Here is a 48,480-nt window from a genome sequence, read left to right as displayed (position 1 = left end):
GCCCCGCTCATGGGGCCGGGGCGCCCACTCGGTTAGCCTGGGGGCAATATGAACCGTCTGACCACGCCCTTCGGCTCCTACGAGCTCACCCGCTTCCCCCAGGACCCGCGCGACCGGCTCCGCGCCTGGGACGCCGCCGACGAGTACCTGCTGCGCCATCTCGAATCCGGTACCGGCGACCGCGGCCCGGTGGACCTGGCCGGCGCCGGGCAGATCACCGTGATCGGGGACCGTTGGGGGGCGCTGACGACGGCGCTGTCCGCGTACCACCCGACGCAGATCACCGACTCCTCGCTGACCCGCTCCGCCACCGCCGCGAACCTGGACCGGGCCGGGATCGGCACCGGCAAGGACACGGTGACGCTGCTGACCACGCAGGACGCGCCGCCGGATCGGATCGACGTCCTCCTGGTACGGGTGCCCAAGAGCCTGGCACTGCTGGAGGACCAGCTGTACCGGGTGGCCCCGCACGTGCACGCGGGCACCGTCGTCGTGGGCACCGGCATGGTGAAGGAGATCCACACCTCCACCCTGCGGCTCTTCGAGAAGATCCTGGGCCCGACCAAGACCTCGCTCGCCGAGAAGAAGGCCCGGCTCATCTTCTGTACGCCCGGGAACCCCGGCGCCGTGCACCCCACGACCCCCGGGCCGTGGCCGGTGACGTACACGGTGGACCAGGAGGCGGGATCGGGCTCGGGCCTGACCGTCGTCAACCACGCAGGCATCTTCTGCGCGGACCGCCTCGACGTCGGCACCCGCTTCTTCCTGCAGAACATCCCGACCAACACCGACGGAGCCCGGGTCGTGGACCTGGGCTGCGGCAACGGCATCGTCGGCACGGCCGTCGCGGTGGCCGACCCGGACGCCGAGGTCGTCTTCACGGACGAGTCGTACCAGGCGGTCGCCTCGGCCGAGGCGACGTACCGCGCCAACGTCCAAGGACGCCTGGACCGCGCGGAGTTCATCGTCGGAGACGGGGTCGCGATGCTGCCGCCGGGTTCGGTGGACCTGATCCTGTGCAACCCGCCCTTCCACTCCCACCAGGCGACGACCGACGCGACGGCGCTGCGGATGTTCGCGCAGTCGCGCAAGGCGCTGCGGCCGGGCGGCGAGCTGTGGGTGGTCGCCAACCGTCACATGGGCTACCACAGTCATCTGCAGCGCCTCTTCGGCAACAACGAAGTCGCCGCGAGCGAGCCCAAGTTCGTGGTCCTGCGCGCGGTCAAGCGGCGGGAGCAGCAGCGGGGGCAGTAGCGGGAGCGGGGCGCCCCGCTGCGGGAGCGCCCCGTGCCGCAGCGCCCCATGTGACCTGCCGGTAAGTCCTACACTCGGCCGGATGAGCAACATCAGTGGCAGCGGACCGGGGCACTACCGCCGGGAGGACGTGGCCCGGGCGGCCGGGGTCAAGGTGCGCAACCTGCGCTACTACCAGGAGCGCGGGCTGCTGCCGCCGCCCCGCCGCGAGGGCCGGATCGCCTGGTACTCCGACGACCACCTGATCCGGCTCCGGCTGATCAGCGACCTGCTGGGGCGCGGCTACACCGTCAACGGCATCGCGGAACTGCTCGCCGCCTGGGAGCAGGGTGGCGGCATCTCCCAACTCCTGGGCCTGGAACGGGAGATGACCCGCGACTGGGAGCACGAGGAGCCGGTCGCGATGACCCGGGCCGAGCTGCGCGAGCTGTTCGGCCCGACGGCGACCGCCGAGGACACCCGGCGGGCGGCCGAGCTGGGCTACGTACGGGTCGACGGGGACCGGGTCACGCACCGCAGCCGGCGGCTGCTGGAGGCGACGCTCGCGCTGGTACGGGCGGGGGTGCCGCTCGCGGAGATCCTGGACGCGGGGGACTTCGTACAGACACAGGCGGCCGCGCTCGCGGACCGGTTCGTCGCGCTGTTCCGGATGCACGTGATCGGGGCGGAGGAGCTGGAGCGACTTTCGGCCGCGCAGCTACACCACATCACGGGGGCGGTGGCGGCGCTGCGCCCTGTGGCGGGTGAGGTCGTGGCCACGGAGTTCGCGCGGGCGATGGCCCGTCGGGTGGACGCGGAGGTCGCCGAACTGCTGCGTACGGAGCAGTAGGAGTCGGCCGAAAAGGTACGCTCGAGCAACCTTGCCAACCTCCATTGGCACTCTTACATTCAACTCGTCGGTAACAACGGTGCACAGCCGATTAAAGGGTTGATCTCGTGACAGATGCCCCAAACCCGAACTTACCCGAGCCGTCCGGCGGCACGGGCCGCGTCCGCTGGCGCCGCTTCGCCGTACTGACGGTGCCCGCCGTCGCCGTGACCGCGGGTCTCGGCATCGCCCTCGCGCAGGGCGCGCTCGCCGCCTCCTTCGCCGTGTCGGGCCAGCAGTTCAAGGTGTCGGCGAAGAGCCTTGAGGGCGAGGGCTTCGCCCAGTACGGCAGCGTGGACGTCAACGCCCGCGAGGAGCTCATCCCGGTGGCCGTCACCGCCATCCGGGAGGCCAAACTGCACAGCCTCTGCCAGTCGGTGGTCACCACGCTGCCGATCATCGGTGACATCTCGCTCAACCTCACCGCGGGGAACAAGAACCCCGTCGAGGCGAGCAACCTGTTCGTCGACGCGACGCAGCTCGGCGGCGACGCGGTCTTCACCAACATCGAGATCGGGCGCGACGCCTCCACCCTGGACAAGGGCCCGACGGAAGCGGTGGGCATGCAGGACCTGTTCGCCCAGCAGGCGGACAGCGTCAGCATCACCGATCTCCAGCAGACGGCGTGGGCGACCAACGCCGGCACCTTCAAGCTCTCCGGGCTCAGCATGAACATAGCCAAGGGCAAGAAGGAATGCTTCTGAGCCGCTGGCGGCGGTGGCGGCGCAGCAGACCGTTCTGGGGCGGGCTCTTCGCAATCCTCGCCGGGGCCGAGATCTGCGCCCTGCCGCTGGCGCCGCTGAAGGTCATGCTCCACCAGGGAGTGGCGGGGATCCCGTCCGTCCTGATGGGCATCGTCATGATCGTGCTCGGGCTCACCGCCTGGTTCTCTCCCCCGCAGCGCAGCCTGGCCGGGGTCCTGACCACGCTCATCGCCACCGCCGCGCTGGTCCTGTCGAACCTCGGCGGGTTCCTGATCGGCACCCTGCTCGGCATCCTCGGCGGCGGCCTCATGTTCGCCTGGCAGCCGCACACCGCTCCGCGCGCCTCCGCCGTGCGGGACCCGGAAGCTCTCCTCGTCGCCACATCCACCACATCCGCCACATCCATCACACCCGCCTCCCCCACCCCGCACCACGATCCCCAAGGAGCACAGCCATGAGCCGTACGCGCACCGCGCTCGCCCTCGGGATGGCCGCGGCAGGAGCACTGTCGCTGGCCTCGGTCTCCGCCACCGCGGCGCCGTTACCGCTGGCCGGGCCGACCACCGTCACCCCGGCCGGGCACGCCTTCACCGCCACCCTCAGCGGGAAGGCCACGCTCAAGGCCGGATCGGTCACGGTGACCTGCTCGGTCTCCGTCTCCACCGGCACGGTGCCGGCCGCCCCGGGCAACCACAACGCGGCCGGGCCGGTCTCCTCGCCGATCTCGCCGCCGACGTTCAGCTCCTGCACCGCCAGCCTGCCGGGGGTGACCCCGACGGTCACCACCAGCGGCTCCTGGACGGTGTCGATGCAGAACGGCTCCCCGATCGCCGCCACCATGGGCGTGCCCGTCGGCGGGCTGGTGCTGAAGACGACCGGCCTGGCCACCTGTACCGTCACGGCCGCCCCCACGGCCCCGGCCGGGGTCAGCGGGAGCTGGACGAACGGCGCCCCGCCGAGCCTGACCTTCGCCAACGCCTCCGTGCCGGTCAAGGTCACCGGCGGCTTCGGCTGCCCGACGAGCTCGACCTCGTCCACCTTCAACGCCGTGTACAAGGTCACCGACACCACCGATCCGGCGCAGCAGATCACCGTCGGCCCCTGAGCCCCTCCCCCGTATGACGCACGACGTATGACGCACGACGAGGCCCGCCGGCTCCGGAGCGATCCGGGGCCGGCGGGCCCTTTCGTACGCGGTGCCCGGCGCCTCAGCGGTGCGCCGCGAACTCCACCACCTGCTGGTAGGTGGGCCGGTTCTGCCAGTTGATCTGCGGGTGTCCCAGCCCGCCGACCGGACGCTGGACGATCGAGTCGGCGCACCACTGGTTGCCGGCCGCGCAGGTCCCGTCGGCCGGGTAGACGGCCGCGGGGGTGGCCGCGGCGGCCTGCTTCAGCGTGGCGGCCATGGCATCGCGGCACGCGGAGAGCGAGCCGCCCCCGCAGTAGACCTGGGAGGGCGGGTCGGCGACCGGGCGGCCGAGCACCATGCGCAGGTCCTCGTCGGCGTAGCTCCACCAGCCGTACTGGAAGGCCGAGCCGGCATGCGAACCGGTGGGCCCGTGGCCCGCGTTGGGCGCCTCGTCAACGCTCAGGGAGGCACGCAGGGCGTCGTAGAGCGGCGCCCCGAGGCCCGGCTTGAACTCCGCCTCGATCAGGAGCGGCCACCAGGCGTCCATGATCCGGATGGCGTCCGCGTGGGCGTACGCCTTCGAGCCCTGCGAGGTCTCCTTGCGCTTGGCGCCGGCGGCCTGCCACGCGGCGAGCTTGTCGATCGCGGCGCTCACCACCGGGTCGGCGCCCGGGGCGCTGCGCAGCACGGCGAGCAGTTCGGGCAGCAGGTTCTCGGCGCGCAGGTCGGTGACGGCCGCGTCCGCCATGGCCCGGGTGAGGGAGGCGCGGGTGACCCCGCCCGCCGCGACGAGGGGCTTCACCCGCTTGTCGAGGAGGTCGCCGCGGTGGACGGCGCCCATCCCGAAGCCGGCCGCGCCGTAGCCCTTGGCCTGCTTGTTGTTCCAACTGATGTAGTAGTCCTGCCCGATGGACTGCGGATGCTCGGCGGGCGGGGTGTAGGCGGCGGTGTTCGCTGCGGGGTCGAAGCCCTGCCATTCGTACCGCTGCCCGGCCCGCACCGGCAGCGCGGGGTCGACTCCCGCCGCGCGGACCGGGTTCAACCCGCTGTTGTAGTACGCCGCTTCGCGCGCATCGGCGTAGAACCAGTTGAAGGCGTAGCCGATGTGCTCGGCAGCCTGCTGGAAGGTGCGGGCGTCCTTGACGTAGGAGGGGTCGTTCAGCATCTGGAAGCCGATGATCGAGTCGGCCTCGTGGCGGTAGGTGGAGCGCAGCGCGGTGTAGGCGACGGGTTTGCCGGCGACGGTGGCGCGGTGGGTGACGACGCCGTAGTTCGTGCGCCAGACCCGCATCCGGTAGGAGCCGTCCGGGGTGGAGTCGGCGACGGAGGACTTCCAGGCGTTGGTGTGCTCCAGCTTCTCCATGGGGGTGCAGGCCCCGCGGTACAGGTACGAGGTGCTCGCCTTGGTCGGGGCGCCCCCGCCCGGCTCGCACAGCTCCACGGCGAAGGTGTCGGTGATGTCCTGCCCGGCGGAGGTGGCGCTCCAGGCGTAGTCCTGTCCCCGGCCGAGCTGCACGTACATGCTCACGCCGGCGAAGGAGGCGCCGCGGGCGCTGATCCCGGGGCCCTGGAGCTCCTGGAGCATGAGCAGTTGGGGCGCGAGGTAGCCGGTCTGCGGGCCGAACACGGCGACCGGGTGGCCGCTCGCGGTCTTCGCGCCGGAGACGAGCAGGGCGTTGGACATGCTCTGCTTCATCGGCTTCGGCGGGTTGGCGGCGGCCGCGCTCGCGGCCGCGCCGGTACGGTCGTACACGAGCTGTTCGGCGGTGACCGATCCGGCGTCGGGCAGCGCCGTGCCCTGCGGGTTCGCGGGCTTCTGGGCGTACGGGAAGCTCGTGCCGTCGTGGACGGTGAGGACCGCCTCGGCGTCCTCGCGCTCGCGGAAGGACTCCCAGACGCGGGTGCCCTCCTCCAGACCGTACCTCTGTTGCGCGGAGAGCAGGGAGAGCGCCGCCTGCACCTCGCCGCCACCGCCGCCGCCGAACAGGCCACCGACGACGGAGGCCAGCGCGATCAGGTCGGTGAGCTTGAAGGGCTGGATCTCACCGGCGTTGGTGATGGAGTCGATGTGGCCGGTGAGGACGTACTCGCCGGGGAAGTAGCGGCCGTCCTTGGACTGGGTGCGGTAGGTGTTGATGCCGTCGATGTAGGCCTGCGCGTCCTCCATCGCGAGGCGCCCGCGCTCGCCCTCGGTGGTGCGGATCCGGTCCACCTGGGCCTGGAGGTCGGCTTCGGTGTACGGGGCCTGCGGCCAGAACTGCTGCTCCAGGCCCTGGTTGGCGAGGGCGCCGCCGGCGAAGGGGGTCAGGTCGCCGCGGCCGACGTGACGGAAGAGGTCCATCTGCCAGAGGCGGTCCTGGGCGGCGGCGAAGCCGGCGCCGAAGGAAGTGCCGTAGCGGGTGGTGCCCTTGACGTGCGGGACGCCGGTCTTCTTGTCCCGGGTGATGGTCACGTCGGCGCGGGGGCTGGTGGTGGACTCGACCTGGTCGGCGGGGACGCCGAAGGAGGCGTTGTTGAAGAAGTCGTTGACCTTGGCGTCGGTGAGGCCCGGATATCCCGCCACCAGGGAGTCGTAGCGGGCCAGTTGGTCGGAGGCGTGGCCCGGCATCGTGCCGAAGGCCTTGTGCAGGAGGATCTGCGCGAGGGTGGCGTTGCCGTTCTGGCCGGGCGGCAGGATGTCGCTGCACTGGTTGCCGCAGTAGTCGGCGACGGGGAGCGGCACCGGGGTGTCGCCCGCTGCCGCGGACGCGGGCGCGAGGGGGGAGAGCAGGGCGGCGCCGAGGGCAACCAGGGCGGTGGCCACGGCTGTTCTCAGGCGGGCGGTGGGACGTCGCATACGTGCTCCTCCGTGGGGGGCAGGAACCGGTCACGGGGAGGGTACTGGCGGAACTACCGCTCAGTAAGATGAGCGACCGTCACTTTCCTAAATCCCGTTGCCGCGGGAGGGGCTGTCGGGTGAAGCTCGCGGGCATGTCACAGAGCAACGATCACCAACAGCCGTCCGAAGTCCGCGAACGCACCGCCGTCGCACGGGGCGTCTGCGACCTCTTCTCCGGCGGCCGCCTCACCGCGATCCCGCGCAAGGCCGCCCGACGCGAGCAGTTGCTCGACCACCTCACACAGACCCTCTTCGCGGCCGACCGGGACTACACGGAGCCCGAGGTGAACGACGCCCTGCGCACGGTGCACGAGGACTGCTCGGCGCTGCGCCGGTACCTGATCATCTCGGGCCACCTCACCCGCACCCGCGACGGCCGCAGCTACCGGCGGTCGACGACCACCCGGTAGTGCGTCGTGAGCCGCCCGTCCTCGCCCAGGACGTGGAAGGCGACGGCCGGCGGCTCGTCGAGGTGGACGTACTCGCCGGCGCCCGTCGCGGCCTCCCAGGGCAGCCGGCACGTGGACACCACACCCGGCGCCACGAGCAGCGGCCGCCCGGCGAAGGTGGTCGCGGCGCCGGTGTGGGCGTGCCCGCACAGGAACGCGGTCAGGTGCGGGTGCCGCGCGGCCAGCGCCGCCAGCCGCTCCTCGCCGAACTGCCGGATCCCGTCGACGTACGGGATGTGAAGCGCGACCGGCGGGTGGTGGAAGGCCACCAGTACCGGCACGTCGTGCGGGGTCTCCTCCAGCACCGCCTCCAGCCAGGCCAGGGTGGAGTCCTCCAGGAAACCCCGGTGTTCGCCGGGCACGGAGGAGTCGCACGCCGCGAGGACGAAGCCGTCCCCGCGCAGCACCTGGTTGACGGCGGCCGCGGGCGCGTCCGCCTCCCCCAACAGGCCCTGCCGGAAGGCCGCGCGGTCGTCGTGGTTGCCGGGGCACAGGAGCGCGGGGTGGCGGGAGTCGAGCGCCTCGCGCGCCTCCTCGTACTCGGCCGCGGTCGCGTGGTCGGTTATGTCCCCGCTGACGAGAACCGCGTCGAGGTCGTACGCAAGTCCGTCCAGGTACTCCATCACGGCGCGGGTACGCCCGGCGGCCCGGCTGCCGCCGTCGAGATGGGTGTCACTGAGGTGGGCGATCACGATCACAGTGGTGACTCCTTCATCGCTGTCGGACGGTCCCTAGTCCTGCCAGTAGAACAGCAGCGAGCGGACGTCCAACGGGTCGCGCCTGCCGAAGTAGTACACCCCCAGTCCGGTGACGCGGATCGCGCCGACGGCCTGGTCGATCCAGCGGAAGCCGGCCGGTTCGAGGGCGCCGCGGACGGCCGGATCCTCGTCGTGATCGGCGGCGAACCGCCCGAGCGTGCTGATGAACACCTCGCCGCCGCCGTCGCCGTAGCCGATCACGTCGTACGTACCGCCCCCCTGACGGTGGGCGTCCCCGCAGGAGACCGGCGGCTTCGGCGCGAGCCCCGCCGCGGTGAGCGCGGTCATGGCCCGGCGCAGCCGCTCGGCCGGGTCGGGTCCGGACGGCGGCCCGGTGCACAGGGCCTCCATCCGCCACCGCGGGTCGCTCCGCTCCGCGCACTCGTGCCCGTACTCGTGGACGATCGCCGCGCGCAGCTCCTCGTCCAGGCCGGCCACCTCGGTGCGGGGCCGCCCCAACGCCTCGTACACCCCGCGGGTCTCGGCGATGTCATCGGTCAGACGGTGCAGCGCGTACGCGGCCCACAGCTTCGCCTCCTGCGTCGGCGCCTCTGCGAGGTAGCCGCGCAGCCGCACCGGGTCGGTCAGCAGCGTCAGGGCGAGGTGCGCCACGCCCCGGTCGGGGTCGGCGAGCGCGTCGGTCACGTCCTCGCCGGCGCGGTGCCGCATCCGGACGCCGAAGGCGCGGTCCTCGGGCCGGGCCCCGCCGAGTTGGGCCAGCACCGCCTCGAGCCCGTACCGGGCGGCGAGTTCGTCCAGCCCGGCCTCGCCGATCTCCCGCCGGTGGCGCCACGGGCTGAAGGCGAGCGTCGCCAAGGCGCCGGCCGCCGTACGGTCGCCGAGCGCGCCGCGCGCCCTGAGGACCGCCTCGGGCATGCCGTACGCGCTCTCCCGGAGCCGTTCCTCGTCCCGCAGCCAGGGGAGCAGCTCCGGCCGGTCCGCGAGGAGCTCCAGCAGGGCGATGCGCACCGAGCCCGCGTCACCGGTGTCCTGGACGCAGGTGACCAGCTCGGCCACCCGCTGCTCCGGCACCCGCCCGGCCAACGCCTCCGCGCAGGCCTTGCGGCGCCACCACGGCTCCGCCGCGTCGGCCGCGCAACGCGCCACGGCGTCCGCGTCGTACCCGCGCAGGCCCGCGGTGTCGGCCCGCCCGGCTTCGGGGCTCAGCGTCTCGATCGTCTTCGGCATTCCGGGATGCTACTCGGCGGCGGCGGGTCGGCTCCGCCCGGTTTTCCTCAACCGCGGTACGCCTCCAGCAGCCTGAGCCAGACCTCGCTGATCGTCGGGAAAGCCGGAACCGCGTGCCAGAGCCGCTCGATCGGCACCTCCCCCGCGACCGCGATGGTGGCCGCGTGCAGGAGTTCGGCGGCGCCCGGACCGACGAAGGTGGCGCCGAGCAGGACCTCGCGGTCCAGGTCCACGACCATGCGGGCCCGCCCGCGGTACCCGTCGGCGTACAGGCCCGCGCCCGAGACCTTCCCGAGGTCGTGGTCGACGGCGCGGACCCGGTGGCCGGCCCGCTCGGCCTCCGCGAGGGTCAGTCCCACGGCCGCGGCCTCCGGGTCGGTGAACACCGCCTGCGGGAGGGCCAGCGCATCGGCCGTCGCCGCGTGCGCGCCCCAGCGGCCGGTGTCGAGGCCCGCGCCCGCCGCTCGGGCGGCGATGGCGGCGCCCGCGATCCGGGCCTGGTACTTGCCCTGGTGGGTGAGCAGGGCCCGGTGGTTGACGTCACCGACCGCGTAGAGCCAGTCGTGTCCGGGGACCCGGCAGGTGTCGTCCACCGCGATCCAGTCGCCGGGGGTCAGGCCGACCGTTTCCAGCCCGATGTCCTCGGTCCGCGGCGAGCGGCCGGTGGCCATCAGCAGTTCGTCGCCCTCCAGACTCTCGCCGCCGGCCAGGACCACCGTGACCGGCCCGGTCGACCCGTCCCGTACGACCGCCTCGACCTCGACCCCGGTACGCACCACCGCGCCGGCCTCGCGCAGTGCCTCGGCGACCAGCTCCCCGGCGAAGGGCTCCATGCGCGGCAGCAGCCGGGAGCCCCGTACGAGCACGGTGACCTCGGAGCCCAGCGCCTGCCAGGCGGTCGCCATCTCGGCGGCCACGACCGAACCTCCGACGATCAGCAGCCGGCCCGGCGCCGCCTGCGCGGAGGTGGCCTCGCGGCTGGTCCACGGCCGGGCCTCCGCGATGCCGGGCAGCCCGGGGACCACGGCCCGGGTGCCGGTGGCGACGACCACGGCCTGCCGGGCGGAGAGTACGTGGTGCTCCCCCTCGGGGCTGGTGACGGCGACCTTCCGCACGCCGTACAGCCGGCCGTGGCCGCGGTAGACGTGCGCGCCGATGGAGTCCAGCCAGTCGATCTGGCCGTCGTCCTTCCAGCTGCCGGTCCAGTAGTCGCGGTGCGCGAACACCGCCGCCGCGTCCAGCGGGCCCCCGACGGCGCCGGCGAGGCCGGGCACCCGGCGTGCGTCGGCCCTGGCCAGGGCGGGGCGCAGCAGCGCCTTGCTCGGCACGCAGGCCCAGTACGAGCACTCACCGCCGACGAGCTCGCTCTCGACCAGGGCCGTGCTCAGGCCCGCGGCGCGGGTCCGGTCCACGATGTTCTCGCCGGCCGGACCCCCGCCGAGCACCACTACGTCGTACTCCACCGCTTCCGACATAGACACCTTCCAAGGGTTCCAGAGGGTCCACCAGGACCCGCAGGAATCCCGGTCAGGGGCTCATATCCCGTCACTGTACGTGTGGTCTGTGAGACACGCGTGAGATGACGGGCGGCCCCGGCGTGGTGACCTCATCACCCGCCGGGGCCTTGATCCAGACCCTTGCTTGGATCATCGAGCCACACCCGCTGACCGGTGGCGTCGATCGAGACGCCGTAGCGGGTGATGTGGGGGCGGCCCTGTTCCTCGTACCAGGTGTACGCCGCGGTGACCTCGGCCCACAGGTCGCGCGGTCCCCACGAGCGGACTGCGTCCTCTTCCCACCAGTCGCCGTAACGGACGATCGTGGCCGACGTGCCGGCCTCGTCGACGAACTGAACCTGCCGGCCGTCGCCCTCCCCGCGGTGCGAGTACGAGACGTCCGGGACCTGGAGGCCGATGGCGAAGTCCTGGAGGTGGCCGCCGCTCAGGACCTGTGCCGGATCGATCGGTGAGCCCCGTCCGGTCGACTCCTGCGGGGTGTGGAGCTCGACCGCCGGCCGCTCGCTGCGGATCCACATGTACGCGGACTCGCCCACGAACCGGCCCCCGGCCTCGCCGTCTTGGACGCGGAGCCTGAGCAGTCCGGCGTTGCTGTACGCGGTCCCGAACGGCGTCAGGATCAGCCCTCCCCGGCACTGCTGCACCCACGCGTACGGCACCCGGCGGACTGCGGCCGTGCTGATGATCCGGTCGAACGGCGCCCGGTCCCGGACCCCCTTCAGCCCGTCGCCGCACGCAAGCGTCGGGGAGTAGCCGGCCGCCTTCAGGTTGACAGCGCCCCACTCGGCGATGTCCGGGTCGAGCTCCACGGCCGTGACGCCCTTCGACGTCACCCGCTCGCACAGCAACGCCGTGTGATAGCCGGAGCCGTAGCCGATCTCCAGCACGCGGTGCCCGGGCTGAAGGTCCAGGTGATGCAGCTTGCGCATCACGATGTCCAGCGCGGACACCGACGAGGTGAAGTCACCTGCGCCCGGACCGGGTTCCGTGTCCCCGTCATCGAGCTGCGTGATCACCGCCTGGTTCGGCTGCCACACCGCACGGCGCCAGGCCTCGGGTCCTCGTCACGCTCGACGAAGGTCCACAAGCCCTCCTCGTCCCGGACCGGCAGCCAGATCGCCTGAGGGACGAAGGCCTCCCGGTCAACCGCGTCGAAGGCCGTCGCCAGCCACGGCTCGCGCAGGAGCGCCGCGGCCTCCAGGGCCTCGCGGCAGATCTCCCGGTTCACTTCTTGCCCGGCGGCGGGGGCGGCGGCGTCGAGGGCGTCGAGGGCCGGCTCCCGTCGGGGCTCGACGGCTGGGAGGGAGGCCTCCACGGCCTGTCCTGCGGCTGTCCGGCGTGCTTGCCATCGCTCATCGCGGTCTCCTATCGCTTCGGTGAATCGTGCGGGGTGCCCGCCCCGGGCGGGGCGGGAGTCAGTGGGGTCAGCCAGCCAGGATCACGGCGTACGGGTCCTGGCGTGCTCGCTCACCGGCCGCTTGACCTGATCGGCTTGCATGCCGGGTCGCCGGGCCAGTGGGAGTACTGGTCCGGCCGGGCCCCGGACGACGAGTGCACCGCGGTCGCCATCGGCGCGCCCTTGATCGGCTGGTCACAGCGGCAGCAGATGTACGTCACTCGTCCTCCTGTGGTTCCGGGCAGGCCCACACCTCGGCGTCAACCTTGTGGGCGCCGTGACAGCCTTCCACCCAGCCGCGGGACACGGCACCTACGGTGAGGCTCTTGCCGCAGGCACAGCACGCCCGGCCGGCGGCCTGCTCCGCGGTGAGCTCGTTACGAGCGGGCAACGGCGCTTCCAGGCAGCGCAGAGCGACCGCAGCCCGCGTCACGACCGGCGTCCGCGCGGGGTGAGGCGGCGCTGTTCCCGGCAGGGCGCGCACGCGTACATCAGGACCGGCGGCCCACACGATCGGGCAGCGAACTGGATGGGCAGGGCGGTCGCGGAGGAGCCGCGGTGCCAGTGGCACCAGTTGACCGGGCTTGCCTGAGCTTGCGCTGTCATGCAGTCAGGATCTTGTGACGCGGCGTACACGCTCGATACCCGAGCGGTAATCTCACCGTGGGATGGCTTCCCATCTCACACCCGGATGAGCAGAGGCCGGCCGTGACAACACCGCTCGTACCGACCACGCTTCCGAACTGGGCATGGGAGCGCGCGGACGTGCGCCAGGCCCTCCGCGCCCGCGATGTGGGCGCCGTGTTCCGGTACGTGCAGCAGTACAGCGGGGCCAGCCAGGCCCGCATCGCCGCGGCAGTCGGCATGACGCAGGCCCGCGTGAACGAGATCATCAACCGGGGCCGCGAAGTGTCCCGCCTGGATGTGTACGAGCGGATCGCCGACGGGCTGAACATGCCGGACGACGCACGGCACTTACTCGGCCTGGCGGCCAGCCGGGAGAAGCGCTCCGGGGGCGCCGCGTTCGACCTCGCCGCGTTCCCAGAGGTGGTGCGCGTGTACTCCGCACAGGCCTCTGCGCGCGAGGAGATCCAGCAGCAGGCTCGCGCCGCGAAGGAACTGGACATCCTCGCCGTCCGCGGCCTCGGCCTGATCGGGCTGAATGACTCGATGCTGCGCGCCCACCTCGGCCGGCCGGACGGCGGCCTGCGGGTACGGGTGCTACTGCTCGACCCGGAGGGGCCCGCCCTAGCGCAACGGGCGGCCGAGATCGGGGAGTCAGCGGAGTCCCTCGCCAGCGGCGTGCGGCTGACCGAGGCCCGACTCCGGGAGCTTGCCGGGATCTGCGACATCGAGGTGTACCGGTACGCGACACTGCCGACGTGGCGGCTGATCCGAACCGACTCCACCCTGTTCGTCGGGACGTTCGATGCAGGGTGGGAAGGGCACGAGTCAGCCACCTACAAGGTCATGGCGACGCCGCACGGTCCGTTGTTCCGGGGCTTCCGGCGGATGTTCGAGGCGGTCATCGACGGAGCTGAGCGCACGGTCTGAGAAGGGGATGAGCAGATGATCGAGGCAGAGCTGAAGGCTTGCGTACACGCGCCCGAGGAGACGCTCCGGCAGCTTGATGAGCGTGCCGACGGCCGGGCCGAGGTGTACCAGGACACCTACTACGACACCCCGGACGGGGCGTTGGAGGCCCGTGACGAGGAGCTGCGGGTCCGGACCGTTCACGGTGCGGAGGACACCCGCACGGTCCTCACGTACAAGGGAGCCCGCGTGGATGAGGAGTCTGGGTCGAAGCCGGAACATGAGACCCGCGTCGAGGACGCCGAGGCCGTACACGCGATGCTCCGCGGCCTCGGCTACGTCCCGGCCATCGCCTTTGAGAAGCGCTGCCGGAACTACGACTTCGAGGCCCACGGCCGGCGCATGCTCGCCACCCTGGTCCGGGTCCCCGAGGTGGACGGGACGTTCCTGGAGCTGGAGACGCTAGCAGAGGAGAAGGACGTCACGGCGGCGCTGAACGACGTGCGCGCCGTTCTGGCGGACCTCGGCATCGGCGACGAGGATCTGACACGCGAGCTGTACACGGACGCCGTACGGGCCCGTAGGACCGCGTAGCGCGAAGGTGCCCGGCCCATCGTGCAGTCGGGCCGGGCGGGGTGCGGATCGGCGGGTCAGCGTGGCTCAGGGGTCATGCGGAGCGCGTCGGTCAGGCCGGGCACGTCAGCCTGTAGCCGCTCGATGACGTGCTCAAAGGGGGCGTTGAACACTTCTCGGGCCTCGACGATCAAGGACCGTTGCCCTCCATCGCCAAGGCCAGCACGGCCGCGGCCACGCGGCCCGGCCGGACCGCGTTGGCAACGCCCTCGCCGAGGACCGCAACGTGCGCGGGGTAGGTCTGCGCACGGAAGCCGTACGCGGACGAGGGCCACGGGCCGGCAGTCGGGTCAGCACCCTTCAGCTCCTCGTTGATGCCGACGGCCCGCACAGCCAGTGCATGGATCCGCTCGGTACGGCTGACGGTGACCGTGACGACATGCTCCAGCGCGGCCACAGCGGCCCGTGCGGCGTCAGTCAGGGGTTGCATGTCGTTGTAGAACACCGCTTCAGTCATGCGGGCCAGTGTCACCGGCGGCACCGGGCCCGTCACGCGCTCAGGCGTCCGGCGTGCCGGGCTCCTCGGGGTGCTCGCGGTCCGCGGCGATCTTCGCCCGCACCTCGTCCATGTCCAGGGCGCGGGCCTGCTCGATCAGGTCCGTGAGCGCCGCCTCGGGCAGCGCGCCGGGCTGGGAGAAGATGGCCACCTGGTCGCGGACGATCATCAGCGTCGGGATCGAGCTGATCTGGAAGGCGCCGGCCAGCTCCTGCTGGGCCTCGGTGTCCACCTTCGCGAAGACCAGGTCCGGATTCGCCTCCGCGGCCTTCTCGTAGACCGGGGCGAACTGCAGGCAGGGACGGCACCAGCCCGCCCAGAAGTCGATCAGAACGAACGGGTTCTCGCTCACCGTCCGGTCGAAGTTCTCCTTGGTGAGTTCGACAGTAGCCACGGTATCCAAACCTCCTGAAATGCTGCTTGTGCTCCTTGAACGAACGACCCGCCCGCAGCATTCCTGGCAGGTCAGAACGGGTGGCCGCCCGGCGTGGCGCGCACCGTCGTCCAGCGCAGCTCCGTGAAGGCGTCGAGGTTCGCCTCGCCGCCGAAGCGGGCGCCGGTGCCCGAGTCGCCGGTCCCGCCGAAGGGGGCCACCGCCTCGTCGTTGACCGTCTGGTCGTTGATGTGGACCGTTCCCGTCGGGATCCGCGCCGCCAGGTCCAGGCCGCGCGCCGCGTCCCGGGTCACGATCCCGAGCGCGAGGCCGTACGGACCGGCCGCGGCCAGCGCCACCGCCTCCTCCTCCGTCGCGAAGGACCGCACGGGCGCCACCGGACCGAAGACCTCCTCGGTGTAGGCGGGGGTGTCGTCCCCGACGCCCGCCAGCACCGTCGGCCGGTAGAACAGGCCTCGGTGCGTGCCGCCCGCGACGAGCTTGGCGCCCTGCGAGGTGCTGGCCTCCACCAGGGCGTGGACCCGCTCCAGCTGGTCGCCGTCGATCAGCGGGCCCAGGTGCACCTGCTCGCGGTACGGGTCCCCGACGGCGAGGGCCTCGGCCCGCGCGGCGAGCCGCTCCACGTACTCGTCGTACAGCGAGGCGTGTACGAGGTGCCGCCCGGCCGTCATGCACACCTGCCCCTGGTGGAAGAAGGAGCCCCAGGAGGCTTGCGCGACGGCGGCCTCGACATCGGCGTCCCGGAGCACGACCAGCGCGGAGTTCCCGCCCAATTCCAGGTGCGCGCGGGTGAGGTGACGCCCCGCCAGTTCCGCGACGGAGCGGCCGCTCGCGGTGGACCCGGTGAACGAGACCACCCGGACGAGGGGGTCGGCGACGATCGCGGCCCCCGTCCCGGCCCCGCCGGGCAGTACCTGGAGCAGGCCGCCCGGCAGACCGGCCGCGGCGAGGACGGCGGCGAGCGCGAGGCCTCCGCACACGGCGGTGCGCCGGTCCGGCTTGAGCAGCACCGCGTTGCCGAGCGCCAGCGCCGGCGCGACCGAACGGACCGCGAGGACCAGCGGGACGTTGAACGGGGCCACCACCCCGACCACCCCGGCGGGCACCCGCCGGGTGAAGGAGAGCCGGGGCTCCTCGCTCGGCAGCACCTGACCGGTCGGGCGCGAGGCCAGCGCGGCGGCCTCGTAGCACTCCTGCGCGGCCACGTGGAGCTCGAAGTCGGCCTTGCCGGGTATCGACCCGGACTCCCGCACCAGCCAGTCCCGCAGCTCGTCGGCGTGTACGGAGAACAGGTCCCCGGCGCGGCGCAGCACCGCGGCCCGCTCCAGGTGGGTGGTTCGCGCCCACTCCCGCTGCGCGGCCCCGGCCCGTACGGCCGCCTGGGCGACGTCGGCGGGGGCGGCCAGGTCCAGGGTGGCCAGGGTGCGGCCGGTGGCGGGTTCGAGCACCGGGGCGGCGCCGCCGGTGAGGGTGGGTCCGTCCTGCCAGAGCGTCGGATCGAGGAGCGGCATGGCGCGGGGCCTCCGGGTGGGGATGGCGGGCATGGGGCGGGGGCGGCACGCGCCATCGTGCCAGACCGGAGGCGTCACTTCTGTTCAGTTATTGGGCAGTTGACGGTCCATCATGACTTGAAATGATCGACCGTCCGCGTGTGCTCAGCGTTCGAGTACGAGCGCGATGCCCTGGCCCACGCCGATGCACAGCGCCGCCATGCCCGTGCCGGAGCCCGCCGCCGCCAGTTGGTGCGCCACCGATCCGGCCAGCCGGGCGCCCGAGGCGCCGAGCGGGTGGCCGATGGCGATGGCCCCGCCGCGCGGGTTGACCACCTTCGGGTCCAGCTCCGGCCACGCCGCCAGGCATCCCAGCGCCTGCGCCGCGAACGCCTCGTTGAGCTCGAAGGCTGCCAGATCGGCGAAACCGCGGCCGGACTTCTCGAGCGCCCGACGGACGGCCTCCACCGGGCCCAGCCCGAAGAGCTGCGGCTCGATCCCGGTGACGGCCGACGCGCTGATCCGGGCCAACGGCTCCCGGCCGGTGGCCGCCAGCCCCGCCTCGTCGGTCAACAGCAGGGCCGCGGCCCCGTCGTTGAGCGGGGAGGCGTTGGCGGCCGTGACCGTACCGGTGCCGTCCGACCGGAAGGCGGGCTTGAGGCGGGCCAGCGCCTCTGCGGTGGAACCCTCCCGGATGGACTCGTCCCGTACGAGGTCCACACCGGGGTACGCGACGACCTCGTCCTCATACAGCCCGGCGGCCCAGGCGGCCGCGGCGTTGCGGTGGCTCTCCAGCGCGAAGGCGTCCTGCGCCTCACGGGTGATGCCGTGCTTCTCGGCGATCAGCTCCGCGCCCTCGCCGAGGGAGCCGGTCCACTCCGCGGGCATGCGCGGGTTGGTCATCCGCCAGCCGAGGGTGGTGGACCACATCTGCTGGTGACCGGCCGGGAAGGCCCGCTCGGGCTTCTGCACCACCCAGGGCGCGCGGGTCATCGACTCGACGCCGCCCGCGATGGCGACGGAGGCGTCCCCGAGCGCGATGGCCCGGGCGGCCTGGATCACGGCCTCCAGACCGGACCCGCAGAGCCGGTTGACGGTGACCCCGGGCACGGTCACTGGCAGCCCCGCCAGCAGCACCGCCATCCGGGCCACGTCCCGGTTGTCCTCGCCCGCGCCGTTGGCGTCGCCGAAGACCACGTCGTCGATGCGCGCCGGGTCCAGTGCGGGCGTACGGTCCACGAGGGCGCGCACCACATGGGCGGCCAGGTCGTCGGGCCGGACCCCGGCGAAGGCGCCGCCGAACTTCCCGATCGGTGTGCGGACGGCGTCGACCACGTACACGTCGCGGACGGTGCGGATGCTCATGGGGGCTCTCCTGGGCGGATCCGTACGAGCGGCGGCGCCTCGGTACCGGTGTCGGCAGCCCGAAACGCCCCCGGGCACGCCCGGTGGGGCGCGCCCGCAGTCTCCGTCCGCCCGTCACCCCCTGTCAACGGGCTCCGGGCGGCGGCTGCGGGTCAGGACCACGGCCGGGGCCGGGGCCGGGGCCGGGGCCGGGGCCAGGGCCAGGGCCAGGGCCAGGGCCAGGGCCAGGGCCAGGCTCAGGTGGACTCGCGGTGGAGGGCGACCGCCGCCATCAGGTCGTGGCGTTCGGTGACCTCGGCGGGCTCCCGGACCGCCTGGTCCACCAGGGCCGCGAGATGGTCGCCGGTCGGCAGCTCGATCTGCACCGTGCTCAGCCGCGGCCGCAGCAGCCGGCCGATCAGCAGGTCGTCGGCGCCGATGACGGCGACGTCCTCGGGGATGCGCAGTCCCGCGTCGAGGAACGCCCGCATCAGCAGCATCGCGTACTCGTCGTTGTACGCGAACACCGCGTCCAGGCCGAGCGAGCCCCACCGGGCCGCGAGCGCCCCCGCCGACTCCTCCGAGTACGCCATCGGGAGCGCCCGGACCTCGGCGCCCTCGACGGACCGGGCGCCCTCCAGCCGCGGCGCGGAGAACAGCTCCAGGCCCTCCTCCTCGGGCACCACCACGCCGATCCGGCGCCGGCCCCGCTCCACCAGGTGCGCGGCGGCCCGGACGCCGACCTCCGTCTGGTCCATGACCAGCGCGTGCGCTCCGGGGACGCTCACCGGCCCCATCGTTATCACCGCCCGGGCCCCGGCCCGCTTGAGCGTGGCGACGTTGTGCGCGGAGAGGGTGATCTCGCCGAGGGAGATCACCGCGACCGGCCGCAGCTCGGCCCAGGCGCGCGCGGCCTCGTCGCCGCCGAGGCCGAGGCTGCCGTACTGGACCACCGTGTAGTCGAGGCGGCGCAGGGCCCACTGGAGCTCGTTCAGGAAGGTGCTGTACAGCGGCCCGATGGGCACGTGCGAGGCGGGCAGCAGCACGATCCGCGTGTGCCCGGCGCGCAGGCTGCGGGCGGCGGCGTGCGGGACGTACCCGAGCTCCTCCGCGGCCTCGCGCACCTTGCGGCGGGTCGGCTCGCTGATGCGCACGGCCTCCGCGTTGTTCAGCACGTACGAGACCGTCGCGCGCGACACGCCCGCACGTCGGGCCACGTCGGCGCTGGTCGGCGCGGGGGGCGGGGTGTTCGGTGACTGAGACATTGCCGTGGCATCTTTCCAGACCGGTTGCGACAGAGGGCTGGCGGATGGCCGGAAGCGAATGCCCCAACCGGCGCGTCCCCTCCGCGGGCCCCGACCGGGTGCCCAGGAGCACCCGCGGCAGGGCCTCGGCAGCCGTCGGCCTGGGCCTGCCCTTCGGCTCCGCCCTCGGCGCCCTGCCCGGCGCCGCCTTCTGCGAGGACTACCGCACCGGCTCCCTCGTCTTCGGCGCGCTCGGCGCGGGCGCGGCGGTGCTGATGCCGCTGACCAGCGTGGCGATGGCCGTCCACACCGTGGTCGGCGGCTACCACTCCGACCGGTTCGACCGCTTCCGGCCGTGTCGGCCCGTTGGACGGCCATGCGGGCCTTCGCCGTCGTCAACGGGATCGCCTTCGGCTGCTACATGGCCGTGGACACCGCAAACCCGGCCTGTGGCGCGCATCGGGCGATCCTCCGGCAGATCCCCGGCCGTCGTCCTGCGATCTCCTTCCCCCTCTCCACTCACCGATCCGCCCGAGGTGCTTGCCCGGTCCAGAGCCGCTCCGAGGGAGAAGATCCGTGCGATGAACCCGCGTCGGGGACTTCAGCGGCTCTACGGCGTCCTTGGAGGGATGGGTCCAGCAGCTCTCGACCGGTCCCCTTTACCGTCTCTTTCTACCGATCGGTAATGGGGAGGTCCGGTGTCGGTTACTTCTATTTCCAGTGTTTCCGTTGGCTCAACGGGCTTGGCGCCTTCGAGTCCATTCATCCCGAGGTCCACTTCCGCGGTGCTTTCCGCCATGCCTTCCGCCTTGCCCTCCGGCCTGGCGGAAATGGCGGCCGCGCTCGCCGAAGGCAGCGTTTCCGCACGGCAGTTGACGGAGCGGACGCTGCGCCGCATCGCCGCCGCGCAGCCGGAGCTCAACGCCTTCCGGATCGTCCGCGCCGAGGCCGCCCTCGCGGAGGCCGACGCGGCGGACCGGCGGCTCGCCGCCGGGGAGCGGCTGCCGCTGCTGGGGGTGCCGATCGCCGTCAAGGACGACATGGACGTGGCCGGGGAGCCGACCGCGTTCGGCTGCGCAGGGGAGTTCCCGCCGAAGGCCGCGGACAGCGAAGCGGTACGAAGGCTGCGCGCGGCCGGCGCGGTCATCGTCGGCAAGACCCAGACCCCGGAGTTGGGCCAGTGGCCCGTCACCGAGAGCCGGGCCTTCGGGGAGACCCGCAACCCCTGGAACCCCGGCTACACGCCCGGCGGCTCCTCGGGCGGCTCGGCCGCGGCCGTCGCCGCCGGGCTGGTGCCGGCGGCGCTGGGCTCCGACGGGGCGGGGTCGATCCGCATTCCCGCGGCCTGGACCCACCTGATCGGGGTGAAGCCGCAGCGCGGACGCATTTCCACCTGGCCGGAGCCCGAGGCCTTCCACGGGCTCACGGTCAACGGCGTACTGGCCCGCACCGTCGCCGACGCGGCGCTCCTGCTGGACGCCGCGAGCGGCCCGAACCCGGGCGACCTGCACTGCCCGCCGCAGATCTCGGCGGTGGAGGCGGTCAGGCGCGCCCCGCGCCGGATGCGGATCGCGCTGTCGTTCGGGATGCCGTTCACGGCCACGCCCAAGTCCCTTGACCCCGAGGTCCGTTCGGCGGTGGAGCGGCTGGCCGGGCGGCTGGAGTCGCTGGGCCACGAGGTCGTCCCCGAGGACCCCCGCTACGGCCTGATCGGCCTGAGCTTCGTACCCCGCGGCACCGGGGGCGTACGGGAGTGGGCCTCCCGGGTCCCCGACCCGGCGCTGCTGGATCCGCGCACCCGGGAGTCGGCGCGCACGGGCCGGCTGCTGGGCGGCCTGCCGCTACGGGTGTCCCGCCGGGCGGAGGAGGGCCTGCGCAAGCGGGTGGGCCGGATCTTCGGGCGGTTCGACGTGGTGCTCACCCCGACGACGGCCACACCACCCCTGCGGATCGGGGCCCTGGCGGGGCTGGGCGCCATGGCCACGGACCGGGCGATGATCGCCGCGGCCCCGTACGCCTGGACCTGGAACGTCCTTGGCTGGCCGGGAGTCAACGTCCCGGCGGGCTTCACCACCGACGGCCTCCCCCTCGGAGCCCAACTCCTGGGCGGCTACGGCTCGGAGCCCCGCCTGCTGAGCCTGGCGGCTGAATTGGAGGCGGCGGAGGGCTGGGCCGCGAGGTGGCCGGGAGTGGGGTGACCCCACGACCGGCGAGAGCCGACCCGCGGGAGCCGACCCGCGAGAGCCGGTCCCGCGACCCCCGCCCCCGACCCAGTAACCTCACCCGGATGACGGCACTTTCACACCACGGCTCCGGCCACGTCGAGCAGCCCGGCCGTGACGGCGGGACGGCCACCACCGAGGCGGATCCGCACGCCATCGGCCCGGTGCAGACCTCGTACGCCCCCGACCGTGACGGGGACCCCGATCCCGGCGAGATCGTCTGGACCTGGGTCCCCTTCGAGGAGAACGACGGGCGGGGCAAGGACCGGCCCGTGCTGGTCGTGGCGCGGGAGGCGGGCGGGACCCTGCTCGCGGTGCAGCTCTCCAGCAAGCGGCACGACCACGACCGGGAGTGGGTCCCCATCGGGACCGGGCCGTGGGACGGCGCCGGCCGGGAGTCCTGGGTGGACGTGGACCGGGTGCTGAGGGTGCACGAGGCGGGCATGCGGCGCGAGGCGTGCGCCCTGGACCGCGGCCGGTTCCAGCTGGTCGTGGACCGACTGCGCGAGCGCTACGGCTGGCGGTAGCCGGGCGGGAGGGCGGCCCGGCCCGGTCCGCGGGTCAGGCAGCCCATCCCCGGAACGCGCGCTCGAAGGCCTCCCGCGGCTGCGGCTTGCGGTCGAGCACGCCGAACACCACCCGTTCGAACACCCCCGCGAAGCGGCCGGCCAGGAGCGCCCGGAAGGCCTCCGCCACCTCGGCCGGGTCGTTCTGGAAGACCCCGCACCCCCAGGCGCCCAGCACGAGCCGCCGGTAGCCGTGCAGCGCCGCCACCTCGAGGACGAGTTCCGCGCGGCGGGCCAGGGCCGCCGGGATCTCGGCCGCCCGCTCTGGTTCCTGGCGCCGGATCGTGCCCGCGTTCGGGGCCGGGGAGGTGAGGAAGCCCGCCCGGAACGGGGTCTCCAGCAGTTCGCCCCGGTCGTCGCGGAAGACGGGCACCCCGGGCGAGTGAATCACCCGGTCGGTGTAGAAGGTGCTGCGTTCGGCGCGGTGGACCTCGTAGTACTCCGGTGCCTCCAGCAGGGTCTCGTAGAGGGCCGACGCGCGGCACAGCGCCTCCTCCTGGGCCTTGGCCCCGCGGACGTACCCGCCCCCGGGATTGCGGGCCGAAGCGAAGTTCAGCACCGCGACCGGGGAGGCCTCGGGCCAGTCGGACGCGAGCCTGCGGGCTGCGACCGTGCTGCTCTCGTCCGTGACCTCCACGGCCGTCGTGCCGACTCCGGCAGGAAGGTTCTCATCTGGAATGACCTGGTTTGGTCCATATATCCTGGTTCCTGCCTTGGCTTCCGCCACGGCGGCGGCGAGCGACAGCTGCCGTCCCGACGGCGTCCGGTAACACCCGGCCGCCACGATCTCCGCGTTCTCCCGCGCGATCTCGCGCAATCTGCTGCTCATGCCGTGATCTTCCGCGCCACCGGCATGCGGGGCAACGGGATTTGCGCCCGAAGGGACGGGTAGGCACGGGTGATGTCACGGCCGACGACAGGAGACGAGGACCCGGTCATGTCCCAAGACTCGCCCGCGCCCCACGCGCCGCACCGCGCACCGCCCCACGCGCTGCCCCGTGCACTGCCCGATGCACCACCCCCCGCGCCGCCCCGCGCCGACCGGACCCGCGACGCGCGGCTGACCGAAACCGCCGCCGAGGAGCTGATCCACGGCATCTGTTTCAAGACGGGCCCGCCCCGGCTCCTCGGTGCCGAGCTCGAATGGCTGGTGCTCGACGCCGAGCGCCCCGGGCAGCCCCTGCCCCACGAGCGGCTCGCCGCCGCGCACGACGCGGCCCGCGCCCTGCCGCTGCGTTCCCGGGTCACCGTCGAGCCCGGCGGGCAGCTGGAGCTCAGCTCGGCGCCCGCCGCCTCCCTCACCGAGTGCGTCAACGGCCTCCAGGCCGACCTGACCGCCGTACGGGGCGCCCTGCGCACCCAGGGCCTGGTCCTGGCCGGCCTCGGCCAGGACCCGCGCCGCCCGTACCGCCGGATGCTGACCAGCAGCCCGCGCTACGCGGCGATGGAGGCCTACTTCGACCGCACCGGCCCGGCCGGCCGGGCCATGATGTGCGCCACCGCTTCCGTACAGGTCTGCGTGGACGCCGGCCAGGAGGAACCGGGCCCGCTCGGCCACGGCCGGCGCTGGCGGCTCGCGCACCTCGTCGGCGCGGTGCTGGTCGCCGCGTTCGCCAACTCGCCCGGAGGCGTGGGCCCGTACGCCGGCTGGCGCTGTTCCCGCCAGGGCATCTGGAGCGACCTCGACACCCGGCGCACCCTGGCCCCGCCGCTGGACGCGGAGCCGCGGGCGGCGTGGACCCGGCAGGTGCTGGACACCGAGGTGATGTGCCTACGGTCCGAGGGTGACGGGCCCTGGACCGCGCCCCGGGGGCTGACCTTCCGCGACTGGCTCCGGACGGGCGGCCCGCGCCCGGTCACCGTCGAGGACCTGCACTACCACCTGACCACGCTGTTCCCTCCCGTACGCCCCCGCGGCCACCTCGAACTGCGCATGATCGACGCGCAGCCCGGTGACGACGGCTGGCTGGTCCCGGTCGCCGTCGTCCATGCGCTGTTCGACGACCCGGAGGCCGCCGAGACCGCGTACCGGGTGGCGAAGGCACTGGCCGACACCCACGGGCCACAGCCCGCGCCCCGCAATCCGCTGTGGCGCTCGGCCGCCCGCCACGGCCTGGCCGACCCGGAGCTGCGCGCGGCCGCCAAGGCCTGTTTCCGGGCCGCGGCCGGGGCGCTGCCCCGGCTCGGCGCGAGCGCCCATGTGCGGGACACCGTCGCGGAGTTCACCGACCGCTACGTACGACGCGGCCGCTGTCCGGCCGACGACCCGCCCCCGTACCGGCCGACCGGCGGGGAGGCGCTCGCATGACCACCGAACCGGAACTGCTGCGCGAGCGCGCCGTCCGCGCCCTGACCGAGGCCCGCGTCCGCACCGCCGGGCTCACCGACGCCGTGTCCGACCAGGACCTGACCGCCCAGCACTCCCCCCTCATGTCGCCCCTGGTCTGGGACCTGGCGCACATCGGGAACATGGAGGAGCTGTGGCTGCTGCGCCAGGTGGCGGGGCGCGAGTCGATGCGCCCCGAGATCGACCCGCTGTACGACGCCTTCGAGCATCCCCGCGCCGAGCGGCCGAAGCTGCCGCTGCTGGGGCCCGAGGAGGCCCGCCGGTACACGGCGGAGGTGCGCGGGCGGGTCTTCGACCTGCTGGAGCACACCCCGCTGGAGGGCACGGCCCTGCTGGCCGACGGCTATGTCTTCGGGATGATCGCCCAGCACGAGCAGCAGCACGACGAAACGATGTTGATCACCCATCAGCTACGGCAGGGGGCGGCGGTACTGGCCGCCCCGGATCCCGGACCCCCGCAGGGCCCCGCGCCGCGGGCGCGTGAAGTCCTGGTGCCGGGAGGCCCCTTCACGATGGGCACCTCCGCCGAGCCGTGGTCGCTGGACAACGAACGCCCTGCGCACACAGCGGACATCGGGCCGTTCTGGATCGACACGACTCCGGTGACCAATGCGCAGTACCAGGCATTCATGGCGGACGGCGGCTACCGCGAGGAGCGCTGGTGGGCCGCGGACGGGTGGCGGCAGATCCGCGGAAGCGGCATCGAGGCCCCGCTGTTCTGGCACCGCGAGGCGGACGAGTGGCTGCGCCGCCGCTTCGGCGTGATCGAGCCGGTGCCCGCCGACGAGCCGGTGCTGCACGTCAGCTGGTACGAGGCTGACGCCTATGCCCGCTGGGCGGGGCGCCGGCTGCCCACGGAGGCGGAGTGGGAGAAGGCCGCCCGCCACGACCCGGCGACCGGGCGCTCCACGCGCTACCCGTGGGGCGACGCGGACCCCACTCCCGCGCACGCCAATCTGGGCCAGCGCCATCTGCGCCCGGCCCCCGCGGGCAGCTATCCGGCCGGGGCGTCCCCGCTCGGGGTGCGCCAGCTGATCGGCGACGTGTGGGAGTGGACGTCCTCCGACTTCCTGCCCTACCCCGGATTCCGGGCGTTCCCGTACCGCGAGTACTCGGAGGTGTTCTTCGGCCCCGAGCACAAGGTGCTGCGCGGCGGCTCCTTCGCGGTGGACCCGGTGGCCTGCCGGGGCACGTTCCGCAACTGGGACCTGCCGGTGCGCCGGCAGATCTTCTCCGGCTTCCGGACCGCGCGGGACGGTGATGTCTGATGTGCCGTCACCTCGCGTACCTGGGACCGGTGGTACCGATGGGACGGCTGCTGAGCGAGCCCGAGCACTCGCTGGTGCGGCAGTCCTGGGAGCCCCGCCGACAGCGGCACGGCACCGTCAACGCCGACGGCTTCGGCATCGGCTGGTACGCGCAGGGCGACCCGGTGCCCGCCCGCTACCGGCGGGCCGGGCCGGTGTGGGGCGACCTCACCTTCGCCGACCTGGCCCGGGTGGTGCGCAGCGGTGCGCTGCTCGGGGCCATCCGGGACGCCACGTTCGCGGGGGCGGACGGCGAGGCCGCGGCGACGCCGTTCACGGCCGGACGGTGGCTGTTCAGCCACAACGGAATGCTGCGGGACTGGCCGGACGCGGTGGCTCCGGTGGCGGCCGCCCTGCCGCCCGAAGAACTGCTGTCGCTGGCCGCCCGCACCGATTCGGCGCTGATATGGGCGCTGGTCCTGCACCGGCTGCGCAGCGGCGACGATCTCGGCCCGGCGCTGGCCGGGCCCGTGCGGGAGCTGGCCGGGGCGGCGCCCGGCTCGCGGCTCAATCTGCTGCTGACCGACGGCGAGGCCATCGCGGCCACGGCCTGGGGGGATTCGCTCTGGTACCTGGCCGACGTACCGGGGCAGCGCACGGTGGTGGCGTCGGAGCCGTACGACGACGACTCGCGCTGGTGTGAAGTACCCGACCGGACCCTGCTGACCGCCACCCGGACGAGGGTCGAACTGACCTCGCTCAAGGAGGCCGCACCCAAGGAGGAGAAGCCCCGTGAGTGACTTCCTGCTGACCCGGACCCTCGACGAGCACGCCGCGGAAACGGCACTGCGCCACGACGTGCTGACCGGGCTGGCCCGGTCCCCCAAGGTGCTGCCGCCGAAGTGGTTCTACGACACCCGCGGCAGTGAACTCTTCGAGCAGATCACCCGGTTGCCCGAGTACTATCCGACGCGCGCCGAGCGGGAGATCCTGCTGGAGCGGGCCCGGGAGATCGCCTCGGTGAGCGGCGCCCGCACCCTGGTGGAACTGGGCTCCGGTTCCTCGGAGAAGACCCGGCACCTGATCGAGGCGATGCCCGCACTGGACACGTACGTGCCGGTCGATGTGAGCGAGAGCGCGCTCAAGGGCGCGGCGCAGACGCTGCTGGCGGCGCATTCGGGGCTGCGGGTGCACGCGTTGCTGGCCGATTTCACCAAGCCGCTGCGGCTGCCGGACTCCCCCGGACCGCGGCTGGTGGTGTTCCTGGGCGGCACGGTCGGGAACCTGCTGCCGCCGGAGCGTGCCGTGTTCCTGGCGGACGTGCGGGCGATGCTCGCGCCCGGGGACGCGCTGCTGATGGGCACGGACCTGGTGAAGGACGAGGCCGTGCTGGTGGCGGCGTACGACGATGCGCAGGGGGTGACGGCCGAGTTCAACAAGAACGTACTGACCGTCATCAACCGGGAGTTGGGGGCGGACTTCCACACCGCCGACTTCGCGCACGTGGCGGTGTGGAATCGGGAGCAGGAGTGGATCGAGATGCGGCTGCGGGCCCGGTCGGAGCTGCTGGTGAAGGTGCGGGAGCTGGATCTGGAGGTGCCCTTCGCGGTGGGTGAGGAGATCTTGACGGAGGTCTCCGCGAAGTTCCGTCAGGCGGGGGTGCGGAAGGAACTGGCGTCGGCTGGGCTTGAGTTGACCCACTGGTGGACGGATGCGGCGGGTCGCTTCGCACTGTCGCTGTCGGTCGCGAACGGGGTCGGCACCGACGGCCGTGAGGGTACGCCGGACAGCATCGGCCGCTCGGCCCCGCCGCACACGGCCGCCTGAGCGGCGGCCGCGAGGTCCCGCCGGTCCGCGTACCGGCCCGGCGGGATCCGCGGCAGCAGCAGGACCTCGGCCCGCACCCCGCGGGCCCGCGCGATCCGCCACAGCGAGGCGGTCAGCGGATCGTCCCCGACGAAGGCGGGCGCCCCGGCCGGGCTCCCGTCCGACAGCCGGTACGCGAGCCGTACCGGCTGTACGGGGACCCGCGCGTCCAGCGCGGACTGGAAGGCGGCCCGCCGGAAGGTCCCTTGGGCGCGCCCGCACCAGGTGGAGCCCTCGGGGTAGACGGTGATCCGGTCACCGGCCAGCAACGCGCGGGTGACGGTCTCGACGGTGGCGGGCAGGGCCCGGATCCGGTCGCGTTCGATGAACAGGGTCCCGGCCTGCCCGGCGAGCCGGCCGAGCACCGGCCAGCCGCGGATGTCGCTCTTGGCCAGCATCCGGCAGGGCAGCACGGCGACGACGAGCGGGATGTCGAGCCAGGAGATGTGGTTGGCGACGATCAGGCGGGCGCCGTCCGGCCCCGGACTCCCCTGCACGGTGATCCGTATCCCGAAAACACCCAGCAGCACGGCGGCCCAGGCCCGCGCCACCGCGTGCCGGGGGCGTTCGGGCAGCAGCCGGACGGGCGGGGCGCCCAGGATCCCCAGCAGGATCACGGCGACGGCGGCGCCGAGCCGGAGCACCGCGCGCGGCACGCCCGCCGTGCGCCCCTCGTGGCCCGCGCAGGCCTCGGGGGTACAGGGCGAGGTGGGCAGCCAGGTGCTCATGCGCCCGGGACGAGCGAGAGGAAGTGCTTGAGGTAGCGGGGGTTGGTGCGGCGCAGGGAGAGCAGGACGTACAGGTCGGCGCAGCCGAACTCGGCGTCGAGGGCGGGCTCGCCGCAGACCCAGGCGCCCAGGCGCAGGTAGCCGCGCAGCAGCGGGGGCAGCTCCACGCGGTCGGGGAAGGCGATGCCCTCGGGGTTCCAGGGCAGGTGCGGGGTGACCCGGTACTCGGCGGGGGCGAGGCTGCGGGTGAGGACGTGTCCGCGGGCGGCGGCCGCGAGGGCGCCGCCGTCGGCGAGCGGTATCGAGCAGCAGCCGGCGAGCCAGTTGTGGCCGGAGCGGTCCATGTAGCGGGCGAGACCGGCCCAGATCAGGGCGATGACGGCGCCGTTGCGGTGGTCGGGGTGGACGCAGGAGCGGCCGACCTCGACGAGGTCGGAGCGGATCGGGTCGAGGGCGGAGAGGTCGAACTCGCCCTCGGAGTAGAGGCGTCCGGCGACGGCGGCCCGCTCGGGGGGCAGGATCCGGTAGGTGCCGGCGACCTGCTCGGTCTCCTCGTCGAGGACGATGAGGTGATCGCAGTACGCGTCGAAGGCGTCGGAGTCGAGTCCGGGCTCGGGCCCGTCGAGGCGGGCGCCGAGTTCCCCGGCGAAGACCTGGTGGCGCAGCCGCTGGGCGGCGCGGACCTCGTCCTCGGTGCGGGCGAGGCGTACGGCGTAGCGGGGTGCCGGGGCGGTGACGGTGGCCTGAACCGGCCGCAGGGGGGATTCTGCGGCCGGCGACAGGGGGGCGATGGTCATGGCGGCTCCTGATCCGGGCACGGAGTGCCGGGCCCGCGGGTGTGCGGCCCGGCTCCTTTACTTCTTCCGTGACTGGCTGGATTCGACATGACCGCTCCGCGGCCCTCGGATGTGCGGACGCTGAACTCGGCGGACGCCTTGCCTGACCAGAGGATCAGCGGCGCGGGCGGGGCGTGGCGGGGCGGGGCGGGGCGGTGCGGGGCGGTGCGGGATCAGCGGTCGGAGCTGAGGACCTTGCTGATGCTGCCCGAGGCCGCCGTCGCGGCCTGCCTGGGGTCCTGACCGGTGAGCACGGCCGTCATGAACGGCTTGATCGGGTTCTCGGCCTCGACCTCGGCCCAGCGGGCGGACTTCGGGGTGGCCCGGCCCTGGGCGGCGCCGGGGGCCATGGCGGCGGCGCCCTCGTTGCCCTCGACGACGTGCGCGAGGGTGGTCTTGTTCGGTACGTAGCTCATCGTGCGGGCGAGCTCGGTCTGCCATTGCTCGCTGACCAGGGCCGTGATCAGGTCGACGGCGTTCTTCCGGCTCTTCGTCCGCTCCGGGATGATCAGGTCGGAGCCGCCGGTGAAGACGGAGCCGACCTTCTCGGAGGTCTTGCCGGGGATCGGGAAGAAGCCGAGCTTGCCCTTGAGCTCCGGGTTGGCGGCCTCGATCGCGGCGGCCTGGCCGGGCGGGGCGATGATCTGCGCGACCCGGCCGCGGGCGAAGACCTCGGACTGCGGGGGCGTCTCCTCGTCTGCGTCCTTCGGGCCGTCGCCGAGGGCCTGGAGCTGCTTGTAGAACTCCATGCCCGCCAGGGCCTTCTCGTCGTCGAGGGTGCCGACCCACTGGCCGCCGGTCTCGACGGCGAGTTCGCCGCCCTCGTCCCACACGAAGCCGGCGAGGACGTACCAGTTCTGGCCCGCGAGGTAGATGCCCTGCTGGCCGCCCTTGTCGAGCTTCTGGGTGGCCGTGATCCACTCCGCGCGGTTCTTGGGCGTGGCCTTGATCCCCGCGTTCGCGAAGAGTTCCTTGTTGTAGATCACCACGCGGTTGGCGGCGTACCAAGGGATGCCGTACTGGGCGCCGTTGATGCTGCCGGGGTCGGCGAGGCCCTTGAGCCAGTCCCTGCTGCCCCAGTTGCGCAGTCCCTCCAGGGTGAGCTCGCAGAGCCCGCCGGTCTCGACGTACTGGGCGACCTGGGTGTTGCCGACCTCGATGACGTCGGCGCCCTCCTTGGCCGTCCCGTCGAGCACGGCGTTGACCTTGTCGCCGATGCCCGTCCATTCCTGGATCTTCACGTCGAGGTCGATGCCGGGATGTTCCTTCTCGAACGACGCGGTGAAACCGGCGACGAAGTCCTGCGACGCGCTGCCCTTCATCAGCCAGAGCGTCACCTTCTGCGGTCCACCGCCCGATGCGGCCAGCCGGCCGCAGCCGGTGAGGGCGGCCGCGGCCGCGAGGGCGGTGCACACGGCGATGAAGCGCATCTTCACGAGGGTCACCTTCTGGGGGTTCGATCTCAGATGGCTTGAAATTGGCATAGACCAATGGGGCGGTCAAGCCCCTTTCGCTCGTGATTGCCGAGCCAAAGTTCGCGGACCCGGACTTACTGGGGCACCGTGGAACAAGGCAAAAGCCCCCCAGTGTCGGGAGACCTCCATGTCCAATCACACGTACCGGGTCACCGAGATCGTCGGCACCTCCCACGAGGGCATCGATCAAGCCATCCGCAATGGCGTCGCCCGCGCGGGCGAGACGCTCCACAACCTTGACTGGCTTGAGGTGATCCAGATCCGCGGGCACATCGAGAACGGCGAGATCGCGCACTACCAGGTCGGACTGAAGGTCGGATTCCGCCTCGACGGCGAGAACTGAGGCAGGACGGGGGCGTGCCCTGGCCAGGGCACCCGAAGCAAGGCCAGGACTGAGACCGGGGCTTCCCCCGAGGCGCCCGGGCGCGGCCCGACGTCCGATGCCCGACGCCCGGCGTTCGGCGTTCGGCGTTCGGCACCTCAGGTGCGGCCCTCGCCCTCCTGGGCGGTCTTGAGCTCCGGCGCGTCCGCCGCCCAGTCCGCCAGGACCACCCGGAATCCGGCCGCACGGGCCGACTGGCACACCAGCTCGTCGTCGTCCACGAGCATCCGCACCTCCCGCCCCCGGGAGATCCGCTTCAGCACCTCCAGCTTCGTGGTCCGGGCCGGCCGCCGGTCCTGGTTCCCGCGCATCCACAGCCGCCCCTCGGGCAGCCCGTGCCGGGTCAGCCATTCGGCCGTGTCCGCGCGGCACCGCTCCGGACGGCCGGTCAGGTACACCACCTCGCAGTCCGCGGCGCTCTCCACCGCCAGGGCGATCCCGCGCGCGAGCGGCGGATCGGCCGGGGCCGCCCCGAAGAAGCCCTCCCAGTCCCGGGGCCGGCGCTCGAGGAAGTGCTGGCGGTGATCGGTGTCGGCCAGGGTGTTGTCGATGTCGAAGACGGCCAGCGGCCGACGGTTGTTGATCTCGCTCATGGACCCCAGCGTAGGCAGCGCCCCGGCCCGCACACGGGGAATCCCCGGGGCCGGCGGGCGTTGAGCACTGTGTGATGCGAAAACTCTCGATACTCGACCGGTCCCGCACCCGCGAGGGCCACCCGGCCCCGCAGGCCCTTCGGGACACCGTGGAGCTGGCCCGCAGGGCGGACGCGCTCGGCTACCACCGCTTCTGGGTGTCGGAGCACCACAGCGTCCCCGGGGCCGCGGGCTCCGCGCCGACCGTGCTGGCCGCCGCCGTCGCCGGAGCGACCCGGCGGATCCGCGTCGGCACGGGCGGGGTGATGCTGCCCAACCACCAGCCGCTGGTGGTCGCGGAGCAGTTCGGGGTCCTGGAGTCGCTGTTCCCCGGCCGGATCGACATGGGCCTCGGCCGCTCCGTCGGCTTCACCGGCGGGATCCGGCGCGCCCTGGGCCGCGACACCGGGGACGCCGACCGTTTCGAGGAGCAGCTGGCCGAGCTGCTGGGCTGGCTCGACGGTACCCAGCGGGCGCATCCCGAGGTGCACGCCCGGCCCGCCGAGGGGCTGCGGATCCCGGCCTACGTGCTGGCCACCGGCGAGGGCGCCGGGATCGCGGCGCGCGCCGGGCTGCCGCTGGTGGTGGGCGATCTGCGCACGCGCGCCCGGGTGGCGGAGATCATCGAGGGCTACCGCGAGGAGTTCCGGCCCTCCGCCCGGGGCGCGGAGCCGTACGTGGTCGTCTCCGGGTCGGTCGCGGTCGCCGCCACCGCCGAGGCCGCCCGGCGGATCCTGGTCCCCGAGGCCTGGTCCCTCGCGTACTCCCGCACCCACGGCAGCTTCCCGCCGCTGCGCCCCGCCGAGGAGGTCGAAGCCCTGGCCATGACCCCCAAGGAGCGCGAGTTGTACGAGGGCGCCCTCGCCGGGCACGTCCACGGTACGCAGGAGCAGGTCGCGGAGCAGCTGGCCGAGGTGGCGGAGCTGACCGGAGCGGACGAGCTCCTGGTCACCACCTCCACGTACGACCGTACGGCCCTGCTGGACTCCTACGAGAGGCTCGCCCGCATCGCCGGAGCGTGACCCTGCGACCTCGAACGCCGGTGCCCCCTAAAATGGGACGAATGCACGACTCCACGCAGGATGCTCCGGCCGGCCCGACCATTGCCTCCGGCCCGATCGTTCCCGCCGGCCCCTCGGGTCCCGCGCCCCACGACCCGTTCGTACGGGTCCGCGGCGCCCGGGAGCACAATCTGCGCGGAGTCGACGTGGACATCCCGCGCGATGCGCTGACCGTGTTCACCGGGGTCTCGGGCTCCGGCAAGAGCTCGCTGGCCTTCGGGACGCTCTACGCCGAGGCCCAGCGCCGGTACTTCGAGTCCGTGGCACCGTACGCCCGCCGGCTGATCCACCAGGTCGGCGCGCCGAAGGTGGACTCCATCACCGGACTGCCTCCCGCCATTTCACTGGAGCAGCGGCGCTCGTCCCCCGGCTCCCGCTCCTCGGTCGGGACGGTGACCCTGCTGTCCAACTCCCTGCGGATGCTGTTCTCACGGGCCGGCACCTACCCCCCGGGCGCCGAACGGCTGGACTCTGACGCCTTCTCCCCCAACACCGCGGCCGGCGCCTGCCCTTCCTGTCAGGGGCTCGGCCGGATCCACCACACGAGCGAGGAACTCCTCGTCCCCGAACCGCAACTGTCGATCCGTCAAGGCGCCATCGCGGCCTGGCCCGGAGCCTGGCAGGGCAAGAACCTGCGGGACGTCCTGGAAGCCCTCGGCCACGACGTGGACGCGCCCTGGCGGAAGCTGCCCGCCGCGGAGCGGGAGTGGATCCTGTTCACCGAGGAGCAGCCGGTGGTGACGGTCCACCCGGTGCGGGAGGCCGACCGGATCCAACGGCCGTACCAGGGAACGTACATGAGCGCCCACCGCTATGTGATGCGGACGTTCGCGGACAGCAAGAGCGCCACCCTGCGGGCCCGCGCCGAGAAGTTCCTCACCGATTCGCCCTGCCCGGTGTGCGAGGGGCGGCGGCTGCGCCCGGAGGCCCTGTCCGTGACCTTCGCCGGCCGCACGATCGCGGAGCTGGCGGCGCTTCCGCTGACCGCGCTGGACGCGGTCCTGGCGAGCGCGGGCGCCTCCGGAGGCGGGGGCGGTGAGGCCGCCAGGGTGCTGGGCGAGGACCTGCGCTCGCGGATCGCGCCCGTCACCGAGCTCGGGCTCGGCTACCTGAGCCTGGACCGCACCGCGCCCAGCCTGTCGGCGGGCGAGCTGCAGCGGCTGCGGCTGGCGACGCAGTTGCGGTCGGGGCTGTTCGGGGTGGTGTACGTGCTCGACGAGCCGTCGGCGGGGCTGCACCCGGCCGACACCGAGGCGCTGCTCGGCGTACTGGACCGGCTCAAGGAGGCGGGGAACACGGTGTTCGTCGTGGAGCACCACCTTGACGTGGTGCGGCACGCCGACTGGCTGGTGGAGGTCGGGCCGCTGGCCGGGGAGCACGGTGGTCGGGTGCTGCACAGCGGGCCGCCCGAGGCGCTGGCCGGGGTCGCGCAGTCCGCGACGGCGCGCCACCTCTTCGCGGGGCAGGGGCCCTCGGCCGAGGCCGGCCCCCCGCGCCCGGTGCGGACGGCGACCGGCTTCGTGCGGCTGAGCGGCATCGACCGCCACAACCTCCGCGACGTCTCGGCCGAGTTCCCGCTCGGCGTGTTCACGGCGGTGACCGGGGTGTCGGGTTCGGGCAAGTCCACGCTGGTGGGTCAGGCGCTCGCGCAGGAGGTCGCGGAGCGGCTGACGGACCCCGGGTTCCCGGTACGGCGCCTGGTGGAGGTGGACCAGAAACCGATCGGCCGTACGCCGCGCTCCAACCTGGCCACGTACACGGGGCTGTTCGACGTGGTGCGCAAACTCTTCACGGCGGCGCCAGAGGCGAAGGCGCGCGGCTGGAAGGCGGGCCGGTTCTCCTTCAACGTGCCGGGCGGCCGCTGCGAAACCTGCCAGGGCGAGGGCTTCGTGTCGGTGGAGCTGCTCTTCCTGCCCAGTACGTACGCCCCGTGCCCCGAGTGCGCGGGCGCCCGGTACAACTCCGAGACACTGGAGGTCCGTTACGCGGGCCTGAACATCGCCGAGGTGCTCGGGCTGACGGTGGAGGCGGCGACGGCCTTCTTCGCGGAGGTCCCGGCGGCGGCGCGCAGCCTGCGCGCGCTGGAGGAGATCGGGCTGGGGTACCTGCGGCTCGGCCAGCCGGCCACCGAGCTGTCGGGCGGCGAGGCGCAGCGGATCAAGCTGGCGGCCGAGCTCCAGCGGCTGCGCCGCGACCACACCCTGTACCTGCTGGACGAGCCGACGGCCGGGCTCCACCCCGCCGATGTGCTGGTGCTGCTGCGGCAGTTGCACGGCCTGGTGGACGCCGGGCATTCGGTGGTGGTCGTGGAGCACGACATGGCGGTGGTGGCGGGCGCTGACTGGGTCGTCGACCTCGGCCCGGGCGGCGGCGCGGACGGCGGCCGCGTCGTGGCCGCGGGGACTCCGGCCGACGTGGCCCGCGCCCCCGGCAGCCGTACGGCGGGCCACTTGGCGCGAGCTGTCGCTTCCCGGGGTTGAGCCTTCCGGAGCTCGGCCTCCCGGACCGGCGGTGCGGTCCGGTGCGGTGCGGTCCGGTGCGGTGCGGTGCGGTGCGGTTCAGGCGGGCTTGGCGAAGTTCCCGTAACCCTGCCAGTCGAGGACCACGCACTGTTCGTCGCCGAGGACCCAGGCGTCGTGACCGGGGTCTATCTGGAGGAAGTCCCCGGGCTCTATCTCGACGCTCTCGCCGTCGTCCATGACGACCTTCATGCGGCCGCTGACCATGTAGCCCACGTGGGCGGCCTGGCAGCTGTCGGTCCCGGCGATGGGCTTGATGTGCTTCGACCACTGCCAGCCCGGCTCGAACACGGCCCGGCCCACCGGTCCGTGATCGGTGTCGATCAGGTCGAGCTTGCCCGTGCCGTCCTCGAACTGACGCGTCTCATCCGCGGAATCGAAGCCCTTGTGCACGATTCCAGCCATGATCATTTACCTCCGCGGCGCACAACCTGCCCCGAGTCCACTTCTCAGCGTACGCCCGTACCGCGGGGTCGCTCAGGCGTCGCCCGGCAGCAGGTGCTGCGGCACCTCCCGGAAGCTCCACACACCTTGTTGACGGGTGAACATCCACACCAGGTCATAGCGGTCGGGCCAGGTGGCGGGCACGCCGAGGACCCCGTGCACGCCCAGGGCCGCGATGAGGCGGGGGATGCCGGTGTGCTCCCAGCACACGAGGACGGGCATCCGCGCGGCGAGCACGGCCCGGCCGAGGGCGGGCTCGGCGCCGAGGGCGAACTCGGTGCGGACCGGCGTGCGCAGCGCCGTGGCCAGCGCCTCCACGGTCTGACGGCACCGGGCGGGCGCACCGGTCTTGCCACCGGTCGCGAAGACGGCCCCGGGGCGCGGCAGCGCGGCGCCGCGGGCCGGCGGGAAGAGGGCGGGGAGCTCCTGGGCCCGGCGCCAGCCCCGGCCGGCCAGGAACCCGGGGTCCTCGTTGCCCTCTTCGTCCTCGCCGGTGTCCCCGGCGTACGGCTTCTCGGCGTGCCGGATCACCATGACCAGTGCGTCCTTGGCGGCCCCGGGGCCGGGGGCCGGGCTGCGGGGGTGCTCCTCGGCGCAGCCGGCCGCCGCGAGCGGGGCGAGGGCGGCGGCCAGCACGGTTCGGCGCCGCGGTCCGGACCCGGTGGGGGCTTGAGGCATGGGCACACTGTCACCCATGCCCGGGAGGGCGGCCGGTCACGGCACGACGGGCGCCGCTGCGATCATCCGATCGGCGGTGTCGGCTCCCGCCCGGTGGACCGGCCCTGCCCGGCCCGGTCCCGCACGACGCCTCCACCAGGCCTCATTCTTATGAAACGCACAGGTCAGCGGGGTCCCTTGCGGACCGCCCGCAGCCACTCCCTGTTCATGGCGGCGATCGACGGGAGGGGGATCCCCTTGGGGCAGGCCGTGGCGCACTCCCCCGTCAGCGTGCAGCCGCCGAAGCCCTCGTCGTCCATGGTCGCCACCATGTCCAGGACCCGGGTCTCCCGCTCCGGCGACCCCTGCGGCAGCACGCCCAGGTGGTTGACCTTCGCCGAGGTGAAGAGCATCGCCGAACCGTTGGGGCAGGCTGCCACGCAGGCACCGCAGCCGATGCACTCGGCGTGCTCGAAGGCCTGGTCGGCGTCGGCCTTGGGCACGGCGGTGGCGTGCGCCTCGGGGGCGGAGCCGGTCGGCGCGGTGATGTAGCCGCCGGCCTGGATGATGCGGTCGAAGGCGCCGCGGTCCACGACGAGGTCCTTGACCACGGGGAACGCGGACGCCCGCCACGGCTCGACGTCGAGGGTGTCGCCGTCGGCGAAGGAGCGCATGTGGAGCTGACAGGTGGTGGTGCGTTCCGGGCCGTGGGCGTCGCCGTTGATGACGAGGCTGCACGCGCCGCAGATGCCCTCGCGGCAGTCGTGGTCGAAGGCGACCGGTTCCTCGCCGCGCAGGATGAGGTCTTCGTTGAGGGTGTCGAGCATCTCCAGGAAGGACATGTCCTTCGAGATGCCGTCGACCTCGTACGAGACCATGGCGCCGGGGGCGTCGGCGTTCTGCTGGCGCCAGACGCGCAGGTTGAGCTTCATGCGTAGCTCCGCTGGGTGGGGTGGACGTACTCGAAGACGAGGTCTTCCTTGTGCAGGACGGGGGCGGCGCCGGCGCCGCCGAACTCCCAGGCGGCCGCGTAGCCGAACTCCTCGTCCTTGCGGGCGGCTTCGCCGTCCGGGGTCTGGGACTCCGCGCGGAAGTGGCCGCCGCAGGACTCGGCGCGGTGGAGGGCGTCGAGGCACATCAGCTCGGCGAGTTCGAGGTAGTCGACGATGCGGTTGGCCTTCTCCAGCGACTGGTTGAACTCCTCGCCGGTGCCGGGGACCTTGACGCGCCGCCAGAACTCCTGCCGGATCTCGGGGATCCGCTCGAGGGCCTTGCGCAGCCCCTCCTCGGTGCGGGCCATCCCGCAGTACTCCCACATGAGTTCGCCGATCTCCCGGTGGAAGGAGTCGGGGGTGCGGTCCCCGTCGACGGCGAGCAGCCGCTCCAGCCGCTCCCGGGTCTCCCCCACGGCGTCGCGCACCTCGGGGTGGGTGTCGTCCACGGCGTCCTGGTGCGGGTGGCGCGCCAGGTAGTCGTTGATGGTGGAGGGGAGGACGAAGTAGCCGTCACCGAGGCCCTGCATCAGGGCGGAGGCGCCGAGGCGGTTGGCGCCGTGGTCGGAGAAGTTCGCCTCGCCGATCGCGAAGAGTCCGGGGACGGTGGTCTGGAGGTCGTAGTCGACCCACAGGCCGCCCATCGTGTAGTGCACGGCGGGATAGATCCGCATGGGGACCTCGTACGGGTCCTCCGCGGTGATCCGCTCGTACATCTCGAAGAGGTTGCCGTACTTCTCGGCGACCTCGTCCTTGCCCATGCGGCTGATGGCGTCGGCGAAGTCGAGGTAGACGCCCTGGCCGCCGGGGCCCACGCCGCGGCCTTCGTCGCAGACGTTCTTGGCGGCGCGGGAGGCGATGTCGCGGGGCACGAGGTTGCCGAAGGAGGGGTAGATCCGCTCCAGGTAGTAGTCGCGCTCCGCCTCGGGGATGTCGGCGGCGGCGCGGGTGTCGCCCTTGGCCTTGGGGACCCAGATGCGGCCGTCGTTGCGCAGGGACTCGCTCATCAGGGTGAGCTTGGACTGGTGGTCGCCGGTGCGCGGGATGCAGGTGGGGTGGATCTGGGTGAAGCAGGGGTTGGCGAAGTAGGCGCCGCGCCGGTGCGCCCGCCAGACGGCGGTCGCGTTGGAGTTCATGGCGTTGGTGGAGAGGTAGAAGACGTTGCCGTAGCCGCCGCTCGCCAGGACGACGGCGTCGGCGTAGTGGGTGTCGACGCGGCCGGTGACGAGATCGCGGGCGACGATGCCGCGGGCCACCCCGTCCACGGTGATCAGGTCGAGCATCTCGGTACGGGCGTGCATCTCCACGTTGCCGGCGGCGATCTGGCGGGAGAGCGCCTGGTAGGCGCCGAGGAGGAGCTGCTGTCCGGTCTGGCCGCGGGCGTAGAAGGTGCGGGACACCTGGACGCCGCCGAAGGAGCGGGTGTCGAGGAGGCCGCCGTACTCGCGGGCGAAGGGGACGCCCTGGGCCACGCACTGGTCGATGATCTCCACGGAGATCTGTGCGAGGCGGTGGACGTTGGACTCGCGGGCGCGGAAGTCTCCGCCCTTGACGGTGTCGTAGAAGAGGCGGTGTACGGAGTCGCCGTCGTTGCGGTAGTTCTTGGCGGCGTTGATCCCGCCCTGCGCGGCGATGGAGTGGGCGCGGCGCGGGGAGTCGGAGAAGCAGAACTGGATGACGCGGTAGCCCTGTTCGGCGAGGGTGGCGCCGGCGGCGCCGCCTGCCAGGCCGGTGCCGACGACGATGATGCGGTGCTTGCGGCGGTTGGCCGGATTGACGAGCTTGGCCTCGAAGCGGCGGCGGTCCCAGCGCTCGGCGATCGGGCCCGCGGGGGCCTTGGTGTCGGCGATGGGCTCGCCGGTGGTGTAGTTCGTATAGGTGCTGCTCATGGTCAGCTCACCACTCCGGTCATGACGGCGACGGGTACGGAGACGAAGCCCGCGAAGAGGACGAGGGCCAGGGCGTTCGCCAGGAACTTCAGCGTCCGGTCGCGTCGGGCGCTGCCCTGGCCGAGGGTCTGCGCGGCGCTCCAGAAGCCGTGGCGGACGTGCAGGCCGAGGGCGGCCATGGCGACGAGGTAGATGGTGTTGCCGTACCAGGTGGAGAAGGTGGCGAGGACGTTCTCGTACGGATGGCCGGCCCAGGCGCGCTCGTTGACGGTGAGCGTGGTCAGGTCGAGCAGGTGCCACACGATGAAGAGCGCGAGGATGATGCCGCCCCAGCGCATCGTGCGCGTCGCGTAGCTCGCGCCGCGGCGCTTGTGGGCGTACTTCACCGGGCGGGCCTTGTTGTCACGGCGGCTGAGCTGGTAGGCGCACACCGCGTGGGCGACGACGGCGGCGACCAGGACCACCCGCACGATCCACAGGGCCCACTCGTGGTGCAGGAAGGGCGCACCGAGGGTGCGCAGCCAGTGGGCGTAGCCGTTGAACTCCTCCGCTCCGAAGAAGATCTTCAGGTTGCCGAGCATGTGCACGACGAGGTAGCCGAGCATGATCAGGCCGGAGACGGCCATCACGGACTTCTTGCCGACGGATGAGTCCCAGAGTGTGCGCGTGGTGGACGGCTGTCGATCCGTCCGCGGTGCCAGAGCCATGCCAGCGACGGTAAGGACCCGGGCGCCGAAAGGTCCAAGACATGATGAGGCTGATCTCGATAGGGATTGCCTATGACGGGGTTAACCTGGGGCCATGCAGTTCCAGCAGCTGGTGTACTTCGTGGCCGTGGCCGAGACCCGGCACTTCACGCGCGCCGCGGAGCGGGAGCACGTGGCCCAGCCCTCGCTCTCGCAGCAGATCAAGGCGCTCGAACGGGAGCTGGGCGCGGAGCTCTTCAGCCGGGCGCGCGGCAACATCGCGCTCACCGACGCGGGCGAGGCCCTGCTGCCGCTGGCCCGGCGGATCCTCGCGGACGCGGACACGGCGCGGCTGGAGGTGCAGGAACTGGCGCAGCTGCGGCGCGGCCGGGTCCGGCTGGGTGCGACGCCGAGCGTGTGCACCGGTCTGCTGCCCGGCGTGCTGCGCACCTTCCATACCGCGCACCCGGGGATCGAGCTGCTGATCGAGGAGAGCGGTTCGCTCGATCTCGTCCGGGAACTCGCGCGCGGGGCCCTGGACCTCGCGCTGATCGCCCTGCCACTGCCGCCCTCGGCGCCGGCGCTGACCACGGTGGAACTGCTGACGGAGGACCTGGTGGTGGTCTCGTCGGCGGCGCTCCCGCCCCCGGCGGGCGGCGGTCCGCTGACGGTGTCGGCACTGCGGGACGAGCCGATGGTGATGTTCCGCCACGGCTACGACCTGCGGGACCTCACCGTCGCCGCCTGCCGTGCGGAGGGGTTCGAGCCGGCGTTCACGGTGGAGGGCGGCGAGATGGACGCGGTACTGGGCTTCGTGCGGGCGGGACTCGGCGTCGCGGTGGTGCCGGCGATGGTGGTGGGCCACGCCGGCCCCGGCCTTCGGGCCACCCCCCTGGCGGGCTCCCCGCTGCGCCGCACCATCGCCTTGGCCCACCGCACGGACGTGGCTCCCCCGCGCGCGGCCCGGGAGCTCCAGCGCATCCTGGTGGGCTGATCAGGCCGGGAGCGCCGACAGGGTCCGGTCGAGGCCTTCGGCCAGCATGCCGAAGGCGCGGTCGGCGTCGGCCACGGCGGCCGGGAGGGCCGCGTCGGCGCTCTGGCCCGATGCGACGCGGCGCCAGTTCTCCATGCCCAGCTGCTTGCGGGCGTCCACCAGTTGGCGCGCGGCGAGACGGGCTATGAGCGGCGGGGCGGACTCCGCTTCCAGGACGGCGGCGAGCAGCTCCACCTCGCGGTCGGTGTAGTGGGTCAGGCGGGACTTCAGGCTCGCGGTGGAGTGGAGCAGCCGCTCGAAGGCGAGGACGTCGGGGTGGTCGCAGATCCCGGTGATGGGATCCCGCTCGGCGAGGGCCGCGAGGAAGTGTGCGTGGACGGCGGCGACCGGGCGCTGACCGGCGGGCCGGTCGCGCACGATGCGTGCGGCCTCGTCCTGGTGGTCGGCGAACCGGTCCAGGAGCAGGTCCTCCTTGCTCGGGAAGTACCGGAACAAGGTGGGCTTGGAGACCTCCGCCGCGGCGGCGACGTCCGCGACGGAGACGGCATCGAAGCCCCGCTCCAGGAAGAGCTCCAGCGCCGTGGCCGCCAGTTGCTGACGCGTGCGGAGCTTCTTGCTCTCCCGCAGACCCGTCGTGTTGTCCATCCGCACCGTTTCCATACCCACACCGTACCACGGAATCGTGACCAAGTTATTTTTGTAACCGGGTTGCATTTTCATCGGGGAGCCGCTTTCCTTGGGACCACGACGACGAGAGGACCTCCGATGACCGACGTACTGATCGTGGGCTCCGGCCCGACCGGACTCACACTGGCCTGCGACCTGACCCTGCGCGGCGTCGCCGTCCGCATCCTCGACCAACGCTCCGGACCGCACCGCGAGTCCCGGGGCAAAGGCCTCATTCCGAGCAGTCTGGAGGTCTTCGACCGGCTCGGCGCCGCCGAGCCGATGTCCGCCGTCGGCACCCGGGGGCTGGTCCTGCGCAAGTACTTCGACGGTGAGCACATCAAGGACTCGCCGTCCGGCGACGGCCTCCTCATAGGCCAGTGGCAGGTCGAGGAGGCGCTCCGCGCCCGGCTCGCCGACCTCGGCGTCCAGGTCGAGTACGAGGCCGGGGTCGCCGCAATCAGCCAGGACGCCGGCGGGGTCAGCGCGCGACTGGCGGACGGCCGTCTCGTCCGAGCCGGATACCTGGCCGGATGCGACGGCGGACACAGCACGATCCGACAGCTCCTCGGGATCCCCTTCGAGGGGCACACCGAGGAGGCGGACACGATGGTGCTCGGGGACGTCAGGGCGGCAGGACTGAGCCGGGACCACTGGCACCAGTGGTTCACCTCGGACGGCGGGGGGATCATGCTCTGCCCGATGCCGCGGACCGAGGCCTTCCAGCTCCAGGCCTCCCCGGAGCTGGATGCGCAGGGGCAGCCGATACCGCCCTCACTGGAGGGCTTCCAGCGGCTCTTCGACCGGCATGCGCGGGTGCCAGGGATCCGGCTGGCGGACCCGACCTGGATATCGACCTGGCGGGTCAATGTCCGGATGGCCGCCCGGATGCGCGAGGGCCGGGCCTTCCTCGCCGGGGACGCGGCGCACGTCCACCCGATAGCCGGCGGCCTCGGAATGAACTCCGGGATCCTGGACGCGGCCGCCCTCGGCCGAAGCCTGGCCGCCGCGCTCGCCGGGCCCGCGGGGGCCGGGGCACTCGAGGCGTACGAGGCGGAACGACTGCCCGCGGCGGCCGCGCTGCTGGCCGACACCGCGGAGCGCCACCAGCGGGTCATGGCCGCGGTCCGCGAGCCGGGGCGGGGGACGGAGGCCGGGCGTGAGCCGGCGGCCGTCGGCCCCGCCTGACCGTCAGGCGGTGGGCACGGCGTCCGCCAGCAGCAGCGCGTGGATGCGGTCGGGGGCCCCGGGGCGGGCGTAGTACCAGCCCTGGGCCGTATCGCAGCCGAGGGCACGGAGCTGGGCCGCCTGAACGCCCGTCTCCACCCCCTCGACCGTGACGGCGAGTTCGAGGCTGTGGGCCAGGGCGACTATGCCCTCCACGATCTTGACGTCGACCGGGTTGGCCGGCTGCTGCTGCATCCCCTGCGTGAAGGAGCGGTCCAGCTTCAGGACGCTGACCGGGAGGCGGCGCAGGTTGGCCAGGTTGGAGTAGCCGGTGCCGAAGTCGTCGAGCGCGATGTCCACGCCCAGGGCGGCGAGCCGGCGCAGCGGTTCGAGGAGTTCGTCGTCGGCGCCGATCAGGGCCGACTCGGTGACCTCCAGGCACAGTGCGCCGGGGGCCAGGCCCGAGTTCTCCAGGACCGCGACCGTGTCAGCGACCAGGCCGGGGTGGTGGAGCTGGGTCGGCGAGAGGTTGACGTTGATCCGCAGGGCCGAACCGCCGTGCTGGCGCTGCCAGTTGCGGGCCTGGCGGACGGCTTCCTCCAGCACCCAGCGGCCGAGCGGCACGATCAGCCCGGTGCGTTCCGCGAGCGGGATGAAGCGGTCCGGGCCGAGCACCCCGTACTGCGGGTGGGACCAGCGCACCAGCGCCTCCGCACCGTGCACACTGCCGTCGTGCATGTGCACGAGGGGCTGGTACTCGATGAAGAACTCGCCGCGTTCCAGCGCCGCCGGAAGGGCGTTGGTCAGGCCGTGCCGGGTGATGGCGCGGGCGTCGGCCTCCGCGTCGGCGAATTCGAAGCGGTTGCCGCCGGCCGCCTTGGCCCGGTACATGGTGATGTCGGCGCTGCGCAGGACCTCGGCCGGGGTGCGCTCGCGGGCCGGTCCCTCGACGATGCCGATGCTGCCCCGGACCGTCAGCTCCCGGCCCTCCAGCCGGATGGGCGCGGACAGGGCGGACAGGATGCGGACCGCGAGTTCGGTGGCCTTCTCCTCGGTGTCGGCGCCGGTGGTCAGCGCCACGAACTCGTCGCCGCCGAGCCGGGCGACGACCTCACCGGGGCCGGTCGCGCAGCTCTGGAGCCGGTCCGCGACCTCCACCAGCAGCCGGTCGCCCGCCGAGTGGCCGAGACTGTCGTTGACCGCCTTGAAGCCGTCGAGGTCCAGGTAGCACAGGCCGAAGCGGCTGCCTCCGGCCCCGCTCAGGGCCTTCTCCAGCCGCTCGAAGAACAGCGTCCGGTTGGGCAGCCCGGTCAGGGCGTCGTGGGTGGCCTCGTAGCGCAGGCGCAGGTTCAGCAGCCGGCGTTCGGTGGTGTCCTCCATCAGGGCCAGCTGGTACTGCGGCACGCCCTCGGTGTCGCGCAGCAGCGAGACCGTCAGGTTGGTCCACAGCACGGTCCCGTCGTGCCGGTAGTACGGCTTCTCCACCCGGTAGCTCTCGCGCTCGCCGCGCACGAGCTCCTCGTACATCCGCCACACGTGCGGGTGGTCGTCGGGGTGGCCCCACTCGCTGACGTTGCGGCCCCGGACGTGCCCGTCCATGCCGCCGAACATCTGCATCAGCGCGTCGTTGACCTCCAGGACGTTGCCCTCCAGGTCGGCGATGCCGATCCCGACGGCCGCGCCCTCGAAGACCGCCCGGAAGCGCTCCTCGCTGGCGTGCAGCGCCTGTTGGGCGTCGATGCGGGCGGTCAGCGCGGAGCGGGCGATGGCCTCCTGCTCCTTGAGGGTCCGCTCGCGCAGGGCGCGGGCGAAACCGGCGGCGATCCCGTGCTGGAGCCGGGCGCAGCGGGAACGGTACTCCTCGGTGCCGGCGACGCCGGAGCCGTCCGAGCCGCAGTAGAGCACCAGATACGACTCGACGACGCCGAGGGTGCCGGCCAGCGCCTCGGGGTCGGTGCAGTGCACGGCGACGAGTTCGGCCCCGACGCGCTGGGCGACCCCGGCGTCGAAGGGCCGGGCGTGCAGTGCCTCCACGAGCGTCCGGGTGAGCGGTACGAGGTGCTGCTCGAATTCGACCCGGGTGAGCGAGGTCGCCGTGACGGGAAAGATCGCCCGCCCCCAGATGGTCGCGAACCGCCCGATCCGGTCCTCGAGGCCACCGCTGTGCGCGGCGGCCTCGGCCACCTCCGGGGCCGCCACGCCCCGGGGCCCCGGGGCGCCCGCCGCGGGAGCGGCCGGGCCCGCCGTCTGTACCGGGAGTCTCACGCCTTGCGTCCCGCTCCGGCGAAGCCCGAGAAGGCGTACGGGTCCTCCTGGACGTCGGCTTGCCGCGGCTCCTCGGGGCCGTCGGGCCGCCAGTTGGGCATGGCCACGACGCCCGGTTCGAACAGTTCGAAGCCGTCGAAGAAGCGGCTGATCTCCTCGCCGCTGCGCATGACGAGCGGGTTGCGGATGTCCCGGTAGACGCCCACGGCGCCGCCCGCGACGTCCTCGGAGAGCGGGATCCCCTCGTACGAGGCGTGCGTGAGGACCAGCATGCTGCCCGGAGCCAGCGCGTCGCGCAGCTCGGCGACGAGGGCGTACGGATCGTCCGCGTCCTCCAGGAAGTGCAGGACGGCGACCATCAGCAGGGCCACGGGCCGGTCGAGGTCGAGCAGCCGGGCAACCTCCGGGGCGCCCAGGATGTCCCGGGGCTTGCGCAGGTCGGCGGCGACGACCGCGGTGCGGTCCTGGCCGGCCAGGACGGCCTGGCTGTGCGCGACGGCCACCGGGTCGTGGTCGACGTAGACCACGCGGGCCTCGGGGCTGGCGGCCTGGGCGATCTCGTGGACATTGCCGAAGGTGGGGATGCCGGAGCCGATGTCGAGGAACTGCGTGACGCCCTCGGCGACCGCGTGGCGGACGGCCCGGCGCATGAATGCCCGGTTCGCCTGCATGATCTTGGGCAGGCCCGGCATGAATTCCATGGCCCGACGGGCGGCCTGGCGGTCGACCTCGAAATTGTGGGAGCCGCCCAGGTAGTAATCGTAGATGCGGGACACGCTCGGCACCGATATGTCGATGCCTGGCGGGGCCCAGGCGGGGCGCTCCATCGGGGTCTCCAAGCCGTAGTCCTGCGGTGGTCCGGACGAGGTCGGACTCCTGTCCGAGCCGAATGTACTGATCATTGCCCAACGGAGCGAGCAAAAGCGGAAATTGGCCATCCGTTCTTCGTCACACACCAAAGGCCTGTACCGCCCCGGACTCGGAGAATGATCGAAACCGACAAATACCTTTTGAGAATTGGCCGCTGGCGGCCGGGACACCACTCGGCGGTGGCTCAAACCTCTCCGGTCGCCACTCCACCCATTCAGGGGAACCGCGCTCGTCCACAGCGTGCACCGGCGCGTGCGGGCCCCATGCTCCCCGGGTGAACAGAGCCTCTACCAGGCGCCTGCTGGCAGTCCCGGTCCTGCTGTGGGCGGCCCTGGCCGCCACCCCGGCCGTGGCCGATAGCAGCGCCTACCCGACGATCGACGCCGACGACGGCGCGGCTGCCGTCCGGGCGTTCTCGGCCTACGGCGGAGGCGGGCCCGCAGGCAGCCGGGGTGGCGGACATCACGGCGACGGCCGCGCCCGCGAGGGGCATGGCCACGGAGGCGGCCATCACGGCCGCCCGCACTGCCCGCCGCCGCCTCCACCGCCGCCGTGCCCTCCCGAGCCGACGCCACCGCCGAAGCCCACACCGACCCCGCCGCCGCCCGAGCCGACGCCCACCCCGCCACCCACCCCGCCGGCACCTCCGCCCGAACCGGCGCCGACTCCGCCGCCGGCGCCGAAGCCGCCCAAACCGGCCCCGCCGAAGCCGGCCCCCGCTCCACCGCCGCCCCCGGTGCACCGGACACCCGCCCCGCCGCCGCCCCCCGCACCGGCCCCGCCCCCACCCGCGCCGACGCCCGCGCCCGCACCCGCGCCGAAGAAGCCGGTGGCCCGGCCGACGTACCACGCGGAAACCCGCAAGCCGGTGGAGCACCACATCTCACCGGTGACCTTCACCCTGATGACCGCGGCTCCCGCGGTGCTCGCGATCATCGCGCTGCGCCCGCGCTAGACCCGCCCGACCGTTACGCATTGGGAGTCATCTTGTCGGAATGGCTCGTCCTGAGCATCGCGATGGCCGCGGCCTGCGCCGTGGTGCTGTCCATCACCTTCGTCAACCACCGCCGGATCGGCGAGGACGACGACCCGAGCGAAACCCCGGACGTCATCGAGTACATGACGATGATGATCGGGGTGATCTACGCGATCGTCCTGGGCCTGGCGATCGCCGGCGTCTGGGAGGGCCGCGGCGCCGCCCAGGAGTACGTGCGCCAGGAGGCGCAGGCCCTGCACGAGATCAGCGTGCGCTCCGAGGTCTACCCGGCCGCGGTGCGGGGGAAGATCCGGTCCGACGTGGACACGTACGTCTCTTACGTCGTGGACACGGAGTGGAAGCAGATGGCCGACAACGGCAATCTCACGGACCGCGGCGGGGAGTTGCTGGAACGCATCCGCCGCGACGTGACGGACTACGAACCCCAGACCGATCACGAGGGTCAGGCGTACCAGCCGCTGGTGGACCAGGTGGCCGTCGTGGACGACGCGCGCAGCGCGCGCGGCCAGAGCGCCGGGGCCACCATGCCGGGCGTGGTGTGGTTCGGGCTCATCGTGGGGGCGCTGGTGACGGTGGGGCTGATCTTCACGCTGCAGATCCGCCGGTCGTTCCGCGAACTGCTGCTGGCGGGTCTGTTCAGCGCGCTGATCGCGTTCCTGCTGTTCCTCATCTGGGACTTCGACGCGCCCTTCGGGCGGGGCATCGCGGCCACCGCCGAGCCGTTCCTCGCCCAGTTCCCGCATCTGGGACTGGACGACTGACGTCCCGGGCAAACCGGGGGCGGGCCTCCCGTCCCCGGTTCGGCCCAGCGCCATGCCCCATTCGCCCGTTCCTGATCGCGGGCCGCAGCGGCCGCGCCTAGCGTGGCGGACATCGAGGCGCACGTCCCCCCACGTGCGGAAACCGTTCCGCGGCTGCTCCTCGGGGATCCGGAGAATCAACCATGGGTGCGATACGTACCTCTGCCACCGCCCTGATGAGCGCCGGCGCCGCGGGCGCCGCCCTCGCAGTCGGCGTCCTCGGGGCTCCCGCCGCGACAGCGGCCCCGCAGCCCATCACCTCGTTCGGCTTCGCCCTCACCCCTTCGACAGTGGCTCCCGGCGGCCAGGCCGTGCTCTCCGTCACCGGCTGCAACGCCGCCTTCGCCACCGCCTCCTCCGGAGTCTTCGACACCGTGAACATCGCGCGGGGCAGGACCGTACGGGTCACGGTGGACCGGGACGCCCGGCGCGGAGCCCAGTACTCCGTCTCCTTCACCTGCAACGGGGAGACCGGCTCGACCGACCTCACGATCGCCGGCGCCACCAGCAGGCCCACGACGAGCTCCACCGCGGGGCCCCGTACCGGCGCGAGCACCGGCGCGAGCACCGGCACCGGCACCGGCACTGGCACTGGCACTGGCACTGGCACTGGCACTGGCACTGGCAGGAGCAACGGCACGAGCACCGGCAGGAGCAACGCAACCGCCCCCGCCCCCGCGTCCTCGCGCGGCGCCACCCTGGGCGTCCGCGGGGGCCTCGGCGGCAGCGTGGCCGGACTGAATCCCGTCGAGCTCGGCGCGGGCGCCGGCCTCGTCCTCGCCGCCGCGGGGGGCACCGCGTACGTCCTGCGCAGGCGGGGCGCCCGCCGCAACCACTGACGCACCGCGCTCCGCCCCGCTACCGCCGGTCGCCCCGAGTCCTGGCCAGGACTCGGGG

Annotated in this window: 45 protein-coding genes and 1 pseudogene; 21 read left to right on the top strand and 25 right to left on the bottom strand. The window is 72.9% G+C overall.

Annotated elements, in window-relative coordinates:
- Positions 1–57 precede the first annotated feature (57 nt).
- From ACFWB8_RS24360 to ACFWB8_RS24340, 5 genes are all read left to right on the top strand, one after another.
- Positions 58–1,254: a methyltransferase gene (locus tag ACFWB8_RS24360; protein WP_385230826.1), complete on the top strand. Its 1,197-nt coding sequence runs from the start codon at positions 58–60 to the stop codon at positions 1,252–1,254.
- Positions 1,255–1,336: 82 nt separating this feature from the next.
- On the top strand, positions 1,337–2,083 hold the full coding sequence (locus ACFWB8_RS24355) for a MerR family transcriptional regulator (protein ID WP_385230815.1): 747 nt from the start codon (positions 1,337–1,339) through the stop codon (positions 2,081–2,083).
- A 107-nt stretch (positions 2,084–2,190) separates the two neighbouring features.
- Positions 2,191–2,826: a DUF6230 family protein gene (locus tag ACFWB8_RS24350; RefSeq protein ID WP_385230813.1), complete on the top strand. Its 636-nt coding sequence runs from the start codon at positions 2,191–2,193 to the stop codon at positions 2,824–2,826.
- The gene (locus ACFWB8_RS24345; RefSeq protein ID WP_385230811.1) at positions 2,817–3,284 is read left to right on the top strand and encodes a DUF6114 domain-containing protein; all 468 of its coding nucleotides are present in this window, start codon (positions 2,817–2,819) and stop codon (positions 3,282–3,284) included. The genes ACFWB8_RS24350 and ACFWB8_RS24345 overlap by 10 nt, the downstream gene beginning before the upstream one ends.
- Positions 3,281–3,931, top strand: coding sequence for a hypothetical protein (locus tag ACFWB8_RS24340; protein WP_385230809.1), 651 nt, complete (start codon positions 3,281–3,283; stop codon positions 3,929–3,931). Before ACFWB8_RS24345 ends, ACFWB8_RS24340 begins: the two co-directional genes overlap by 4 nt.
- A 103-nt stretch (positions 3,932–4,034) precedes the next feature.
- Here ACFWB8_RS24340 and ACFWB8_RS24335 read toward each other — a convergent pair whose 3' ends face one another.
- A complete protein-coding gene (locus ACFWB8_RS24335; protein WP_385230806.1) occupies positions 4,035–6,791 on the bottom strand; it encodes a penicillin acylase family protein in 2,757 nt (918 codons plus the stop codon).
- A gap of 134 nt (positions 6,792–6,925) precedes the next feature.
- Here ACFWB8_RS24335 and ACFWB8_RS24330 point away from each other — a divergent pair, with 134 nt between their 5' ends.
- Positions 6,926–7,243, top strand: a complete 318-nt coding sequence (locus tag ACFWB8_RS24330) for a DUF2087 domain-containing protein (protein WP_385230803.1) — start codon at positions 6,926–6,928, stop codon at positions 7,241–7,243.
- On the opposite strand, the gene ACFWB8_RS24325 is transcribed toward ACFWB8_RS24330, so the two are convergent.
- The 5 genes from ACFWB8_RS24325 to ACFWB8_RS24305 form a co-directional block, all read right to left on the bottom strand.
- Positions 7,216–7,980, bottom strand: a complete 765-nt coding sequence (locus ACFWB8_RS24325) for a metallophosphoesterase (protein ID WP_385230800.1) — start codon at positions 7,978–7,980, stop codon at positions 7,216–7,218. The two genes, ACFWB8_RS24330 and ACFWB8_RS24325, sit on opposite strands and share 28 nt — an antisense overlap.
- Positions 7,981–8,013: 33 nt before the next feature.
- A complete protein-coding gene (locus ACFWB8_RS24320) occupies positions 8,014–9,228 on the bottom strand; it encodes a hypothetical protein (protein WP_385230797.1) in 1,215 nt (404 codons plus the stop codon).
- Between the two features lie 47 nt (positions 9,229–9,275).
- Complete coding sequence (locus tag ACFWB8_RS24315; protein ID WP_385230823.1) at positions 9,276–10,703, bottom strand: dihydrolipoyl dehydrogenase family protein; 1,428 nt, start codon at positions 10,701–10,703, stop codon at positions 9,276–9,278.
- Between the two features lie 134 nt (positions 10,704–10,837).
- Positions 10,838–11,782, bottom strand: a complete 945-nt coding sequence (locus ACFWB8_RS24310; protein ID WP_385230794.1) for an rRNA adenine N-6-methyltransferase family protein — start codon at positions 11,780–11,782, stop codon at positions 10,838–10,840.
- A complete protein-coding gene (locus ACFWB8_RS24305) occupies positions 11,758–12,060 on the bottom strand; it encodes a hypothetical protein (RefSeq protein WP_385230791.1) in 303 nt (100 codons plus the stop codon). Before ACFWB8_RS24305 ends, ACFWB8_RS24310 begins: the two co-directional genes overlap by 25 nt.
- Positions 12,061–12,849: 789 nt before the next feature.
- Here ACFWB8_RS24305 and ACFWB8_RS24300 point away from each other — a divergent pair.
- Together ACFWB8_RS24300 and cyaB are read left to right on the top strand one after the other, a co-directional pair.
- Positions 12,850–13,695: a helix-turn-helix domain-containing protein gene (locus ACFWB8_RS24300; RefSeq protein WP_385230788.1), complete on the top strand. Its 846-nt coding sequence runs from the start codon at positions 12,850–12,852 to the stop codon at positions 13,693–13,695.
- 15 nt (positions 13,696–13,710) lie between these two features.
- On the top strand, positions 13,711–14,268 hold the full coding sequence (gene cyaB, locus ACFWB8_RS24295) for a class IV adenylate cyclase (RefSeq protein ID WP_385230785.1): 558 nt from the start codon (positions 13,711–13,713) through the stop codon (positions 14,266–14,268).
- 169 nt (positions 14,269–14,437) lie between these two features.
- Here the strand turns inward: cyaB and ACFWB8_RS24290 are convergent, their stop codons facing one another.
- The 5 genes from ACFWB8_RS24290 to ACFWB8_RS24270 form a co-directional block, all read right to left on the bottom strand.
- Positions 14,438–14,764: a hypothetical protein gene (locus tag ACFWB8_RS24290; protein ID WP_385230782.1), complete on the bottom strand. Its 327-nt coding sequence runs from the start codon at positions 14,762–14,764 to the stop codon at positions 14,438–14,440.
- A gap of 40 nt (positions 14,765–14,804) precedes the next feature.
- Entirely contained in the window at positions 14,805–15,197 is a 393-nt protein-coding gene (locus tag ACFWB8_RS24285) for a thioredoxin family protein (RefSeq protein WP_385230779.1), read from the bottom strand.
- 71 nt (positions 15,198–15,268) lie between these two features.
- On the bottom strand, positions 15,269–16,708 hold the full coding sequence (locus tag ACFWB8_RS24280; RefSeq protein ID WP_385230776.1) for an aldehyde dehydrogenase family protein: 1,440 nt from the start codon (positions 16,706–16,708) through the stop codon (positions 15,269–15,271).
- 144 nt (positions 16,709–16,852) lie between these two features.
- The gene (locus ACFWB8_RS24275; protein ID WP_385230773.1) at positions 16,853–18,052 is read right to left on the bottom strand and encodes a thiolase family protein; all 1,200 of its coding nucleotides are present in this window, start codon (positions 18,050–18,052) and stop codon (positions 16,853–16,855) included.
- A gap of 236 nt (positions 18,053–18,288) precedes the next feature.
- The gene (locus tag ACFWB8_RS24270; protein ID WP_385230770.1) at positions 18,289–19,296 is read right to left on the bottom strand and encodes a LacI family DNA-binding transcriptional regulator; all 1,008 of its coding nucleotides are present in this window, start codon (positions 19,294–19,296) and stop codon (positions 18,289–18,291) included.
- Positions 19,297–20,072: 776 nt separating this feature from the next.
- On the opposite strand from ACFWB8_RS24270, the gene ACFWB8_RS24265 reads away from it, so the two are divergent.
- Both ACFWB8_RS24265 and ACFWB8_RS24260 read left to right on the top strand, forming a co-directional pair.
- Positions 20,073–21,473 carry an amidase gene (locus tag ACFWB8_RS24265; protein ID WP_385230767.1) on the top strand — a complete coding sequence of 467 codons (1,401 nt, stop codon included), beginning with the start codon at positions 20,073–20,075 and terminating at the stop codon, positions 21,471–21,473.
- 89 nt (positions 21,474–21,562) lie between these two features.
- Positions 21,563–22,024 carry a type II toxin-antitoxin system PemK/MazF family toxin gene (locus tag ACFWB8_RS24260; protein ID WP_385230764.1) on the top strand — a complete coding sequence of 154 codons (462 nt, stop codon included), beginning with the start codon at positions 21,563–21,565 and terminating at the stop codon, positions 22,022–22,024.
- A gap of 34 nt (positions 22,025–22,058) precedes the next feature.
- Here ACFWB8_RS24260 and ACFWB8_RS24255 read toward each other — a convergent pair whose 3' ends face one another.
- A complete protein-coding gene (locus ACFWB8_RS24255; protein ID WP_385230761.1) occupies positions 22,059–22,892 on the bottom strand; it encodes a TIGR02452 family protein in 834 nt (277 codons plus the stop codon).
- 108 nt (positions 22,893–23,000) lie between these two features.
- On the opposite strand from ACFWB8_RS24255, the gene egtA reads away from it, so the two are divergent.
- From egtA to egtD, 4 genes are read left to right on the top strand one after another with little or no spacing between them, the layout of a single operon-like run.
- Positions 23,001–24,371: an ergothioneine biosynthesis glutamate--cysteine ligase EgtA gene (gene egtA / locus ACFWB8_RS24250; RefSeq protein WP_385230758.1), complete on the top strand. Its 1,371-nt coding sequence runs from the start codon at positions 23,001–23,003 to the stop codon at positions 24,369–24,371.
- Positions 24,368–25,678 (top strand): ergothioneine biosynthesis protein EgtB, encoded by a 1,311-nt coding sequence (gene egtB, locus ACFWB8_RS24245; RefSeq protein WP_385230755.1) that lies wholly within the window; start codon positions 24,368–24,370, stop codon positions 25,676–25,678. The genes egtA and egtB overlap by 4 nt, the downstream gene beginning before the upstream one ends.
- On the top strand, positions 25,678–26,457 hold the full coding sequence (gene egtC / locus ACFWB8_RS24240; RefSeq protein ID WP_385230752.1) for an ergothioneine biosynthesis protein EgtC: 780 nt from the start codon (positions 25,678–25,680) through the stop codon (positions 26,455–26,457). Before egtB ends, egtC begins: the two co-directional genes overlap by 1 nt.
- The gene (gene egtD / locus ACFWB8_RS24235; RefSeq protein ID WP_385230749.1) at positions 26,450–27,484 is read left to right on the top strand and encodes an L-histidine N(alpha)-methyltransferase; all 1,035 of its coding nucleotides are present in this window, start codon (positions 26,450–26,452) and stop codon (positions 27,482–27,484) included. Before egtC ends, egtD begins: the two co-directional genes overlap by 8 nt.
- Before the next feature lie 239 nt (positions 27,485–27,723).
- On the opposite strand, the pseudogene ACFWB8_RS24230 reads toward egtD, so the two are convergent.
- From ACFWB8_RS24230 to ACFWB8_RS24220, 3 genes and pseudogenes are all read right to left on the bottom strand, one after another.
- Positions 27,724–28,251: pseudogene (locus ACFWB8_RS24230) on the bottom strand (lysophospholipid acyltransferase family protein); the annotation flags it as partial.
- Positions 28,248–29,048: a GNAT family N-acetyltransferase gene (locus ACFWB8_RS24225; RefSeq protein ID WP_385230746.1), complete on the bottom strand. Its 801-nt coding sequence runs from the start codon at positions 29,046–29,048 to the stop codon at positions 28,248–28,250. The gene ACFWB8_RS24225 and the pseudogene ACFWB8_RS24230, both read right to left, overlap by 4 nt.
- 212 nt (positions 29,049–29,260) lie before the next feature.
- Positions 29,261–30,523: an extracellular solute-binding protein gene (locus ACFWB8_RS24220; RefSeq protein WP_385230743.1), complete on the bottom strand. Its 1,263-nt coding sequence runs from the start codon at positions 30,521–30,523 to the stop codon at positions 29,261–29,263.
- Positions 30,524–30,689: 166 nt separating this feature from the next.
- On the opposite strand from ACFWB8_RS24220, the gene ACFWB8_RS24215 reads away from it, so the two are divergent.
- Positions 30,690–30,905 carry a dodecin gene (locus ACFWB8_RS24215; RefSeq protein ID WP_385230740.1) on the top strand — a complete coding sequence of 72 codons (216 nt, stop codon included), beginning with the start codon at positions 30,690–30,692 and terminating at the stop codon, positions 30,903–30,905.
- A gap of 137 nt (positions 30,906–31,042) precedes the next feature.
- On the opposite strand, the gene ACFWB8_RS24210 is transcribed toward ACFWB8_RS24215, so the two are convergent.
- Positions 31,043–31,537: a hypothetical protein gene (locus tag ACFWB8_RS24210; protein WP_385230737.1), complete on the bottom strand. Its 495-nt coding sequence runs from the start codon at positions 31,535–31,537 to the stop codon at positions 31,043–31,045.
- Between the two features lie 74 nt (positions 31,538–31,611).
- Between ACFWB8_RS24210 and ACFWB8_RS24205 the strand changes: the two genes are divergently transcribed.
- Both ACFWB8_RS24205 and ACFWB8_RS24200 read left to right on the top strand, forming a co-directional pair.
- Positions 31,612–32,598 (top strand): LLM class flavin-dependent oxidoreductase, encoded by a 987-nt coding sequence (locus ACFWB8_RS24205; protein ID WP_385230734.1) that lies wholly within the window; start codon positions 31,612–31,614, stop codon positions 32,596–32,598.
- 41 nt (positions 32,599–32,639) lie between these two features.
- Positions 32,640–35,117 (top strand): ABC transporter, encoded by a 2,478-nt coding sequence (locus tag ACFWB8_RS24200; protein WP_385230731.1) that lies wholly within the window; start codon positions 32,640–32,642, stop codon positions 35,115–35,117.
- Between the two features lie 78 nt (positions 35,118–35,195).
- Here ACFWB8_RS24200 and ACFWB8_RS24195 read toward each other — a convergent pair whose 3' ends face one another.
- From ACFWB8_RS24195 to ACFWB8_RS24175, 5 genes are all read right to left on the bottom strand, one after another.
- Positions 35,196–35,561, bottom strand: a complete 366-nt coding sequence (locus tag ACFWB8_RS24195; RefSeq protein ID WP_385230728.1) for a cupin domain-containing protein — start codon at positions 35,559–35,561, stop codon at positions 35,196–35,198.
- Between the two features lie 72 nt (positions 35,562–35,633).
- The gene (locus ACFWB8_RS24190; RefSeq protein WP_385230725.1) at positions 35,634–36,278 is read right to left on the bottom strand and encodes a hypothetical protein; all 645 of its coding nucleotides are present in this window, start codon (positions 36,276–36,278) and stop codon (positions 35,634–35,636) included.
- A 164-nt stretch (positions 36,279–36,442) separates the two neighbouring features.
- Positions 36,443–37,189, bottom strand: a complete 747-nt coding sequence (locus ACFWB8_RS24185) for a succinate dehydrogenase/fumarate reductase iron-sulfur subunit (protein ID WP_385230721.1) — start codon at positions 37,187–37,189, stop codon at positions 36,443–36,445.
- Positions 37,186–39,138, bottom strand: coding sequence for a fumarate reductase/succinate dehydrogenase flavoprotein subunit (locus tag ACFWB8_RS24180; RefSeq protein WP_385230718.1), 1,953 nt, complete (start codon positions 39,136–39,138; stop codon positions 37,186–37,188). Before ACFWB8_RS24180 ends, ACFWB8_RS24185 begins: the two co-directional genes overlap by 4 nt.
- Positions 39,139–39,140: 2 nt before the next feature.
- Positions 39,141–39,845 carry a succinate dehydrogenase gene (locus tag ACFWB8_RS24175; protein WP_385230715.1) on the bottom strand — a complete coding sequence of 235 codons (705 nt, stop codon included), beginning with the start codon at positions 39,843–39,845 and terminating at the stop codon, positions 39,141–39,143.
- A 94-nt stretch (positions 39,846–39,939) separates the two neighbouring features.
- On the opposite strand from ACFWB8_RS24175, the gene ACFWB8_RS24170 reads away from it, so the two are divergent.
- Positions 39,940–40,818: a LysR family transcriptional regulator gene (locus tag ACFWB8_RS24170; protein ID WP_385230712.1), complete on the top strand. Its 879-nt coding sequence runs from the start codon at positions 39,940–39,942 to the stop codon at positions 40,816–40,818.
- Here ACFWB8_RS24170 and ACFWB8_RS24165 read toward each other — a convergent pair whose 3' ends face one another.
- On the bottom strand, positions 40,819–41,478 hold the full coding sequence (locus tag ACFWB8_RS24165; protein WP_385230709.1) for a TetR/AcrR family transcriptional regulator: 660 nt from the start codon (positions 41,476–41,478) through the stop codon (positions 40,819–40,821).
- A 105-nt stretch (positions 41,479–41,583) separates the two neighbouring features.
- Here ACFWB8_RS24165 and ACFWB8_RS24160 point away from each other — a divergent pair, with 105 nt between their 5' ends.
- Positions 41,584–42,672: an FAD-dependent monooxygenase gene (locus ACFWB8_RS24160; protein ID WP_385230706.1), complete on the top strand. Its 1,089-nt coding sequence runs from the start codon at positions 41,584–41,586 to the stop codon at positions 42,670–42,672.
- A gap of 3 nt (positions 42,673–42,675) precedes the next feature.
- Here ACFWB8_RS24160 and ACFWB8_RS24155 read toward each other — a convergent pair whose 3' ends face one another.
- The 3 genes from ACFWB8_RS24155 to ACFWB8_RS24145 form a co-directional block, all read right to left on the bottom strand.
- On the bottom strand, positions 42,676–44,850 hold the full coding sequence (locus ACFWB8_RS24155) for a putative bifunctional diguanylate cyclase/phosphodiesterase (protein WP_385230821.1): 2,175 nt from the start codon (positions 44,848–44,850) through the stop codon (positions 42,676–42,678).
- 62 nt (positions 44,851–44,912) lie between these two features.
- Positions 44,913–45,743, bottom strand: coding sequence for an SAM-dependent methyltransferase (locus ACFWB8_RS24150; RefSeq protein ID WP_385230818.1), 831 nt, complete (start codon positions 45,741–45,743; stop codon positions 44,913–44,915).
- Between the two features lie 553 nt (positions 45,744–46,296).
- The gene (locus tag ACFWB8_RS24145; protein ID WP_385230703.1) at positions 46,297–46,722 is read right to left on the bottom strand and encodes a hypothetical protein; all 426 of its coding nucleotides are present in this window, start codon (positions 46,720–46,722) and stop codon (positions 46,297–46,299) included.
- 51 nt (positions 46,723–46,773) lie between these two features.
- Here ACFWB8_RS24145 and ACFWB8_RS24140 point away from each other — a divergent pair, with 51 nt between their 5' ends.
- Together ACFWB8_RS24140 and ACFWB8_RS24135 are read left to right on the top strand one after the other, a co-directional pair.
- Positions 46,774–47,544, top strand: coding sequence for a hypothetical protein (locus tag ACFWB8_RS24140; RefSeq protein WP_385230700.1), 771 nt, complete (start codon positions 46,774–46,776; stop codon positions 47,542–47,544).
- Positions 47,545–47,726: 182 nt separating this feature from the next.
- Entirely contained in the window at positions 47,727–48,422 is a 696-nt protein-coding gene (locus ACFWB8_RS24135; protein WP_385230697.1) for a hypothetical protein, read from the top strand.
- Positions 48,423–48,480: the final 58 nt, after the last annotated feature.

The organism is Streptomyces sp. NPDC060031 (assembly GCF_042736805.1).
In the GTDB taxonomy this organism is placed as follows: domain Bacteria; phylum Actinomycetota; class Actinomycetes; order Streptomycetales; family Streptomycetaceae; genus Streptomyces.
The sequence above is the reverse complement of the archived record's forward strand: the minus strand, read 5'-3'. Positions and strand labels throughout refer to the sequence as shown.

Excerpts from the sequence above, each read along its gene's own strand:
- ACFWB8_RS24175 (WP_385230715.1), bottom strand. The coding sequence starts at position 39,845 with ATGGCTCTGGCACCGCGGACGGATCGACAGCCGTCCACCACGCGCACA.
- ACFWB8_RS24320 (WP_385230797.1), bottom strand. The coding sequence starts at position 9,228 with ATGCCGAAGACGATCGAGACGCTGAGCCCCGAAGCCGGGCGGGCCGAC.
- ACFWB8_RS24165 (WP_385230709.1), bottom strand. The coding sequence starts at position 41,478 with ATGGAAACGGTGCGGATGGACAACACGACGGGTCTGCGGGAGAGCAAG.
- ACFWB8_RS24330 (WP_385230803.1), top strand. The coding sequence starts at position 6,926 with ATGTCACAGAGCAACGATCACCAACAGCCGTCCGAAGTCCGCGAACGC.
- ACFWB8_RS24185 (WP_385230721.1), bottom strand. The coding sequence starts at position 37,189 with ATGAAGCTCAACCTGCGCGTCTGGCGCCAGCAGAACGCCGACGCCCCC.
- ACFWB8_RS24345 (WP_385230811.1), top strand. The coding sequence starts at position 2,817 with ATGCTTCTGAGCCGCTGGCGGCGGTGGCGGCGCAGCAGACCGTTCTGG.
- ACFWB8_RS24180 (WP_385230718.1), bottom strand. The coding sequence starts at position 39,138 with ATGAGCAGCACCTATACGAACTACACCACCGGCGAGCCCATCGCCGAC.
- ACFWB8_RS24280 (WP_385230776.1), bottom strand. The coding sequence starts at position 16,708 with ATGCCGCTCCTCGATCCGACGCTCTGGCAGGACGGACCCACCCTCACC.
- egtA (WP_385230758.1), top strand. The coding sequence starts at position 23,001 with ATGTCCCAAGACTCGCCCGCGCCCCACGCGCCGCACCGCGCACCGCCC.
- egtB (WP_385230755.1), top strand. The coding sequence starts at position 24,368 with ATGACCACCGAACCGGAACTGCTGCGCGAGCGCGCCGTCCGCGCCCTG.
- ACFWB8_RS24205 (WP_385230734.1), top strand. The coding sequence starts at position 31,612 with ATGCGAAAACTCTCGATACTCGACCGGTCCCGCACCCGCGAGGGCCAC.
- ACFWB8_RS24255 (WP_385230761.1), bottom strand. The coding sequence starts at position 22,892 with ATGAGCAGCAGATTGCGCGAGATCGCGCGGGAGAACGCGGAGATCGTG.
- ACFWB8_RS24215 (WP_385230740.1), top strand. The coding sequence starts at position 30,690 with ATGTCCAATCACACGTACCGGGTCACCGAGATCGTCGGCACCTCCCAC.
- ACFWB8_RS24270 (WP_385230770.1), bottom strand. The coding sequence starts at position 19,296 with ATGTCTCAGTCACCGAACACCCCGCCCCCCGCGCCGACCAGCGCCGAC.
- cyaB (WP_385230785.1), top strand. The coding sequence starts at position 13,711 with ATGATCGAGGCAGAGCTGAAGGCTTGCGTACACGCGCCCGAGGAGACG.
- ACFWB8_RS24190 (WP_385230725.1), bottom strand. The coding sequence starts at position 36,278 with ATGCCTCAAGCCCCCACCGGGTCCGGACCGCGGCGCCGAACCGTGCTG.
- ACFWB8_RS24150 (WP_385230818.1), bottom strand. The coding sequence starts at position 45,743 with ATGGAGCGCCCCGCCTGGGCCCCGCCAGGCATCGACATATCGGTGCCG.
- ACFWB8_RS24225 (WP_385230746.1), bottom strand. The coding sequence starts at position 29,048 with ATGACCATCGCCCCCCTGTCGCCGGCCGCAGAATCCCCCCTGCGGCCG.
- ACFWB8_RS24340 (WP_385230809.1), top strand. The coding sequence starts at position 3,281 with ATGAGCCGTACGCGCACCGCGCTCGCCCTCGGGATGGCCGCGGCAGGA.
- ACFWB8_RS24315 (WP_385230823.1), bottom strand. The coding sequence starts at position 10,703 with ATGTCGGAAGCGGTGGAGTACGACGTAGTGGTGCTCGGCGGGGGTCCG.
- ACFWB8_RS24145 (WP_385230703.1), bottom strand. The coding sequence starts at position 46,722 with ATGATCGCGAGCACCGCGGGAGCCGCGGTCATCAGGGTGAAGGTCACC.
- ACFWB8_RS24355 (WP_385230815.1), top strand. The coding sequence starts at position 1,337 with ATGAGCAACATCAGTGGCAGCGGACCGGGGCACTACCGCCGGGAGGAC.
- ACFWB8_RS24265 (WP_385230767.1), top strand. The coding sequence starts at position 20,073 with ATGCCTTCCGCCTTGCCCTCCGGCCTGGCGGAAATGGCGGCCGCGCTC.
- ACFWB8_RS24160 (WP_385230706.1), top strand. The coding sequence starts at position 41,584 with ATGACCGACGTACTGATCGTGGGCTCCGGCCCGACCGGACTCACACTG.
- egtC (WP_385230752.1), top strand. The coding sequence starts at position 25,678 with ATGTGCCGTCACCTCGCGTACCTGGGACCGGTGGTACCGATGGGACGG.
- ACFWB8_RS24135 (WP_385230697.1), top strand. The coding sequence starts at position 47,727 with ATGGGTGCGATACGTACCTCTGCCACCGCCCTGATGAGCGCCGGCGCC.
- ACFWB8_RS24200 (WP_385230731.1), top strand. The coding sequence starts at position 32,640 with ATGCACGACTCCACGCAGGATGCTCCGGCCGGCCCGACCATTGCCTCC.
- ACFWB8_RS24260 (WP_385230764.1), top strand. The coding sequence starts at position 21,563 with ATGACGGCACTTTCACACCACGGCTCCGGCCACGTCGAGCAGCCCGGC.
- ACFWB8_RS24195 (WP_385230728.1), bottom strand. The coding sequence starts at position 35,561 with ATGGCTGGAATCGTGCACAAGGGCTTCGATTCCGCGGATGAGACGCGT.
- ACFWB8_RS24170 (WP_385230712.1), top strand. The coding sequence starts at position 39,940 with ATGCAGTTCCAGCAGCTGGTGTACTTCGTGGCCGTGGCCGAGACCCGG.
- ACFWB8_RS24290 (WP_385230782.1), bottom strand. The coding sequence starts at position 14,764 with ATGACTGAAGCGGTGTTCTACAACGACATGCAACCCCTGACTGACGCC.
- ACFWB8_RS24275 (WP_385230773.1), bottom strand. The coding sequence starts at position 18,052 with ATGAGCATCCGCACCGTCCGCGACGTGTACGTGGTCGACGCCGTCCGC.
- ACFWB8_RS24335 (WP_385230806.1), bottom strand. The coding sequence starts at position 6,791 with ATGCGACGTCCCACCGCCCGCCTGAGAACAGCCGTGGCCACCGCCCTG.
- ACFWB8_RS24210 (WP_385230737.1), bottom strand. The coding sequence starts at position 31,537 with ATGAGCGAGATCAACAACCGTCGGCCGCTGGCCGTCTTCGACATCGAC.